General features: G+C 68.2%; 53 protein-coding genes (1 of these 53 cut by a window edge). 27 read left to right on the plus strand and 26 right to left on the minus strand.

Going from position 1 to position 56183, the window contains the following annotated elements; all coding sequences use genetic code 11:
* Positions 1–147 precede the first annotated feature (147 nt).
* Both ada and TSH64_RS27810 read left to right on the plus strand, forming a co-directional pair.
* Entirely contained in the window at positions 148–1236 is a 1089-nt protein-coding gene (ada, locus tag TSH64_RS27805) for a bifunctional DNA-binding transcriptional regulator/O6-methylguanine-DNA methyltransferase Ada (RefSeq protein ID WP_109450039.1), read from the plus strand.
* Positions 1236–1931 carry a 2OG-Fe(II) oxygenase gene (locus tag TSH64_RS27810; protein ID WP_109450041.1) on the plus strand — a complete coding sequence of 232 codons (696 nt, stop codon included), beginning with the start codon at positions 1236–1238 and terminating at the stop codon, positions 1929–1931. The genes ada and TSH64_RS27810 overlap by 1 nt, the downstream gene beginning before the upstream one ends.
* A 4-nt stretch (positions 1932–1935) precedes the next feature.
* On the opposite strand, the gene TSH64_RS27815 is transcribed toward TSH64_RS27810, so the two are convergent.
* Genes TSH64_RS27815 through TSH64_RS27830 form a run of 4 tightly spaced genes read right to left on the minus strand, consistent with a single transcriptional unit; the run spans position 1936 to position 5732 of the window.
* Entirely contained in the window at positions 1936–2754 is an 819-nt protein-coding gene (locus TSH64_RS27815) for an ABC transporter permease (RefSeq protein WP_109450043.1), read from the minus strand.
* Positions 2751–3515: an ABC transporter ATP-binding protein gene (locus tag TSH64_RS27820; RefSeq protein ID WP_109450046.1), complete on the minus strand. Its 765-nt coding sequence runs from the start codon at positions 3513–3515 to the stop codon at positions 2751–2753. Before TSH64_RS27820 ends, TSH64_RS27815 begins: the two co-directional genes overlap by 4 nt.
* A 22-nt stretch (positions 3516–3537) precedes the next feature.
* Positions 3538–4515 (minus strand): YVTN family beta-propeller repeat protein, encoded by a 978-nt coding sequence (locus TSH64_RS27825; protein ID WP_109450048.1) that lies wholly within the window; start codon positions 4513–4515, stop codon positions 3538–3540.
* Positions 4512–5732: an ABC transporter substrate-binding protein gene (locus TSH64_RS27830; RefSeq protein ID WP_109450051.1), complete on the minus strand. Its 1221-nt coding sequence runs from the start codon at positions 5730–5732 to the stop codon at positions 4512–4514. Before TSH64_RS27830 ends, TSH64_RS27825 begins: the two co-directional genes overlap by 4 nt.
* Positions 5733–5976: 244 nt before the next feature.
* Between TSH64_RS27830 and TSH64_RS27835 the strand changes: the two genes are divergently transcribed.
* From TSH64_RS27835 to TSH64_RS27860, 6 genes are all read left to right on the plus strand, one after another.
* The gene (locus TSH64_RS27835; protein WP_109450053.1) at positions 5977–6852 is read left to right on the plus strand and encodes a transporter substrate-binding domain-containing protein; all 876 of its coding nucleotides are present in this window, start codon (positions 5977–5979) and stop codon (positions 6850–6852) included.
* Between the two features lie 45 nt (positions 6853–6897).
* Positions 6898–7752 (plus strand): quinoprotein dehydrogenase-associated SoxYZ-like carrier, encoded by an 855-nt coding sequence (locus tag TSH64_RS27840; RefSeq protein ID WP_109450055.1) that lies wholly within the window; start codon positions 6898–6900, stop codon positions 7750–7752.
* On the plus strand, positions 7749–8714 hold the full coding sequence (locus tag TSH64_RS27845; protein WP_109450057.1) for a quinoprotein relay system zinc metallohydrolase 1: 966 nt from the start codon (positions 7749–7751) through the stop codon (positions 8712–8714). The genes TSH64_RS27840 and TSH64_RS27845 overlap by 4 nt, the downstream gene beginning before the upstream one ends.
* A gap of 237 nt (positions 8715–8951) precedes the next feature.
* Entirely contained in the window at positions 8952–10715 is a 1764-nt protein-coding gene (locus tag TSH64_RS27850; RefSeq protein WP_109450059.1) for a methanol/ethanol family PQQ-dependent dehydrogenase, read from the plus strand.
* 206 nt (positions 10716–10921) lie between these two features.
* On the plus strand, positions 10922–11350 hold the full coding sequence (gene pedF, locus TSH64_RS27855; RefSeq protein ID WP_199237680.1) for a cytochrome c-550 PedF: 429 nt from the start codon (positions 10922–10924) through the stop codon (positions 11348–11350).
* Between the two features lie 56 nt (positions 11351–11406).
* A complete protein-coding gene (locus tag TSH64_RS27860) occupies positions 11407–11865 on the plus strand; it encodes a cache domain-containing protein (protein WP_109450061.1) in 459 nt (152 codons plus the stop codon).
* 120 nt (positions 11866–11985) lie between these two features.
* On the opposite strand, the gene TSH64_RS27865 is transcribed toward TSH64_RS27860, so the two are convergent.
* Positions 11986–13782 (minus strand): tetratricopeptide repeat protein, encoded by a 1797-nt coding sequence (locus TSH64_RS27865; protein WP_109450063.1) that lies wholly within the window; start codon positions 13780–13782, stop codon positions 11986–11988.
* A 217-nt stretch (positions 13783–13999) separates the two neighbouring features.
* Between TSH64_RS27865 and TSH64_RS27870 the strand changes: the two genes are divergently transcribed.
* The 4 genes from TSH64_RS27870 (at position 14000) to TSH64_RS27885 (ending at position 17693) form a co-directional block, all read left to right on the plus strand.
* Positions 14000–14974: a L,D-transpeptidase gene (locus tag TSH64_RS27870; protein WP_247873182.1), complete on the plus strand. Its 975-nt coding sequence runs from the start codon at positions 14000–14002 to the stop codon at positions 14972–14974.
* Between the two features lie 103 nt (positions 14975–15077).
* On the plus strand, positions 15078–15947 hold the full coding sequence (locus TSH64_RS27875) for a branched-chain amino acid ABC transporter permease (protein WP_098737640.1): 870 nt from the start codon (positions 15078–15080) through the stop codon (positions 15945–15947).
* Positions 15944–16963 (plus strand): branched-chain amino acid ABC transporter permease, encoded by a 1020-nt coding sequence (locus TSH64_RS27880; RefSeq protein ID WP_109450067.1) that lies wholly within the window; start codon positions 15944–15946, stop codon positions 16961–16963. Before TSH64_RS27875 ends, TSH64_RS27880 begins: the two co-directional genes overlap by 4 nt.
* 1 nt (position 16964) lies before the next feature.
* Positions 16965–17693 (plus strand): ABC transporter ATP-binding protein, encoded by a 729-nt coding sequence (locus tag TSH64_RS27885; protein WP_109450069.1) that lies wholly within the window; start codon positions 16965–16967, stop codon positions 17691–17693.
* 11 nt (positions 17694–17704) lie between these two features.
* On the opposite strand, the gene TSH64_RS27890 is transcribed toward TSH64_RS27885, so the two are convergent.
* The 4 genes from TSH64_RS27890 to TSH64_RS27905 all read right to left on the minus strand — a co-directional run bounded on the left by TSH64_RS27890 (position 17705) and on the right by TSH64_RS27905 (position 22063).
* Complete coding sequence (locus TSH64_RS27890) at positions 17705–18508, minus strand: family 16 glycosylhydrolase (RefSeq protein ID WP_109450071.1); 804 nt, start codon at positions 18506–18508, stop codon at positions 17705–17707.
* Between the two features lie 170 nt (positions 18509–18678).
* Positions 18679–19845 (minus strand): rod shape-determining protein RodA, encoded by a 1167-nt coding sequence (rodA, locus tag TSH64_RS27895; protein WP_109453100.1) that lies wholly within the window; start codon positions 19843–19845, stop codon positions 18679–18681.
* Between the two features lie 200 nt (positions 19846–20045).
* Entirely contained in the window at positions 20046–21236 is a 1191-nt protein-coding gene (locus TSH64_RS27900; protein WP_109450073.1) for a GGDEF domain-containing protein, read from the minus strand.
* Between the two features lie 197 nt (positions 21237–21433).
* Complete coding sequence (locus TSH64_RS27905; RefSeq protein ID WP_247873183.1) at positions 21434–22063, minus strand: TetR/AcrR family transcriptional regulator; 630 nt, start codon at positions 22061–22063, stop codon at positions 21434–21436.
* A 237-nt stretch (positions 22064–22300) separates the two neighbouring features.
* On the opposite strand from TSH64_RS27905, the gene TSH64_RS27910 reads away from it, so the two are divergent.
* The 3 genes from TSH64_RS27910 (at position 22301) to TSH64_RS27920 (ending at position 25749) form a co-directional block, all read left to right on the plus strand.
* Positions 22301–23410, plus strand: coding sequence for an HlyD family secretion protein (locus TSH64_RS27910; RefSeq protein WP_109450078.1), 1110 nt, complete (start codon positions 22301–22303; stop codon positions 23408–23410).
* Between the two features lie 163 nt (positions 23411–23573).
* On the plus strand, positions 23574–25127 hold the full coding sequence (locus TSH64_RS27915) for a DHA2 family efflux MFS transporter permease subunit (protein WP_109450080.1): 1554 nt from the start codon (positions 23574–23576) through the stop codon (positions 25125–25127).
* Positions 25128–25221: 94 nt separating this feature from the next.
* Positions 25222–25749: a hypothetical protein gene (locus tag TSH64_RS27920; protein WP_109048318.1), complete on the plus strand. Its 528-nt coding sequence runs from the start codon at positions 25222–25224 to the stop codon at positions 25747–25749.
* 30 nt (positions 25750–25779) lie between these two features.
* On the opposite strand, the gene TSH64_RS27925 is transcribed toward TSH64_RS27920, so the two are convergent.
* Together TSH64_RS27925 and TSH64_RS27930 are read right to left on the minus strand one after the other, a co-directional pair.
* Entirely contained in the window at positions 25780–26994 is a 1215-nt protein-coding gene (locus tag TSH64_RS27925) for a homoserine O-acetyltransferase (RefSeq protein WP_247873184.1), read from the minus strand.
* A gap of 98 nt (positions 26995–27092) precedes the next feature.
* Positions 27093–27413, minus strand: a complete 321-nt coding sequence (locus TSH64_RS27930) for a heavy metal-binding domain-containing protein (protein ID WP_109450084.1) — start codon at positions 27411–27413, stop codon at positions 27093–27095.
* A gap of 163 nt (positions 27414–27576) precedes the next feature.
* Between TSH64_RS27930 and TSH64_RS27935 the strand changes: the two genes are divergently transcribed.
* The 6 genes from TSH64_RS27935 to TSH64_RS27960 all read left to right on the plus strand — a co-directional run bounded on the left by TSH64_RS27935 (position 27577) and on the right by TSH64_RS27960 (position 31764).
* Positions 27577–28212 carry a hypothetical protein gene (locus tag TSH64_RS27935; protein ID WP_109450086.1) on the plus strand — a complete coding sequence of 212 codons (636 nt, stop codon included), beginning with the start codon at positions 27577–27579 and terminating at the stop codon, positions 28210–28212.
* Positions 28213–28530: 318 nt separating this feature from the next.
* A complete protein-coding gene (locus TSH64_RS27940) occupies positions 28531–29493 on the plus strand; it encodes a YqaJ viral recombinase family protein (protein WP_109450088.1) in 963 nt (320 codons plus the stop codon).
* Positions 29481–30350: a hypothetical protein gene (locus tag TSH64_RS27945; RefSeq protein ID WP_247873185.1), complete on the plus strand. Its 870-nt coding sequence runs from the start codon at positions 29481–29483 to the stop codon at positions 30348–30350. Before TSH64_RS27940 ends, TSH64_RS27945 begins: the two co-directional genes overlap by 13 nt.
* A 9-nt stretch (positions 30351–30359) precedes the next feature.
* Positions 30360–30701 carry a hypothetical protein gene (locus TSH64_RS27950; RefSeq protein ID WP_247873186.1) on the plus strand — a complete coding sequence of 114 codons (342 nt, stop codon included), beginning with the start codon at positions 30360–30362 and terminating at the stop codon, positions 30699–30701.
* Between the two features lie 33 nt (positions 30702–30734).
* Positions 30735–30995 carry a hypothetical protein gene (locus tag TSH64_RS27955; RefSeq protein ID WP_109450090.1) on the plus strand — a complete coding sequence of 87 codons (261 nt, stop codon included), beginning with the start codon at positions 30735–30737 and terminating at the stop codon, positions 30993–30995.
* A 133-nt stretch (positions 30996–31128) separates the two neighbouring features.
* Positions 31129–31764, plus strand: coding sequence for a LysE family transporter (locus tag TSH64_RS27960; RefSeq protein ID WP_109450092.1), 636 nt, complete (start codon positions 31129–31131; stop codon positions 31762–31764).
* A gap of 3 nt (positions 31765–31767) precedes the next feature.
* Here TSH64_RS27960 and TSH64_RS27965 read toward each other — a convergent pair whose 3' ends face one another.
* The 4 genes from TSH64_RS27965 to TSH64_RS27980 form a co-directional block, all read right to left on the minus strand.
* A complete protein-coding gene (locus tag TSH64_RS27965; protein WP_109450094.1) occupies positions 31768–34122 on the minus strand; it encodes a Tex family protein in 2355 nt (784 codons plus the stop codon).
* A 408-nt stretch (positions 34123–34530) separates the two neighbouring features.
* Positions 34531–34974 (minus strand): periplasmic heavy metal sensor, encoded by a 444-nt coding sequence (locus TSH64_RS27970; RefSeq protein ID WP_109450096.1) that lies wholly within the window; start codon positions 34972–34974, stop codon positions 34531–34533.
* Positions 34971–35399, minus strand: coding sequence for a hypothetical protein (locus TSH64_RS27975; protein ID WP_109450098.1), 429 nt, complete (start codon positions 35397–35399; stop codon positions 34971–34973). Before TSH64_RS27975 ends, TSH64_RS27970 begins: the two co-directional genes overlap by 4 nt.
* Entirely contained in the window at positions 35396–35971 is a 576-nt protein-coding gene (locus TSH64_RS27980; protein WP_109450100.1) for a sigma-70 family RNA polymerase sigma factor, read from the minus strand. The genes TSH64_RS27975 and TSH64_RS27980 overlap by 4 nt, the downstream gene beginning before the upstream one ends.
* Positions 35972–36834: 863 nt before the next feature.
* Between TSH64_RS27980 and TSH64_RS27985 the strand changes: the two genes are divergently transcribed.
* The 5 genes from TSH64_RS27985 to kdgT all read left to right on the plus strand — a co-directional run bounded on the left by TSH64_RS27985 (position 36835) and on the right by kdgT (position 42798).
* Complete coding sequence (locus TSH64_RS27985) at positions 36835–39096, plus strand: ATP-binding protein (protein ID WP_247873187.1); 2262 nt, start codon at positions 36835–36837, stop codon at positions 39094–39096.
* Between the two features lie 4 nt (positions 39097–39100).
* Positions 39101–39574, plus strand: coding sequence for a response regulator (locus tag TSH64_RS27990; RefSeq protein WP_109048332.1), 474 nt, complete (start codon positions 39101–39103; stop codon positions 39572–39574).
* Entirely contained in the window at positions 39574–41094 is a 1521-nt protein-coding gene (locus TSH64_RS27995; RefSeq protein ID WP_109450104.1) for an HWE histidine kinase domain-containing protein, read from the plus strand. Before TSH64_RS27990 ends, TSH64_RS27995 begins: the two co-directional genes overlap by 1 nt.
* On the plus strand, positions 41091–41459 hold the full coding sequence (locus TSH64_RS28000) for a response regulator (RefSeq protein WP_247873188.1): 369 nt from the start codon (positions 41091–41093) through the stop codon (positions 41457–41459). Before TSH64_RS27995 ends, TSH64_RS28000 begins: the two co-directional genes overlap by 4 nt.
* A 322-nt stretch (positions 41460–41781) precedes the next feature.
* On the plus strand, positions 41782–42798 hold the full coding sequence (gene kdgT, locus TSH64_RS28005) for a 2-keto-3-deoxygluconate transporter (RefSeq protein ID WP_109453109.1): 1017 nt from the start codon (positions 41782–41784) through the stop codon (positions 42796–42798).
* 54 nt (positions 42799–42852) lie between these two features.
* On the opposite strand, the gene TSH64_RS28010 is transcribed toward kdgT, so the two are convergent.
* From TSH64_RS28010 to TSH64_RS28045, 8 genes are all read right to left on the minus strand, one after another.
* Complete coding sequence (locus TSH64_RS28010; protein ID WP_109450106.1) at positions 42853–43383, minus strand: copper chaperone PCu(A)C; 531 nt, start codon at positions 43381–43383, stop codon at positions 42853–42855.
* A 209-nt stretch (positions 43384–43592) separates the two neighbouring features.
* A complete protein-coding gene (locus tag TSH64_RS28015) occupies positions 43593–43934 on the minus strand; it encodes a DUF2946 family protein (RefSeq protein ID WP_247873189.1) in 342 nt (113 codons plus the stop codon).
* A gap of 229 nt (positions 43935–44163) precedes the next feature.
* Complete coding sequence (locus TSH64_RS28020) at positions 44164–44841, minus strand: ABC transporter ATP-binding protein (protein ID WP_247873190.1); 678 nt, start codon at positions 44839–44841, stop codon at positions 44164–44166.
* A gap of 34 nt (positions 44842–44875) precedes the next feature.
* Complete coding sequence (locus tag TSH64_RS28025; RefSeq protein WP_348770332.1) at positions 44876–45643, minus strand: ABC transporter permease; 768 nt, start codon at positions 45641–45643, stop codon at positions 44876–44878.
* A gap of 4 nt (positions 45644–45647) precedes the next feature.
* Entirely contained in the window at positions 45648–46625 is a 978-nt protein-coding gene (locus TSH64_RS28030) for an ABC transporter substrate-binding protein (RefSeq protein ID WP_247873191.1), read from the minus strand.
* A 141-nt stretch (positions 46626–46766) separates the two neighbouring features.
* On the minus strand, positions 46767–47471 hold the full coding sequence (locus TSH64_RS28035; RefSeq protein WP_109450112.1) for an ABC transporter ATP-binding protein: 705 nt from the start codon (positions 47469–47471) through the stop codon (positions 46767–46769).
* 47 nt (positions 47472–47518) lie between these two features.
* Entirely contained in the window at positions 47519–48256 is a 738-nt protein-coding gene (locus TSH64_RS28040; RefSeq protein ID WP_109450114.1) for a sulfite exporter TauE/SafE family protein, read from the minus strand.
* A 4-nt stretch (positions 48257–48260) separates the two neighbouring features.
* Positions 48261–49877 (minus strand): acyl-CoA synthetase, encoded by a 1617-nt coding sequence (locus tag TSH64_RS28045; RefSeq protein ID WP_109450116.1) that lies wholly within the window; start codon positions 49875–49877, stop codon positions 48261–48263.
* A 180-nt stretch (positions 49878–50057) separates the two neighbouring features.
* Here TSH64_RS28045 and TSH64_RS28050 point away from each other — a divergent pair, with 180 nt between their 5' ends.
* Positions 50058–50567 (plus strand): RT0821/Lpp0805 family surface protein, encoded by a 510-nt coding sequence (locus tag TSH64_RS28050; RefSeq protein WP_109450119.1) that lies wholly within the window; start codon positions 50058–50060, stop codon positions 50565–50567.
* A gap of 17 nt (positions 50568–50584) precedes the next feature.
* Here TSH64_RS28050 and pseG read toward each other — a convergent pair whose 3' ends face one another.
* The 3 genes from pseG to TSH64_RS28065 form a co-directional block, all read right to left on the minus strand.
* Entirely contained in the window at positions 50585–51667 is a 1083-nt protein-coding gene (gene pseG, locus TSH64_RS28055) for a UDP-2,4-diacetamido-2,4,6-trideoxy-beta-L-altropyranose hydrolase (RefSeq protein WP_109450121.1), read from the minus strand.
* Positions 51668–51825: 158 nt separating this feature from the next.
* Complete coding sequence (locus TSH64_RS28060) at positions 51826–52551, minus strand: nucleotidyltransferase family protein (protein ID WP_109450123.1); 726 nt, start codon at positions 52549–52551, stop codon at positions 51826–51828.
* A gap of 154 nt (positions 52552–52705) precedes the next feature.
* A protein-coding gene (locus TSH64_RS28065) for a tetratricopeptide repeat protein (RefSeq protein WP_109450125.1) crosses the window boundary here: on the minus strand, positions 52706–56183 show its 3' portion. It continues 638 nt past the right edge of the window; the window shows 3478 of its 4116 coding nt (coding positions 639–4116); its start codon lies off the right edge, out of view; the stop codon is at positions 52706–52708.

Genomic DNA, 56183 nt, shown 5'->3' on the forward strand with positions numbered 1-56183 from the left:
CCTCGAAAGAGACGGGGCGTTTCGCTGTTCGGGCCGTACATTTGCAATTCAAAAGCAAGCGGCGGAGTGTACCGGTTTGTCCGGTGGCTCAGACTGCTCCCTCATCACCCCACGGAACCTGTAAGGTTCGTGCAGAGAGAGGGACAAATGACAGTCGCACTCGATACGGCCACATCTGAAATCATCGATGTCGAGGCGGAGCGCTGGGAGGCGTTGCGCCGCCGCGATCCTGCCGCCGACGGGCGGTTCGTTTATGCGGTCCGCAGCACCGGCGTCTATTGCCGGCCAAGCTGTGCCGCACGGCCGGCACGGCCGGAGAATGTCGCCTTCTATGCCACCAACGCCGAGGCCCAACGGGCAGGCTTCCGGCCCTGCAAGCGCTGCCGGCCGGATGGGCCGAGCCAGGGCGACCGCCGTGCCGGGGCGGTCGCCGCCGCCTGCCGCCTGATCGAGGAGGCGGAGGAAGCGCCGCAGCTGGACGAACTTGCGACCGCGGCGGGGATGAGCCCGCACCATTTCCACCGCATTTTCAAGCAGGTGACCGGGGTTACCCCGCGGGCCTATGTCCAGGCGCAGCGTGCCACCCGTGTCGCCAATGCCCTGCAGCAGGCCGGCAGCGTGACCGCGGCGATCTATGAGGCCGGCTATGGATCCTCCGGACGGTTCTACGAAACCGCGGGAGTGCGCCTGGGGATGACGCCCACCAGCTACCGCAGGGGCGGAGCGGGGGAGACGATCCGCTTCGCGGTCGGCGTTTGCTCGCTGGGCTCGATCCTGGTGGCGGCGACGGAGCGCGGGGTCTGCGCGATCCTGCTCGGCGACGATCCCGACCTGCTGCTCCGCGATTTGCAGGACCGCTTTCCGAAAGCGGACCTGATCGGGGGCGACCCGGCTTTCGAGGTTATGGTGGCGCAGGTGGTGGGGTTCGTCGAGGCACCGGGGACCGGCCTTACCCTGCCGCTGGATATCGGCGGCACCGCTTTCCAGCAGCGGGTATGGCAGGCACTGTGCGCCATTCCCGCCGGCAGGACCGCCAGCTATGCCGAGATCGCCACCGCCATCGGCGAGCCCGCGGCGGTGCGGGCGGTGGCGCGGGCCTGTGGGGCCAATCCATTGGCGGTGGCGATCCCCTGCCATCGGGTGGTGCGGTCGGATGGAGGTCTGTCCGGCTATCGCTGGGGCGTGGAGCGCAAGCGGGACCTGCTGGATCGCGAGCGCAAGGAGGCGACGCGGTGATGGTGATGCAGACTCTGGATTGGACGCGCATCGGCATGGAGCTGGACTCCGTTGGCCATGCCGTCGTGGGGCCTCTGCTGGACGGGGAAGCCTGCAAGGCACTGGCGGGGCTCTATGGGCAGGATAGTCCTTTCCGCAGCCGGGTGGTGATGGAGCGGCACGGCTTTGGAAAAGGCGAATATAAATATTTCAGTTACCCGCTGCCGGAACCGATCGCGGCGCTGCGCGCACCGCTTTATCGGCGGCTGGCACCGGTGGCCAACCGCTGGGCCGCCGCGATGGGGCTCGACACCCGCTATCCGGCGGAGCACGCCGAGTTCCTGGAGCGCTGCCACGCGGCCGGACAGCGTCGTCCCACGCCGCTGCTCCTGAAATACGGTCCTGGCGACTATAATTGCCTGCACCAGGATCTGTATGGTGAGACGGTGTTCCCGTTGCAGGTCGCCATCCTGTTGTCGGAACCGGGACCGGACTTCACCGGCGGCGAGTTTGTCCTGACCGAGCAGCGGCCACGCATGCAGTCGCGCGCCACCGTCGTGCCGCTGGGGCTGGGAGATGCGGTGATCTTCGCGGTCGATCAGCGCCCGGTGCAGGGCACCCGCGGTATTTACCGCGTCCGGCAGCGGCATGGCGTCAGCCCGGTGCGCTCCGGCGAGCGCTACACAACCGGCATCATCTTCCACGACGCAGCTTGAGACCTCACCCCGCTGCCGACGGGGCCCGCGATCCCATGCCGCGCGCGGGCGAGTAGCCGCGCACCGCAAGTGCTGCGAACAGCAGGGTGGATCCGGCGACGACCGCCAGCGCCAGCCCGTCGACCCGGCCATAAAGGGCGAAACGGATCGACTCCACCCCATGGGTGAAGGGGTTGAGGCTGCACAGCCACCACAACAGCGGGCCGGCCTCCTCCATGCGGTAGAGCGGGTAAAGGGCGGAGGACAGGAAGAAGAGGGGGAAAACCACGAAGTTCATCACCCCGGCGAAATTCTCCAGCTGGCGGATGGTGGAGGCCAGCACCATGCCGAGCGCCCCCAGCATCAGCCCGTTCAACAGCAGGGCCGGCAGCACGGTCAGCGGCGCCCAGACCGGAAGGTCGATGCCATAGAGCCTGACGATCAGCAGGAAGGCCGCCACCTGGAGGATCGACACCACCACCCCGCCCAGGAGCCGCGCCACCAGAAGGAAGGCGCGGGGCAGCGGGCTGGTCAGCAGGATGCGCATGCTGCCCATCTCGCGGTCGTAGACCATCGACAGCGACCCCTGCATGCCGTTGAACAGCTGGATCATGCCGATCAGCCCGGGCACGATGTAGACCTCGTAGGGAATGTAGGTCTCGTAGGGCGGGATGATGGCGATGCCGAGCGCCGCCCGGAACCCGGCGGCGAAGACGAACAGCCAGACCAGCGGGCGCACCAGCGCGCCGAGGAAGCGCTCACGCTGGTGGATGAAGCGCAGTACCTCGCGCGCGACGATTCCCTGGAAGGCGGTTCCCCAGACATTCAGCTGCCGTCCGGTCATGCCGCGGCCTCCACATCTGCGGCCGGTCGGGCAGCGGTCAGCCGGTCGAAGCTCTCCGCCACGCTGGCGCAGCCGGTTTCGGCATTCACCGCGGCGACCGGTCCGCAGGCGCGGACGCGGCCACGATGCAGGACCACCACATGGTCGGTGGCGGGATCGATCTCGTCGATCAGGTGGGTCGCCCACAGCACCGCGATACCGTCCTCCGCGCACAGGGCATGGACATGGCGGATCAGGGTGCGGCGGGCGGGGATGTCCAGCCCGACCGTGGGTTCGTCCAGCAGCAGCAGGGTCGGGCGATGCAGCAGGGCACGGGCGATCTCCACCCGCCGGCGATGGCCGCCGTTGAGCGCCCGCACCTTTTCCCCACGCCGTTCAAACAGCGACAGGCGGGTCAGTTCCGTCTCGATCCGCCGGTCGGCCTCGCGCCGGCCGATGCCGTGCAGGGCGGCGAAATAGCGCAGATTCTGCAAGACCGTCAGGTCGAGGTCGAGGGTGGGCTGCTGGAACACCACGCCCAGTTCCGCCAGCGCCTTGCCCGGCGCCTGCACGATGTCGTGGCCGTGGATGCGCACCCGCCCGGCATTGGGCCGCAGCAACCCGGTGGCCAGCGCGAACAGCGTGCTCTTCCCCGCCCCGTTCGGACCGAGCAGGCAGGTGAAAGCGCCGGGCATCACGCGGAAGCCGACATCCTCCAGCGCAAGGCGGTTCCCGCCGTAGCCGTGGCGCAGCCCCTCGACCTCCAATGCCGGCACCGTCATTCCGCCTTCCCCTTCCTGTGCCTCAGCCCTTGACCGCCACGCCCCAGGGGTAACGGCCGACCTTGACCGTCTTGGTCACCTTCAGGCTGTCGACGTCGATCACCGACACGTCGCCGCTGACGCCGTTGGTGGTGTAGAGCATCTTCTGGTCCGGCGTCAGCGCCAGATGCCAGACGCGGCGGCCGACCAGCAGGTAATCCTTCACCTCGAAGGTCTTGGCATCCACCACCGCGACATGGTTGGCCGGGCCGAGCGCCACGAAGGCATAGCGGCCGTCGTCGGTCAGCTTGGCGCCCACCGGCTGGATGCGGTCCTTGGCGACGCCCTTGATGTGGAAATCGACGACCTTCTTGACCTGCCGGGTGGCGGTGTCGATGACGCTGACGGTGCCGCCGATCTCCGACGACACCCACAGCTGCGAGCCGTCCTTGGTGAACTGGGCGTAGCGCGGGCGCGGGCCGACCAGCGTGTTGTCGACCACCGCGCGCTTTTCCATGTCGATCCAGTGGACCATGCTGGTCGTCTCGGAGGTGTTGACGCCCCAGCGGCCGTCGGGACTGACATCCATTCCCTCCGGCTCCACCCCAACATCGACCTGGAAGGCGACCTTGCGCGTCGGCACGTCGACCACGGTGACGATGTTGCTGTCCTCGTTGGCGATGATCAGGCTCTTGCCGTCGGGGCTGAGGGCGAACTGTTCGGGATCCTCGCCCGACGGCAAGTTGTGGACCACCGTCTTGCTGGCAAGGTCGAAGACCTGCACCGTGTGGTCGTCGCTGGCGCAGATGAACAGCTGGGTGCCGTCCCTGGACAGGGTGATGCCGCGCGGGCGCTTGCCGACCTTGATGGTGTCGGTGACCGCCATGGTCTTGCCGTCGATCACCGACAGCGTGTTGTCCTTCTCGTTCGACACATAGATGGTCTGGGCCGAGGCGGCGGAGGCCAGGGTGGCGGCGATCAATGCGGCCAAGGAAATGCCGGTGAAGCGGGCGGCGGTCATGGCGTGGTTTTTCCTCGCGTCTTGCAGAGCGTTTCCGGTTGGTCGTAGCCCAGGCTGTCCAGCTCGGTGCGCGGGTGGAGGAATCCCTCCTGTGGCGACACCGACACCAGCGAGCGGTCGGCGGCCAGCAGCACCGGCTGGCGCAGCTGCCCGTCCCAGGGTCGCAGGCTGAGCGGTGCGCCGCGGAAGGCGGACATGGTGAAGTCGAGCGACTGGATGAAGGCGATCAGGCGGTCGGGATCGGCGGTGCGGGCACGGGCGGCAGCCTCGCCAATGACGCGGACGGCGGTCCAGTCATTGTGGTCGCGCGCCGTCATCGGGCGCTTTGCCGCCGCTTTGAAGCGGGATTGCAGCTGTGCCGCCCCCCATTGCTCATGCGTGCGGTGCCAGACGGTGGGGACCAGCCCCTGGGTGCCGGCGACCGGGCGCGGATCGGCGGTGCGGTAGGACAGATAGTCGCCGAACTCCCCGACCTCGTCGGCGACGACCAGCACGTCATAGGCCTTGGCCTGGGTGAAGACCGGAATCTCGGATTCGGCGGTGCGGTTGACGTCGCTTTCGGCGGTCCAATCCTTCTCCGCGACGATCTGGGCGCCGAAGCGCTTGGCAGCGCGGCGGACGGCGTCGGCGTACAGCTTGTCCTCCGGCCGGCGGCCGGTGACCAGGAACCAGCGCGGCCAGCGCTTCTTCACCAGATATTGCCCGAGCGCGTCGGCCAGCATCGCCCGGCTGGGCGCCACATGGATGAGGTTGGCGGCGCAGGCGCTGCCGCGCAGGGCGTCGTCGGGCGCGGTGGCATTCAGCAGAAGCAGGGTGCGCGCCTCCGGCAGCTTCGACAGCGCCTCCACCGTCGCACCCGGCGCGTCGACGACGACGAAGCGGTCGCCGCGGCCGGCCAGTTCGCGCAGGGCGGCGGCGGCATCGCCGTCCGGCGGAACCTCCACGCTGTCGAGAACGAAGGACTGCTTCAGGAACTTGCCGGTCGTGTTGTTGTCGGCGATGGCGAGCGATGCTCCGGCCAAGCCGTCGTCGGCCGCCGGCTCGTCCGGGTTGGCGACGGAGGGCGGCGGCTCGGGCGTCTGCGACAGGAAACCGATGCGGATCTCGCCGACGGCGTCGGCGGCTGTGCCGACACCGGGCGCCCCGGCCAGCAGCAGGGCGCCGAGTGCCGCCAGCGACACGCTGTTGAGAAGGCGGGGCAGGCGGAGCTTCGTCATCGTATCCGTCGGAATGCCAACAGTTTGGAGTACAGCCTATCGGGCGAACCACAACTCCGGAATGCGACTATGGAAGCATGGACAGGGGACGGGGTGGGCAGGGCCACCGGCCGAGGCCCGCCGACCGGGGACGGCCGGACGGGCCGGAGGGTATCTTGTACGAAAGTCCAATTATTGGCGCTGCGGAGCGATGGCTATCCTGCCAGCCCGTTCCCTGACGAACCCACCACTGCCGGGACCTGCCATGGCGATTGTGACCCGCCGCCGTTTCCTGTCCGGACTGGCCGCAAGCTGCGCGTCCGCCGGGGCTGCGTCCACGCTCGGTGTCGGACAGGCTGCCGCCCGGCCGCTGGACGAGGTGATGGAGCGCGGGCGGCTGCGCGTGGCGGTCTATCGCGAGTTTCCGCCCTTCTCCTTCCAGCGCGACGGTGCCCTGGTCGGCATCGACGTCGATCTGGCGCGGGCGATTGCCGGGAAGCTGGGCGTCAAGGCCGACATCTACGAGCAGATCCCCGGAGAGACGGTGTCGGACGATCTGCGCGTGGCGGTGTGGCGCGGCAGCCTGTTCGGCGGCGAGCTGGCCGACATCATGATGCACATCCCCTATGACAAGCGCTTCGGCCTGATGAATCCGGAAGCGGTGCTGTTCGGCCCCTATCATCAGGAGGTCTTCGCGCTCGCCCGCGATCCGCAGCGGGTGCGTTCCGCCGTGCTGGCGACCCTGCCGGACGAACCGATCGCGGTGGAGATCGACAGCGTTCCCGACTTCTTCCTGCTGGGTTTGCAGGGTGGCCGGCTGCGCAGCCGCATCATCCATTGCCCGACGCCCGAGGCCGCCATCGAAAAGCTGACCGCCGGCGAGGCGGCGGCGGTGCTGGCGCCGCTGAGCCAAGTGCAGGCGGCGCTCGGGGCCAGGATGGAGCAGTTTCCGGTCACCACCGTGACCCTGCCGGGCATGATGACCTCCAGCTGGAACATCGGCATGGCGACCAAGGAGAATTCCCGCGACCTCGCCTACAGCATCGGCGACGCGGTGACGGCGCTGACCGAGGACGGAACGATGGCGAAGATCTTCGCCGCCTACGGCGTTACCCACACGCCGCCGCCGCTGGTGGAGTGAGGCGGGGACGAGCGAACGGTTTGCCGTATGGGTCGGGAGGGGTGGATGAGAGACGCGCTGCGCCATGTGGGACTTACCTGTGCGATGCTCGCCGTCGCGGCACCCGCCCTCGCCGCAAGCTCCCCGTCCGATCCACTGAAGTCCGTGATGTGGGACATATTGCGCGACCAGTATTTCGCCGGCGCTCCGGTCGTGTTCGACGCTGCCGTCAAGGTGACCGCTCCGGCGGCCGCGGAAGACACGCGCGCGGTGCCGCTCTCCGTCGACGCCACGGCGCTGGGACAGGTGGTTGAGATGGTGGCGATTGCCGACCTGAACCCCTTTCCGCTGGTGTTGCGCTACCACCCCGGCACTGCTGCGCCCTACATCGCCACGCGCATCAAGATCCAGCAGGCCACCGCGGTGCGCGGCGCGGCGCGCACCGCCGACGGGGTCTGGCATGTCTCCGGCGTGCTGGTCGACGCGGCGGGCGGCGGGTGCAGCGCGCCGCCGGCATCCTATGCCCAGAAGGACTGGGCCGACCATGTCGGCGAGGTGCAGGCCCGGCTGTGGCCGGCGGCTGACGACGGGATGGCGCGGCTGCGGCTGCGCATCCGCCATCCCAACGACACCGGGCTGGTCGACGGCATCCCGGCCTATTTCGTCGAGACCCTGCAGGTGGAGGCGCAGACCCCCGGCGGTTCTCCGACGCTGGCGCGGATCGACAGCCTGGAGCCGGTGTCGGAGAATCCGGTCTTTTCGCTGGATGTCCGCCCGCCCCCGGACGCCACCGCGCTGATCCTGCGTGGCCGGGACAACCAGGGCGGCGAAATCCGGGCGACCATCCCGATGCCGCCGCCCGGCGCCAAGCCGGCGATGTCGCTGAAACCGGTCGGGCAGCCGTGGAGTGTCGGGCAATGAGCGTGCCGCTGTTGCGCCGGCTGGTGCTGTCCGCCGCCTTTGCCGCCGTCCTGGCCGCCGGGCTGATGTCGGGTGGCGCATGTGCCGCGGGGACGCTGACCTACGATCTGAAGCCGACGCGGATCGCCCCCGACACCTACGTCTTTGAAGGCTCCACCAAGCATTTCACCCGCGCCAACGGCGGCAACATCCTGAATTCCGGCTTCATCGTCACGGCCGACGGGGTGATCGTCATTCAGACCGGCCCGTCCCGCCGCTATGGCGAGGAGATGCGCGCGGCCATCCGCAAGGTCACAGAGAAGCCGATCCGTAAAGTCTTCGTCAGCAACCTGCATCCGGATTACTGGCTGGGAAACCAGGCTTTCGCCGACGTGCCCGTCGCGGCGCTGCCCGGCACCATCGCCGGCATCCAGGAGGAGGGCAACGGCATCGCCGAGAACATGTACCGGCTGGTCGGCGATTGGATGCGCGGAACCGAGGTGACGCTGCCGACGGAGCCGGTCTATGGCTCGACCGTGAAGTTCGGCGACCACCAACTGCGGCTGATCCCGCTGAGCGGCCACACCGCCGCCGACCTGATGATCCTGGACGAATCGACGGGCGTGCTGTTCACCGGCGGCGTGGTGTTCTGCGACCGCACCCCGACCACGCCGCACGCCACCGTCGCCGACTGGCTGAAGGAGTTGGATGCGGTCGATGCGCTGGACATCCGGCTGCTGGTGCCCAACCACGGCCACATCCGTCCCGACAAGGCCTGCGTCGCCCAGACCCGCGACTGGCTGACCTGGCTCGACGGCACGCTGCGCCATGCCGTGGAGTCCGGCCTCGATATGGCCGAAGCGCTGGAGCTGCCGATTCCGGAGCGGTTCCAAGTGCTTGACGTGCTGCGCGAAGAGTATCGCCGCTCCGTCGCCCATCTCTGGCCAAGGATCGAGCAGGCAAGTCTGCCGCGGGTCAATTGACGGCTCGTTGACCCGGAGGAGAACTGACGCTTACGCCTGCTACTATCCGACAATTTACCCGACCGATCATCCGTCTACACTGCCGAATATCGTAGAGCGACGCGGCCCCTCCGGCCGCCAAAAGCTTGAAAAACCGCCCCGATTCCGTTCGCCACCGCCGGACCCGCCCGTCTGGCGGCAACGGGCGGGTCTTGCCCGGGCGGTGCCGTCATCATCAGTTTTGGGAGGCAACCGCACATGAAGCGCCTGGTTACAAGTCTCGCCCTGGCAGCCTCGCTGACCGCGTTCAGCGCCACCGGCGTCCTCGCCGCCGACGCCGGTGGCCCGTCCAGCGACGATCTGCTGAGGAGCGCCACCAACACCGAAGCGGTTCTGACCTATGGCATGGGACCGCAGGCCCAGCGCTTCAGCCCGCTGACCGACCTGAACGCCGACACCGTCAAGAAGCTGGTTCCGGTCTGGTCCTTCTCCTTCGGCGGCGAGAAGCAGCGCGGGCAGGAAGCCCAGCCCATCATTTATGACGGCACCATCTACGTCACCGGTTCCTATTCCCGCCTCTATGCGGTCGATGCCCGCACCGGCCACAAGAAGTGGGAATACAACCACCGCCTGCCCGACGGCATCATGCCCTGCTGCGACGTGGTGAACCGCGGTGCGGCGATCTACAAGGACAAGATCTACTTCGCCACGCTGGACGCCCGCCTCGTCGCGCTGAACCGCGAGACCGGCAAGGTTGTGTGGAACAAGAAGCTGCAGGAATACAAGGAAGGCTATTCCAACACCGCCGCCCCGCTGATCATCGACGGCAAGATCATCACCGGCAATTCCGGCGGCGAGTTCGGCGTGATCGGCATGGTCGAAGCGCGCGATGCCGAAACCGGCGAGCTGGTCTGGCAGCGCCCGACCATCGAAGGCAACATGGGCACGCTGAACGGCAAGGAGTCGACCGTCACCGGCAAGACCAACGCCAGCTGGCCCGGCGACATGTACAAGACCGGCGGCGGCGCCACCTGGCTGGGCGGCACCTACGATCCGGAAACCAAGACGCTGTTCTTCGGTACCGGCAACCCGGCGCCCTGGAACTCACACCTGCGTCCGGGCGACAACCTCTACACCTCCTCCACGCTGGCCATCAATCCGGACAATGGCGAGATCAAGTGGCACTACCAGACCACGCCGCATGACGGCTGGGACTTCGACGGCGTCAACGAGTTCGTGTCCTTCGACCTGAAGAAGGACGGCAAGGTCATCAAGGCCGGCGGCAAGGCCGACCGCAACGGCTTCTTCTACGTCATCGACCGCAACACCGGTAAGCTGATCAACGCCTCGCCCTTCGTCACCAAGATCACCTGGGCCAAGGGCATCGACATCGAGACCGGCCGTCCGATCTACAACGACGACAACCGTCCGGGCGCCCCGGCGACCAGCGATGCGCATGACGCCAAGGGCAAGTCGGTCTTCGCGGCCCCCGCCTTCCTGGGTGCCAAGAACTGGATGCCGATGGCCTACAACCCGCAGACCGAGCTGTTCTATGTCCCGGCCAACGAGTGGGGCATGGACATCTGGAACGAGCCGATCACCTACAAGAAGGGTGCGGCCTATCTCGGCGCCGGCTTCACCATCAAGCCGCTGTATGACGATTACATCGGTGCGCTGCGCGCCGTCGATCCGAAGACCGGCAAGATCGTCTGGGAATACAAGAACCCGGCCCCGCTGTGGGGCGGCGTGCTGACCACCGCCGGCAACCTCGTCTTCACCGGCACGCCGGAAGGCTATCTGAAGGCCTTCGACGCCAAGTCGGGCCAGGAGGTCTGGAAGTTCCAGACCGGCTCCGGCGTGGTCGGCAGCCCGGTCACCTGGAAGATGGATGGCGAGCAGTATGTCGCCGTCGTCTCCGGCTGGGGCGGCGCGGTGCCGCTGTGGGGCGGCGACGTCGCCAAGCTGGTGAAGGACATCAACCAGGGCGGCTCTCTCTGGGTCTTCAAGCTGCCGAAGGCCTGATATCAGGCGCGGACAGGCGGGAGGAAGGCGGGCCGGAGCGATCCGGTCCGCCCATTCCCGTGTCTGCGCCTGCCATAGTCATCTCAGGCATTGATTTGGTTATGTCCTACCATAGTCCAATTATTCACAGGTCCCACTGCTGATAACGTCCGCTCATGCGAAGCAAAGGCCGCAGGGCGGCCAGAAACAGAGGGAACGTCTTTCTCATGAATGCACGGATTGTTCGGCTTGCAGCCGCGATTGGTCTGATCAGCGCCGTCGCTCTTCCCGGTCTGGTTTACGCACACGGCGATGTCGTCCCGCAGCCGGTGGACACCACCGGGCTGGAGAAGCTGGGTGAGAAGTGGCGGGACAGCAATCCCTACCGCGGCAACCCGCGCGCCATCGAGATCGGTTCGTCCGCCTTCAACCAGAACTGCGCGCGCTGCCATGGGCTGGGTGCGGTGTCCGGCGGCATCGCCCCCGACCTGCGCTACCTGGAGAAGGGGGATGCCGGCGACGAGTGGTTCAAGGAGCGCGTCACCAACGGCTCGATCCGCAACGGCGTGACCTACATGCCGCAGTTCGGTGAAGCGCTGGGGCAGGAGGCGCTGTGGTCGATCCGCTCCTGGCTGGAAACCGTGCACGAGGAGTGACCCCTGCTGGATCGTCGGCTCCTTCCCTCCCTTCCTCTCTTCCAAGGTGGTCATCCATGATTCGCAGAACCGCATCCCTGGTCGCCGTCGCGGCGGCCCTGCTGACCGCACCGGCCTTCGCCGCCGATCACGCCACGCCGGAACAGGCCAAGTCGCTGGTCGCCGAGGCCGTCGCCTATCTGAAGGACAAGGGGCCGGACGAGGCGACCAAGGCCTTTCAGGACCCCAAGGGCAGCTTCCGCCGCGGTGAGCTGTATGTGTTTGTCTTCGACACCGACGGCCGCTATGTCGCCTCCGGCGCCAACCCGAAGCTGGCCGGATCAAACGCCGCCGATCTGAAGGATGCGGAAGGCAAGCCCATCGTCCAGGCGATGATCACCGAGACCAAGGACAAGCCGAACGCCGTCATCGACTATGTCTGGCTGAACCGCCAGACCAACAAGGTCGAGCACAAGCATTCCTACGTCACCCGCGATGGCCGTTACATCGTCGGTGCCGGGACGTACGATCAGTGACGGCCTGAGACCTCCGCCGCCGGATAGCGTCTGAAACAATTCCGCCCGGCCCCCGTACGAAGGTCTACTTCGTACAGGGGCCGGGCGGACGTCTGTCCGGGGCAGGGGAAGGGCCGGATTTCAGTACAGCTCCTGCGCCTCGCGGGCATAGTCCAGCAGCTTTTCCACCGACCGCGCGCGGTCGGCCGTTTCGGCGAAGCGGGTGCGTGCCGCTTCCGCCGCCTGCGCCCGCGCGGCGGCATCCTCTCCAAGCGCCGCGGCGCGGTCCAGGAAGGCCGTCTCGTCGGCAACGGTCAGGGCGGAGCCGACGATCCCGGCGACATCGCCCCGGGCATAGGTCACCACCGGCAGCCCGTCCGCCAGAGCGAAGGCCGCACTGCCGCCGCCGCCCTGGCGCGGCGGGTTCAGATAGGCGGTCGCCACGCCGTACAGCCCGCGAATGGCGTCGACATCTCCCAGCGCCTGCATCCGCGCCGCGTTGCGGGCGGTGGCGATCCGGCCCGGCAGGTCGGTCACCGCGCCGGCGAAGGCGATGTGGGCGTCGGGCACGCGGTCGAGCAGGCGGTCGAGCGTCTCAAGGAACTCCGGTCCGACCTCCTGATCCAGGCGGTTGCCGACGACGACATAGAGCGGCCCGTCGGCCGGCAGGCCGAAATCGGCGCGGCTGCGCGCCGGACCGGCATCCGGCAGGGTCCAGCCGAAGAAGAAGGGACGGAAGCGCGCCCGCGCCTCCTCCGGCCAGCCGGCGGCGCTGTCCTCCGGGGCGTAGCCCAGCAGAAGCGTGGCGAGCGAGGGCGGCAGGCCGCTGGAGGTCGGCAGGAACACCACAGGCCGGCTGCGGGCGAACAGATCGGCCACCGTGTTGGAGCCGCCGAAGGCAACGATCACGTCGGGATCGAAGCGCTGCACCGCATCGACGATGGCGGTCAGCTTCTCCTCGTCGAAACGCGGCTGCGGGAAGGACAGCATGCGGACCTTGGCGCCGAAGGCGGTCAGGGTCTGCTCGCCGTCATATTCCTCGGTGACGTTGTAGCTGTATTCGGGAACGAAGCCGTTCTCGCCTTCCACCGCCATGGCGTTGGGGTTGACGATCAGCACCTCGCAACCATGGTCGTCCTGCAGCCGGCGGGCATAATCGAAGGCGTCGGCGGTCGGCTGGTGCCCTTCGCCCAGCATCTGGTTGGTGATCAGCGCCACCCGCTTCACCGCAGTGCGCGGCGCCACCCGGCGCAGGCGGGTGTCAAGACCGTAGCGGCGCGCCGTCTCATCCACCAGCAGGCGGTAGAACCGGCGGAATTCGCCGGTGGTGAAGGCGCTGACGTCGCCCTTGCGCGTGTCGCCCTGGAACAGCCGCATGGCGATGCCCCAGTAGGCATAGTGCATCGAGGGGATGGAGAAGCGCAGCGGGTCGTCCAGCGCCGTGTTCACCAGGGCGCGGTAATAGGCCACGTCGCCGGTCAGCAGGAAAAGCAGCGACTGGCGCCGCATCACGTCGCCCATGGTGTAGCGGGCATCGACCTCGGCGGCGGCGGCGGCGCGGATGTCGTCGTCATAGCGGCGGATCAGGTTGGCGAGCGCCCCGACATTGCCCCAGCCCTCTCCCTCGTTGGTCAGCAGGGTCAGGGCGCGGGCAAAGCTCATCGCCGCTTCGCGGTGGCGGCCGGACGCGTGCAGGGCGTGACCCAGATTGGCATGGAACAGCGGGGAACCGTCATCGCCGGCCACGGCCTGGGCGATGCGGTCCACCGCCTCGTCCGCGCGGCCCGATTGCAGCGCGATCACCCCCAGCAGATGCAGCGCGTCCGGATGGCCGGGCGACGCGTCCAGCACGTCGCGGTACAGCCGTTCGGCCTCCGCGGTGCGGCCGGCGCGGTGGTGTTCCGTTGCGACGGCCAACGTCTGCTCGATCTGGTCCATGATGCACGTCCTTGCTGTCCGGGGCGGCCCCGTTCCCCGGCGACCGTCGTCCCATGCTGTTTACCCTGTTTTAGGGGACACGCGATCAACTTTCCGCATGCATGGATTTACGACCTTTCGGGGAGACCGCAGCCGTGGCGCCCTCCTCCGACCGACAACAGCCGTCACCGCCATCCTGGCACGGTGTCTTTTGTGGGCTCTCCTTGCCCTTGCCGGGATGAACGGTGCAGGTCCAGCCCAGGCGCTGGAGACGGTGACCGGCGGCCCTTCCATCGCCATCAGCCTTGCCGACCGCCGCCTCTACCTGACGGGTCCCGACGGGGGGATGCGCAGCTATCCGGTCGCCATCGGCCGTCCCGGCGTGCCGATCCCCGTCGGCGATAGCAGCATCCAGCGCAAGCGCCGTGATCCGACATGGCGGCCGACCGCCAACCAGCGGCGCGACAACCCCGCCCTGCCGCGGGCGGTTCCGCCCGGACCGAACAACCCGCTGGGCCGGTTCGCGCTCGATCTCGGCTGGCCGGCCATCGCCATCCACGGCACCAACGACCCGGACTCGATTGGCACACGGGCCAGCGGCGGCTGCTTCCGCATGCTGCCCGCCAACATCGAAACCGTCTTCGCGGCGGCGGAGGTCGGCATGCCGGTGCGGGTGGTGCGGGAGTCGCTGGGCGCGGCCAAGCCGCCGGCTTCCCGTCTGGCCGGGACGGTTCCGGTCGCGGTCAAGGCTGCGCCGCCGCCACCGCCGACCGTTGCCGCTCCGGTGCCCGCGGCCGCCATGACCCGGCCGCCGCCACCCCAGCCGCCGCCACCCCAGCTGGAGCCGCCGCCAGCGCCGGTCGCCGATCCGCGCTGTGCCACGGTGACGGCGCCGCTGCGGCGGATGATCTGCGACGTCCCGGCGCTCGCCCTTTCCGACGGACGCGCCCGCGGAACGCAGGAGCGCTTTCTGGCCGGCATCGCCGATCCGGCGGCCCGCGCCGCTGCCGCCTATGAGCTGATCCAGGACGAGCGCCGCTTCCACGAGCGGATCGCGGCGCTCTGCTGGATTCGCAGCGGCACCGAAGGAGACCCGGCGGTGGCCGCGGCGGCGCAGTCCTGTCTGGCGACGGCACTCGACCGCCGGTTGAACGACGTGGCGGAGCGTATCGCCAGCCTGCGCGGCGGCACCCGGATCGCCGGCCAGCCATAGCGGGTTCGGGACGAATCGCAGTGCCGGCGGTCGTTCTGGCTTGCCTGCATCCCCCTTGGACTGCTAACCCGCAGAACCCAACCGTTCGGACAATCCGCCGCCCATGCCGATCGACTATTATTTGAACATCGCGGCCTCCGGCCTGCTGACCGGCCTGGTCTACGGGCTCGCGGCGCTGGGGCTTTCGGTCATCTTCGGCGTGGTGCGCGTCGTCAACTTCGCCCATGGCGAGATGATGGTGGCGGGCATGTACGGCGCGGTGCTGCTGGGCGGCTGGCTGGGCCTCGACCCGCTGCTGTCGGCTCCGCTCATGGCGGCGCTGCTGTTCGCCTGCGGCTGGCTGTTGCAGCGCGGGCTGGTCAACAAATTCGTCGAGCGGCCGGAGCACATGCAGTTCATCCTGCTGCTGGGCATCGCCACCATCCTGGTCAATGCCATGCTGATGCTGTTCGGCCCAGATGCCCGCAACGTCCAGGTACCCTACAGCTTCGACACGGTGGAGATCGGCTCGATGCTGCTGGACGCCGTGCGGCTGCGTGCCGGGGCGGCGGCCATCGTGGTGGCGGCGGCGCTGTTCGCCTTCTTCCGCTTCAGCCGCACTGGCAAGGCGATCCGCGCCTGTGCCGACAACCCGCTGGGCGCCCGCGTGGTCGGGCTGAACATCGACGGGCTCTATGCCCTGACCTTCGGCATCGGTGCCGCGGTGGTCGGGGTGGCCGGCGCGCTGATGACCCTGCTGGTCGATGCCCGGCCGCAGCTGGCGCCGGAATACACGCTGCTCAGCTTCATCATCGTCATCGTCGGTGGGCTGGGCAGCCTGCCCGGCGCGCTGCTGGGCGGCGTGCTGATCGGCATGTCGGAGGCGCTGGCCGGCTTCCTGCTGACGCCGTCCATGAAATCCCTGTTCAGCTACGGGGTGCTGATCGTGGTTCTGCTGCTGCGCCCGCAAGGGCTGTTGGGGAAACGGTCATGAGCGGGCTTTCGGGAATGGTGCCTTCCGGGATTACCGGACGCGGGATGGCGCTGTTGGTTCTGGCGGCGCTGGGGCTGGCGGTGGCACCCTTCGTCGCCGACCGTTATCTGGTGTCGGTGCTGACCACCGTGCTGTGGTTCGCCTATGTCGGGCAGGCCTGGAACGTGATGATGGGCTTTTCCGGCCTGCTGTCGCTGGGCCACGCGCTGTATGTCGGCCTCGGCGCCTATGTCAGCGCGGCGCTGTTCGTCCATTTCGGCATCGGCCCCTGGGCCGGCATGGTCCTGGCGATGCTGGTCTCGGTGGTGGCCGGCTGCGTCATCGGCTTCCTGGGCTTCCGCTTCGGGGTGAAGGGCGTGCATTTCGCCCTGCTGACCATCGCCTTCGCCGAGGTGGCGCGCATCGGCTTCGACCACATCACCTGGGTCGGCGGCTCCGGCGGCTTCTTCCTGCCGGTGGAGGCGGGGGCGAGCGATCCGCTCAACCTGCGCGGCTCGCCGGTGCTGTTCTATTACGTGGCGCTGGCGCTGGTCGTCGGCGCGCTGTTCCTGTCGCGCGCCCTGCTGCACAGCCGGCTCGGCTACCAATGGCTGGCGGTGCGCGAGGAGCCGGACGCGGCGGAGGCCTCTGGCGTCGACCTGTTCCGCGCCCGCATGACGGCGGTGGCGGTGTCCTCCGCCCTGACGGCGCTGGGCGGCGTGTTCCAGGCCTTCTATTTCAACAACCTGTTCCCCGAGCAGGTCTTCTCGATGGGCCGCTCCATCGAGATCATCCTGCCGGCCATCGTCGGCGGCATCGGCACGCTGGTCGGCCCGATCCTCGGCGCCTTCATCCTGACGCCGCTGGGCGAGGCGCTGACCTTCCTGATCGAGGCCGGCGGGCTGGACCTGCCCGGCCTGAAGCAACTGTTCTATGGCGCGGCGCTGGTGGTGATCGTGGTGTTTCGGCCGGAGGGCGTGTGGCCCTGGCTGGCCCGCCGCCTGCGTCTTGTCCGCCAGCCGGGGGAGGGGGCCTGAGATGACCGCTCTGCTTGAGGTCGAGCGCCTGTCCAAGCGGTTCCGCGGGCTGAAGGCGGTGTCGGAGGTCAGTTTCGCCGTGCCGGAGGGGCGCATCCTGGCGCTGATCGGTCCAAACGGCGCCGGCAAGACCACCACCTTCAACCTGATCGCCGGCGTCTTTCCGCCCGACGAGGGGCGGGTGACGCTGAAGGGCCGCAACCTGACCGGCCTGAAGCCCAACCAGGTCTGCGCCGCCGGGATCGGCCGCACTTTCCAGATCGTCAAGCCCTTCGGCCAGCTGACGGTCGAGGAGAATGTCGTGGTCGGCGCGCTGGCCCGCGAACGGTCGGTGGAGACCGCGAGGCGGCAGGCCCGCGCCGTACTGGAGCGGCTGGAACTGGCCGATCAGGCCAGCCGTCCGGCGCGAAGCCTGACCCTGCCCGACCGCAAGCGGCTGGAGGTCGCCCGCGCGCTGGCCACCCGTCCGACCCTGCTGCTGCTGGACGAGGTGCTGGCGGGGCTTCGCCCGACCGAGGTCGACCGGATGGTCGAGGTCCTGCGCGACCTGAACCGGCGCGAAGGCCTGACCATCCTGATGATCGAGCATGTCATGCGCGCGGTGATGGCGCTGTCCGACCGCGTGGTGGTGCTGGACCATGGCGAGAAGATCGCCGACGGCGCCCCGGCGGAGGTCGTCGCCGACCCCCGCGTCGTCGAATCCTACCTGGGCGCCGAAGCGCTGGACTGACCGGGCGGTCCTCAGTTGCTGAGGTTCGCCGGATCCTCGCGGTAGGTGACGGAGGCGACCTCGGCGGCCAGGGGATGGCCGGGGTAGGTGAAGCGGCGCAGCCATTCGGTGTCGCCGGACGCGCTCCAGAAGCGCAGCATCAGCCGGCCGGGCATGCGCGGCAGCTCCTCCGGCTTGCCCGACACCTGATGGACCGGCTTGCCGTCGACGGTCCAGACGATGCCGGTGGGCTTCCAGTCGAAGCCGTAGCTGTGGACGCCCTTGGCGGCGTCGAAGCCGAGATCGACCACCGTGTTGCGATGCCCGGCGCCGTTGACCACATAGCTGATCTCCAGCTTGGTGGTGTCCTTGCCGGCGATCCCCATGGTGATCTCGTCCCACGGATCGCCGAAGGGCGGGCCGGTGTAGTGCGAAACCGAGGTCATCACCCCATCGGCCTTCACCGCCTTCAGCGACACCGTGTAGGCGCCGTAGCCGTAGAAGCGGTGCGTCGAATATTCGCCGCAGGAATAGCGATCGCTTCCGGAAACGCGTTCGCTGCCGGCAATCCGGTCGCTGACCGACAGGGCGAGGTGGCCTTTCCCGGCGGTGACGTTGGCCCGGCTCCAGGTGCAGTTCATGTGTCCGCCGGACTTCCATCCGTCGGACCGCTGCCAGCGCGAGGTCTCGAAGGACCCGGCCGTCTCGCTGAAGCTGCCGCCGATATGGCTGAACAGCGAGTCCGCCAACGCCGGCGCACTGCCGAGCAGAAGGGCGGCGAGGCCCGCCCCGATCGCCGTCGTCCGCCCGCTTTGTCCTACGGCATCTCTCCGCATCGCCATTTCCTCCCGCTGATACCGGGCCTACCCGCAAGATCGGTCGGCCTGCACCCCGATATCGCGAGAGCGGGGCCAAGCGGCAACGGCGCGGCCGGGGTGCGGCAGGCACTTGCCCGGCGTACCTCAGCCGATAACCGAACCGAATGGGGGATGTCGGAAGCGGGACATCAGACGTCGGTGACGCCGCTCTTGGGGATGCGCACGTCGCGGTGGACCGACATGCTGAGCAGCAGGCCGACGCCGATCATCAGCGTCATCATCGCCGATCCGCCATAGGACACCAGCGGCAGCGGGATGCCGACGACGGGGATCAGCCCCATCACCATCGCCACATTGACGAAGACGTAGAGGAAGAACTGCGCCGTCATGCCGACCGCGACCAGCCGGCCGAACTGGCTGCGGCTGTTCAGCGCGATCACCCAGCCATAGATGAACAGCAGGATGTAGAGCGCCAGCAGCGTGGCGGCGCCGACCATGCCGAACTCCTCCGCCAGCACGACGAAGATGAAGTCGGTGTGCTTTTCCGGCAGGAACATCAGCTGGCTCTGAGAGCCGGACATGAAGCCCTTGCCGAACAGGCCGCCGGAGCCGAGCGCGATCTTCGACTGCAGGATGTTGTAGCCGGCGCCGAGCGGATCGGTCTCCGGATCGAGGAAGGTGTAGACGCGCTGCTTCTGGTAGTCGTGCAGGAATTCCCAGGCGATGGGGATGGCGCTGAGGCCGCCGCCGATCACCAGCAGGAATTTCCACACCCGGACGCCGGCGGCGAAGAATATGGCGCCGCTGCCCATGATCAGCAGCAGCGAGGTGCCGAGGTTGGGCTGCATCAGGACGAAGGCGACGGGCGTGAAGACCAGCAGCAGCGGCGGGATCAGCAGAAGCGGCCGGCCGATCTGGTCCAGCGTCACCCCGTGGAAATAGCGGGCGAGCGCCAGCGTCAGCGCCGGCTTCATCAGCTCCGACGGCTGGAGCTGGAAGAAGCCGAGGTCGATCCAGCGCTGGGCGCCCATGCCGATGCGGCCCATCAGCTCCACCGCAATCAGCAGGCAGAGCACCATGAAGAAGATGACGTAGGCCGACTTCATCAGGTGGCGGATGTCGACCAGCGCGATGCCCAGCATCAGGACGAGGCCGGGAATGGCGCGGACCAGCTGCGGCTGCGCCCACGGCTTCCAATGGCCGCCGGCGGCGGAATAGAGCAGTCCGACGCCGACCCCGGTGATCGTGCAGATCAGCAGGACCAGCCCCCAGTTGATGAGCCTGAATTTTGAGCCGAGCGTCAGCTGCGACCGCTGCGGCTCCAGGCCGCCGGAGCCGAGATGGGAAAGAACCACGACCTTGCGCCGATGTTGCCGGAAGGGACGGAGCCGGATCGGACCCGGCAAGCCGGCCCCGGACTATCGACCGGAGTAGACCGGCCGGCGGGGACCGGCGCGGATAATGAGGCATGCGGCCCCGCGGGTAAAGGCGGCCGTGCGCCATTGCCTGCGGGGCCGTTTTTTCCAACCGGTCCCGCGCGGATCTTTCCTGTCCGTCAGGCGTGCAACGCAGGGGTCAACGCCACCGCCGGGTAGAAACGCACCTGATTGCGCCCGGCATGCTTGGCGTCGTAGAGCGCGCTGTCCGACTGGGCCATCAGGTCGGAAAACTCGCTGTGTTCCCGCGTCAGGCTGACGCCGCCGATGCTGCAGGTCACCGTCACGCCGCCTTCGGCGCCCAACTGGGCCAACTGCCGCTCGATGGCGCTGCGCAGCCGTTCGGCCAGCAGCCGGCCGGCCTCGACGCCCGTTTCCGGCAGCAGGATGGCGAATTCCTCCCCGCCGATCCTGCCCACCGAATCCTCGCGCCGGATCTGCGCGGCACAGCAGTCGGCCACCGCCTGGATGACCCGGTCGCCGAACGGATGGCCGGCCCGGTCGTTGACCGCCTTGAAGCGGTCGATGTCGAGCACCAGCACCGTCAGGTCGCGGCCATGGCGGCGGGCGCGGCGGAACTCGACCTCGCCCAGTTCGAACAGGCGGCGGCGGTTCAGGCTGCCGGTCAGCCCGTCGGTGTGGGCGAGCTTCGTCAGTTCGCGGTTGAACTCGTCGCTGGCCATCAGGACGTAATTGATGGCACCCATGACGGTGCCCAGCATCGACAGCTGGAAGGTGACCCGCTCCACACGGTCGTCCACCATCTGATCGACCGGCATTTCCCCCTGAACCATGCCCGCTCCCATGCGGACCAGATACACCACGGCCAATGTGGCCGATAGCAGTCCGGTTACATAATGGGGAATGCCGCGATCCTCATAACGCACCAGAACCTCGAAGGCGATGACGAGCAATATGGCAGAGGTCGCGAAGCTGGTCAGGATGCGGACATGGGAGATGCCGCCGACGAGCAGCAGCAGAGAACAGGCCAGGGCCACTGCCAGTCCGACTGCCACCGGCATGAGACGCCTGACCGGCCGGTTCTGGAGATGGCGGACGCTGGTGTAGTTCATCGCCAACCCGGCGACCCCCAACCCGTTGGCAAGCGGCACCAGCAACTCCGGCGCCGCCCCGCCGCGCAGGCCCGCGATCAGGAAGGCGGAGCCAAGCAGCAATTTTCCATAGGCATAGGCGCGCAGGGAGTTGCGGATGTGATACGGATAGCGGCCGGAGGCGACGGCAATGGACAGGCCGACCGCAAAGCCGATAACAGTGATGACCTGCGCGATGAAGGTCGTCTCGAAATCCATCCGCAAACCCGCCACGCACCGTTACGCCGGTATGTCATGGGCACGCTATACGAAGCCTTGGCCGGTGACAAGCCGAAGGGGGCGAGTTTTGCCGCTGGATTTATGACTATTGGATCTGGATTGCCGCTGGCACCAACTGAGGGTTTGTGAGCACTGCCGCTCAACTCTCATTGGGCGTATTTCAGGCGCAGCGGCCCTCAGCGTGCCTCGGGCGCATAGCCCTTGACGAACAGATCGACGGCGGCATCGACGAATCGCTCCAGATCCGCGTCGCTCGGCCGTTCGCTCAGGCAAAGCAGCAGCTTCATGTGCATGTTGGCCTTCAGCAGACCGAAGAACTGGTGGGTGGCGAGGTCGCAGTCGGTGATCGCCAGCTCGCCCCTTTCCACCATATGGGCCATGAACTGGTGCGCGCGCTGGAAGGTTTCGGCAGGGCCGCTGTCGTAGAAGGCCTGGGCAAGCTGGGGCTGGCGCAGAACCTCGCCCAGCACCATCCGGTACAGGCCCAGCGCCTTGGGCGAAGCGATGAAGCGGACGAAGGTCTTGCCGATCAGACGCAGCCCGTCGGCCGCCGGCAGGCGCATCGCATCGTCCCAGATGCCGGCCATGACGGAGTTCGCGCATTCGCAGGCGACCATCGCCCGGAACAGCTCCTCCTTGCTGCCGAAATGGGCGTACAGGGTCGCCTTGGAAACGTTCGCCTTCTTGGCGACCGCGTCCATGCTGACGGCGCTGTAGCCATGTTCCAGGAACAGGGTGCCGGCCGCGTCCATGATCTGGGCCGGCTTCGATCCTGCTTCGGGAGTGGGGGCAACCAAGGTGGTCATGCGCGCCTCGCCTGAGTCCATGTGCTTGGCCCCTACCGCGTTCCGCATCGCCCGACAAGCCCCCTGACACCAATTGCCAAAAACTAAACCGTTCAGTTCGGTCTTGACAACAGATAGGCCGTCCGCCATCTTCCGGCAAGACTAAACTGAACGGTTCAGTTTCTTTTCCGTGACGGCGCCGGCAAGAGCGCATCGGCGGAATCCTGACCGGACCGCGGTGGATTGGGGATAGAGACAATGGCGAATGGCGTGCGGAAGATCGTGCTGTCGGGCGTTGCGCTGGCCGTGCTGGCAGGTGGCGCCGTCGCCGGCGAACGGTGGTGGACGGAAGGCCGGTTCATGGAATCGACCGACAATGCCTATGTGCAGAGCGACATCACCGTCGTCAGCCCGAAGATCTCCGCCTATGTCCGCGATGTGAAGGTCGCCGAGAACCAGCTCGTGAGGACCGGCGACGTGCTGGCGATCCTCGACGACCAGGATTTCCGCGCCAAGGTGGCGGAGTCCGAGGCCGCGGTGACCGCGCAGAAAGCGGCGCTCGGTACGCTGGACAGCAAGCTGGAACTTCAGCGCACGGTGATCGACCAGGCCGCCGCCACGCTGGCGAGCGCCGAGGCCGAACAGCGCCGCGCCCAGCAGGACTATGAGCGCAACCGCTCGCTGGCCAGCGACAGCTGGACCAGCCGCCAGAAGCTGGAAACCGCCGACGCCGACCTGCGCAAGGCGGTGGCCCAGGTGGCGAAGGCGCGGGCGGCGCTGGCCTCGGAGAACGAGCAGGTCAACGTCCTGCACGCCACCCGGACCGAGACGGAAGCCCATCTGGCCCAGTCGCAGGCCACCCTGCAGACGGCGCGCAACGATCTGGACAACACCGTGATCCGCGCGCCGGTCGACGGCGTGATCGGCAACCGCGGCGTCCAGGTCGGCCAGTATGCCCGGCCGGGCGTGCAGATGCTGTCGCTGGTGCCGCTGCCCGACGTCTATGTGGTCGCCAACTTCAAGGAGACCCAGCTGTCGCGCATGCGCCCCGGCCAGCATGTCAGCGTCTCCGTCGACGCCTTCCCGGACCGCCATCTGATCGGCACGGTGGAGAGCTTCGCCCCGGCCTCGGGGTCCAAGTTCTCGCTGCTGCCGCCGGAGAATGCGACCGGCAACTTCACCAAGATCGTGCAGCGCGTTCCGGTCCGCATCGCCCTGCCGCGCGACAACGCGCTGGCCGGCCTGCTGCGCCCCGGCCTGTCCGTGGTGGCGGAGGTCGACACCCGCGGTGCCGACAGCCAGCCGCACCTGGCCAGCGGCGGCGTCTTCGGCGCGCTGACCGACAAGCAGGCGGTGGCCGCCAAGTAAGCGGCCACGGCTCCGGCGGGGACGCCGCTCCTCCTCCCCCTTCGGGGCGGCGTCCCTGTCCGCAATTCAAGTCGATAGATCCAGCCAGCATATCGGCCGAAGTCGGCCCTGGGGCCACCCCCGGGGCGGCAGTCGTTCGGCCGCGACGGAAGGCAGCGGTTCCATGGCGACACCGGCCCAGGGCATGCGCCCCCTCACTTCCCGCGACATCGCCGGCTTCTTCGCGATGGTCGTCGGCATGTTCATGGCGATCCTGGACATCCAGATCGTCTCCAGCTCGCTGTCGGAAATCCAGGCCGGCCTTGCCGCCAGCGCCGACGAGATTTCGTGGGTGCAGACCTCCTACCTGATCGCGGAGGTCGTGATGATCCCGCTGTCGGGCATCCTGTCGCGCATCATGTCGACCCGCATTCTGTTCACCCTGGCAGCCGCCGGCTTCACCGTGACCAGCGTCGCCTGCGCGTTTGCCGGCGGCATCGAATCGATGATCGTCTGGCGGGCGTTGCAGGGCTTCATCGGCGGCGCGATGATCCCGACGGTGTTCGCCACCAGCTTCATGATCTTCCCGCCGGAAAAGCGCGCCGGCGTCACGGTCATGATGGGGCTGGTCGCCACCATGGCGCCGACCATCGGCCCGACGCTGGGCGGTTATCTGACCCAGCACCTGTCCTGGCACTGGCTGTTCCTGGCCAACGTCATCCCCGGCATCCTGGTGACCTCGCTGGTCTGGTTCCTGGTCGATGTCGACCGGCCGAATCCGGAACTGCGCAAGGGTTTCGACTTCCTGGGGCTGGGGCTGATGGCCGCCTTCCTGGGCTGCCTGGAATATGTGGTGGAGGAGGGGCCGCGCAACGACTGGTTCGACGATGAGACGATCCTCGCGTTGGCGGTGGTGGCCGCCGTCGCCGCCGCCGGCTTCTTCTGGCGGGTGCTGTCCTACCGCAATCCCATCGTGGAACTGCGCGCCTTCGCCGACCGCAACTTCGCCATCGGCTCGCTCTACAGCTTCATCCTCGGCATCGGTCTCTACGGGTCGGTCTATCTGCAGCCGCTGTTCCTCGCCCGCGTGCGCGGCTTCAACAGTTTGCAGATCGGCGAGATCATGTTCGTGACCGGCATCTTCCAGTTCATGTCGGCGCCCATCGCCGGCGCCCTGTCGAAGCGGATGGACCTGCGCGCCATGCTGGCGCTGGGGTTGATCCTGTTCGGCACCGGCGTCTGGCTGAACAGCCACTTCACCGCCGACACCGGCTTCTGGGAGCTGTTCCTTCCGCAGGCGGTGCGCGGCATGTCGCTGATGCTGTGCTTCATCCCGATCAACAGCGTGGCGCTGGGCACCCTGCCGCCGGACAAGCTGAAGAACGCGTCGGGCCTCTACAACCTGATGCGCAACCTGGGCGGCGCCATCGGATTGGCGGCGATCAACACCGTGCTCACCGACCGCAACGCGCTGCACCTGAACCGGCTCGGCGACAATATGAACCTCGCCCGGCCGGAGGTGCAGCAGATGGTCGACAGCCTCAGCCAGCGCTTCGACGGGCTGGTGGCCGATCCGACCGCCGCCGCGATGTCCCGTCTGGTCGGGCTGGTCCAGCGCGAGGCGTTGATCCTGACCTTCAACGATGCCATGCTGTTGATGTCGGCGGTGTTCTTCGGCGCGCTGCTGTTCATGCCGCTGGTGCGCCGTCCGGGCGGTCCGGTCAAGGCGGACCATTGAGCATGGGATAGGTTGCCGCCCGTGGGTTGTGCTATAGCTTGACCGAGCGTCCGAACGCCCGCCGGAACATCTGCACAGAACCCCGCCGAGTCCCATGAGCAAGCGCCAATACACCCGAACCGAGGTCAAGGAACTGCTGGGCGCGCTGGAGCGCCAGTGCCGCGAGGCCTCGAAGCTGGCCCAGCTGGCCGAGCATGAGGCCAGCAAGCACAGCTTCGGCGCCTACCGCGATTTCCGCGACAAGGTGGGCGAGTTCCAGGCGCTGGTCATCCTGATCGAACAGCGCCTGCGCAATCTGGTCGATGCGCGTTCCGACGATCTGCGCGACCAGTTCGAGAAGCTGGACATGGTGATGCTGGCCCTTCTGGTGCGGGCCAGCATGCGCTTCTTCTTCGTGCTGTCGGCCAACCCGATCCTGCCGATGGGGGCCCGCGAGATCTTCGTCGCCGAGCTGCGCAGCCTGCACGATGCCGCGGAAAAGCTGAAGCGGCCCAATTATGTCGGCAAGCTCGGCCCGGAACTGGACCGCGACCTGGAGACCGCGTCGCTGATCCTGGAAGAGATCATCGACAAGGCGCCGAGCCTGCTGAACTTCCGGGGAGCGCCGGTCAGCGGGGAGTAGGGGGCTCCGGCGTCCGAAGCCCCCGGCACCTCACTTCGCCAGGAACTGCGCGATGGTGTCGCCCGCCTTGCCGATGTTCACCACGCCGTCGAGATGGCCGAGCGTCGAGGTGATCGACTCGGTGTACTCCACCGGGTTCCCCTGCTTCTCCAGCCGGTCCTTCAGCGGGCGCATGTTGCGGTCGGGCGGGAAGACGAGGTCGTCGGCCGACGGGATCAGCAGGACCGGGGCCTTGATCTTCGCCAGGCCATCCTCCAGCGAGGCGCCGTTGCCGGTGACGAAGGTCTGGTTGGCCTTCACCAGATAGAGGAAATGGTTGGCGTCGCTGACCGCGGCGCGGCCGGACGCCGCCTTCTCCAGCCAGGCTTCGATGGCATACTGGTTGCCCATCGCGGCCTTCGGATCCTTGCCGTCCTCCGCCCATTTGCGGCCGAAGGCGGCGTCTGCCCATTTCCAGTGGCGGGCGTGCAGGGTGACCAGCTTCAGCGCCTCGGTCAGGCCGGCCTTCGGCTCCGCCTTGCCGTAATAGTCGCCGTTGTTCCAGTTGGGGTCGAGCTTGATCGGCGCCGCCCACAGGTTCAGCCAGCCGATCAGGAAGGGGTCGGCCTCCGGACCGCCGATGGCGGCGATGACGCGCTTGACCATCTCAGGATGGTCGGCCCCCCATTCAAAGGCCTGGAGCGACCCCATCGAGCCGCCCATCACCGCTTGCAGGGTCTTGATGCCCAGGCTGTCCACCAGCGCCTTCTGGACATTGACGAAGTCCTGGATGGTGACGATGGGGAAGCTCATGCCATAGGGCTTGCCGGTGTCCGGGTTGATGCTGGCCGGGCCGGTGGTGACGACGTTGGGATCCTTGGGCGACAGGTTCACCAGCGTGTCGGAGGCGATGATGAAGTATTTGTCGGTATCCAGCGGCTTGCCGGGACCGATGATGCTGTCCCAATAGCCGGGAGCGGCATCATCGGCCTTGTATTTCCCGGCGGCATGGCTGTTGCCGCTAAAGAAATGGGTGATGAGGATGACGTTGTCCTTGGCGTCGTTCAGCTTGCCGTAGCTTTCCCAGCCGATGCGGACATTCTTGATAGTCCCGCCACCGGTGGTGGTGTAGGACGGCATCTCGAAGACCTTCTTCTCGACGATGGCGTCGAGTGCCAGAGCGGGCAGGGCGCCGAACAGGCACGCCGCCATGGCGAGGCCGCCGATGCAGCCTGACCGGATGGAACCGCGGACAACCCCACGCATGTGCATCCCCCCTCGAAGTGTTAGCTGGAGGGGGAGTCTACGCATAAGGTCGGGCCTGTCCAGACGCCTTCGCTGACGCTTACGGTCAGGGGCTGCCTTTAGCGGAGGCGCACGGCGGTGCCGTTGACCGACACCATCAGCATGCCGTTCTCCTTGCCCAGCACCTCGTAATCGACGTCCACGCCGACCACGGCATCGGCGCCCAGGGCGCGGGCCGAGTCCTGCAGGTCGGCGAAGGCCGCCTCGCGCGCCTCGCGCAGGGCCGCCTGATAACCGCCGGCCCGGCCGCCGACGATGTCGCGCACGGAGGAGAACAGGTCGCGGAACACGTTGACGCCCATGATCGCCTCGCCGGCGACGATGCCGAGATACTCGGTGATCTGGCGGCCTTCGATGGAATCGGTGCTGGTGACGATCACGGTCGCAACTCCTTCTGTTGGCTTCGATGCCGCACAGATGGGGCCGCCACGGCGGAGTCCAAGGCGGCACTGCGAAATCGCAGCGGGTTTGAGTCCATCGCGCCTTCCCCCATCCGGTCGCGACCGTGTAGGACAGGGTGGGGGACTGCCGAGGGGGAGAGCGATGGACGACACGCGGCGAGCCATCCTGCGCTGGATGACCGGCGTCATGGAGGCGAAGGACTGGAGCGCCGGCGGCTGGGCCCGGCTGGCCGGCGTCACCGCCACCAACCTGACCCGCTTCCTGCGCGATCCGGCGATGGGCAGCGTGCCCAGCGCCGACACGCTGGCCCGTCTGGCCCGCGTCGCCGGGTCGGAGCCGCGCTTCCTCGACGACCATGCCTATGCGCCGGTCACCCGCGTGCCGGTGCTGACGCTGGAACAGGCGCACCTCTTCCTCGACCTCGGCCGCAGGGCGGGGGAGGCGTTCCTGGCCGGAGCGCTGAAGGAGGGGGCGGCATCGGTCGCCATGGACGGACACACCTCCCGCCGGGCCTTCGCGCTGCGCATCCTGTCCAAGAGCCTGGACGCCGCCGGCGTGCTGCCGCGCGACTGCGTGGTGCTGGAACCGCTGGACGTGCTGACGCCGCAGGCGGGCGACGTGGTGGTGACGGTCGGCGAGGGCACCATCTGCGGATACCGCTTCTTCCCGCCCCACCTGATGCCGGTGTCGACCGATCCCGATTGCCACCCCACCGCCTTCGACCGTGCCCATGTCGCCGGAGTCGCCGTTCACGTGGTGCGAGCGCTTCGCATGTAAAAGCCAGTGGCGGACAGAGTCGCGGTGCGTGTTCCCATCCGCCGCGACTCGCAAAAACGGCCAGCTCTACTCCGTCCGTTTTGACTTGTGACGACTCTCGTCAGGACACACCAAATATAGCGTGTTTTCAGGTCTTTGATCTGGTCTATGGCTAAGCCATAGGTTCATGTTTTGTTCTTGAAAGCTGCGTGTTCGCATCCCATATTCGGAGTCCGGTGAGGCGAGCCAAAACACATGCTGCGAAGTCGCAGCAAAGGCCGCGCTTCAAAGCCGGAAAGGCGGCCTGGAAGGGCCCGAAACCGGGAAAAGCGGGACAGCATGGCGATCACTCAGGCACAGCGGGACTTGCGGGCGGGGCGGATCGGGTCGTCGGATGCGACGCGCGTGATGGCCGGTGACTGGCTGTCGCTGTGGCGCGAGAAGACCGGACGGGTCGAGCCTGAAAATCTTGATCTCGTCGCCGCCGTGCAGATCGGAATCGCGACCGAGCATCTGCACCCGCGCTTCGTCACCCATGCCACCGGCCGCGCCTGCGTTGCGGCACCCGATACCTACCGACACGCCGAGCATGACTGGATGGTCGCCCATCCCGACTTCCTGACCGGCAGCGTGGCGGACGGTCCGCTCGACATCATCGTGGAGGCGAAGTTCAACAGCGGCTTCCAAAGCGATGCCGATCTCGCCCGCCGCTATCACTGGCAGGTCCAGCACCAGCTGGAGGTGGTCGGTCTGGACCGTGCGCTGCTGTCGATCCTGCGCCCCACCGGCCACAGCCTGGTGACGGTGGAGCGGCGGCCGGACGATGTCGAGCGGCTGGTCGAGACGCTGGAAGCCTTCTGGTGGCACGTCGTCAACGACGTCGAGCCGTCGGACCCGATGCCGATGGACGGCCCGTCCTATGAAGCTGGCCGCGTCTTCGACATGGGGCGGCACAACCGCTTCCGCGCGCTGGCCGACCGGCTGGTCGCCAACCGGTCGGCGGCGCTTGAAGTGAAGGAGGCCGAGGCCGCCCTCAAGTCGCTGATGCCCGACGATGCCCGCATCGCGTTCGTCGCCACCGGTCAGGCCGGTGGACTCTATCTCGCGCGCGACCGTGAGGGCCGGCTCAGCCTGCGCTATGGCGCACCGCCGCGCCGGGCTCTGGCGGACGCGCAATCCTGGGTGCCCTCCGCTGACCCGAACGGGGTGGAATTCAGCCTGGAAGCAGCGCTGACCGCCGGCTGGGGTGAGGGGAGAGCCGAAACGTTTGGACAAGAAGGACCCAAGTCATGGGACGCATGAGCAAGACCGACCACGTCGTTGCCGATACAGAAAACGCCGAATCCAGCGTAGCCGAGTCCAACGTGACGGAGACCGTTCCAGCAGAGCCGAAGTCCGGCAGCAGCCGCGGCTCGCAGGGGTCCAGGGGCTCCGCCGGCGGCAGCCGGGCGGAGGAGCCGCCGCGCATCGACACCATGTTCCTGTGGAACCGGCTGAAGCGCACCGATCCGAAGGCGACCAAGCCCTTCACCCGTGCCGGCGGCTTCCGCGGTACGCAGATCGACCCGACATGGCGCTTCCAGATGATGACCGAGGTGTTCGGCCCGATCGGCAAGGGCTGGGGGTATGAGCAGGTCGACTGGACCATTGCGGAACGGATGATCTTCATCTGCGCCCGCGTCTGGTACGTCGACCCGGAGACGAAGGAGAAGTGCTTCACCGGCCCGCAGTGGGGTGGGACCGAGATGGTCCGCCGCCGCAACGGCATGGAGATGCCGGACGACGAGTGCTTCAAGATGTCGATGACCGACGCGGTCGGCAAATGCCTGCTGCAGATCGGTCTGGCCGCCGACGTCTATATGGGCCAGTTCGACGACAGCAAGTACCGGGAGGAGTCGGAGGCCTTCTATGCCGCCAAGTCCAACCCGGATCTGCAACCCGCCGCCGTCGAAGCCTTCGAGGCGGAGGTGAAGCGCCGGTTGGGGGCCTGCCTGGACCTCGATGACCTGGAAGAGGTCTGGCGGTCGGGCGTCGGCACCCGCCTGCGCGAGATCGGCGCCGTGGACCGCGCCGCCCAGCACCGCATCACCGGCCTGTTCGCCCAGAAGAAGGCCGAGATTCTGAAGCGCGAGGAAGAGGACGGGCGGGAAGCCGCCTGACGGAAGGCCATGACCCAGACCACTCCCAGGACGACTCAGAGCACCGGCGACCGGTCGCCCAGCGGTCTATTCCGCATGAGCGCTTGGGAAGGCGAGTTCGAACGTGCCAACGCGCAGCTGCCGCGCTGGTACTGGAATCGTGACCAGCGCCGCCGCCACTACGCCCGCTGGGTGGAGGCGGAGGCCGAAACGCTGGCGATGCGGCTGTCGGGACTGCTGCGGTCCGACACGCCGGCGGAAACCTCAGGTGCGGCCCGCATCCTTGTCGACTCGCTGTCGCGTGACATCGACTGGGCTCGACGGTTGGAAGATTCTGAATCGGAAGACGGCAAGTTCGCTCACGCCGCCTGACCGCAGGCGGCATCAAGGGAAGGATATCATCCCATGACGATAGAAGAGGTCCAGGCGCGTCTGCGCGCCGCTCAAGCCCATCTTGGGCGTGAGGGCCGCTTCGCCCTCACCCTCAGCCTGGACGGGCGCGAGGAATGCTACATCACCCATTGGTTCCGCCCCGAACCGCATGCTTTCGAGGACTGCCGTGCGGTCGGCTCCGGAACCCTCAGCGAATGCCTGGACGCGCTCGACCGCTATGTGGCGGTGAACCGGCTGCGCGACGAGGCGCCGATGCTGATGGCGGCCGAATGACATCCCCGTAACGGCCAAGCCATCGGCCTTCGTCCCCTCGTTCCCCCCGCGGACGAGGGGACTTTTTTGTCCGCCATTCGCGGGCTGCCGCGGTTGTGCTATCGTCGCCACCTTCAAGCGGAAGGGGAGCGATATGGATCCCGCACTTGCCTTCGTCAGCATCGCCGGGGCCATAGCGGTCGGCGCCGCCAGTCCGGGGCCGAGCTTCGTGCTGGTCGCCCGCACCTCCATCGCCGTGTCCCGCCGGGCCGGTCTGGCCACAGCACTCGGCATGGGGATCGGCGGCGTGTTCTTCGCGTCTCTGGCGCTGCTTGGGCTGCATGCATTGCTGTCGCAGGTCGGCTGGCTCTATGCGGTGCTGAAGCTCGTGGGCGGTGCCTATCTGCTGTACCTCGCAGTCCGCATCTGGCGCGGTGCCGCGGCGCCGCTCGTGGTGGCGCAGGAGGGGCAGACAGCACCCGCCGGGCTGATGCGGCCGATGCTGTTCGGTCTGCTGACGCAATTGAGCAACCCGAAGACGGCGCTGGTCTATGGCAGCATCTTCGCAGCACTGATGCCGGCCGAACCGCCGGTCTGGCTGTCCGTCCTGCTGCCGCCGGCGATCTTCCTGATCGAAGCCGGCTGGTACGCCATCGTCGCCACGGTATTCTCAGCCGGCCGGCCGCGCGCCGCCTACCTGCGGTCCAAGCGCTGGGTCGACCGGCTCGCCGCTGCCGCCATCGGTGGACTGGGCGTCCGCCTGATGGCGGACGCTCTGCCCTCTCCCTGACCCTTACTTCTTCTTGCCCGACTGCGCCCGGGCGAACGCCTCGGCGAAAGCGCTGTTGACCGGCTCCGGCGCCTTGGCCGGCTTCGGCGCAGCTTTGGCTGCCGGGGCCGCCGGGCGGCGATCCTGCTGCTGCGGCGGACGGCCCGGTCCCCGCTCGTCACGGCGCTGCTCCTCCCGGCGGGCCGGACGCGGCGCTTCCTCGCCCATGCGCATGGTCAGCGCGATGCGCTTGCGGGGAATGTCGACCTCCAGAACCTTCACCTTCACCACGTCGCCGGCCTTCACCACCGTGTGAGGGTCCTTCACGAAGCTGTTGGCAAGCTGGGAGATGTGCACCAGCCCGTCCTGGTGGACGCCGATGTCGACGAAGGCGCCGAAGGCGGTGACGTTGGTGACGACGCCCTCCAGCATCATGCCGGGCTGGAGGTGTTTCAGTTCCTCCACGCCTTCCTTGAAGGTGGCGGTCTTGAACTCCGGACGGGGGTCGCGGCCGGGCTTCTCCAGCTCCTTGATGATGTCCTCGATGGTCGGCAAGCCGAAGCGCTCGTCGGTGAACTCCTCGGCATTCAGCCCGCGCAGGAAACGGGCGTCGCCGATGACGCTGCCGAGATCGCGGCCGGTCGTCTTCACGATGCGCTGGACCACGGGATAGGCTTCCGGATGGACGGAGGAGCCGTCGAGCGGGTTCTCGCCGTCGCGGATGCGCAGGAAGCCGGCGGCCTGCTCGAAGGTCTTCGGCCCCAGCCGCGCCACGTCGAGCAGCTGCTTGCGCGAACGGAAGGCGCCGTTGCGGTCGCGATGCTCGACGATGTTGCGGGCGATGGTCTCGTTCAGGCCCGACACGCGGGTCAGCAGCGGGATCGAGGCGGTGTTCAGATCGACGCCGACGGCGTTCACGCAATCCTCGACCACCGCGTCCAGCGACCGCGCCAACTTGCCGCCGGCGACGTCATGCTGGTACTGGCCGACGCCGATGGATTTCGGCTCGATCTTCACCAGTTCCGCCAGCGGGTCCTGCAGGCGGCGGGCGATGGACACCGCGCCGCGCAGGCTGACGTCGAGGGTGGGGAACTCGTGCGCCGCGGTTTCGGAGGCGGAATAGACCGAAGCGCCGGCCTCGCTGACCACCAGCTTGGTCAGGGACAGCTCGGGGTGACGCTTCATCAGGTCGGCGGCCAGCTTGTCGGTCTCGCGCGACGCGGTGCCGTTGCCGATGGAGATCAGTTCCGCCTTGTGCCGGGCCGCCAGCGCCGCCAGCACGGCGAGGGAGCCGTCCCAGTCGTTGCGCGGCGGGTGCGGATAGATGGTGGTCGTTTCCACCAGCTTGCCGGTGGCATCGACCACCGCCACCTTGACGCCGGTGCGGATGCCGGGGTCGAGCCCGATGGTGACGCGCTGACCGGCCGGGGCCGCCAGGAGCAGGTCGTGCAGGTTGCGGGCGAAGACGCGGATCGCCTCGTCCTCGGCACGTTCGCGCAAGGATCCCATCAGGTCGGTCTCGATGTGCGGGCCGATCTTCAGTTTCCAGGTCCAGCGCACCACATCGGACAGCCACTTGTCGGCCGGGCGGCCCTGGTCGCGGATGCCGGTGTGGACGGCGATGGTGCCCTCCGCCGGGTGGGGCTGGCCCTCTTCGACCGGCAGATCCAGGCGGATGTCGAGCACCCCCTGCGCCCGGCCGCGGAACAGCGCCAGCGCGCGGTGCGACGGCAGCTTCGACCAGTTCTCCGAGAAGTCGAAATAATCGGAGAACTTGGCGCCCTCCGCCTTCTTCTCCTCGATCACCTTGGAGGTGACGACACCCTTGTCCGCCATGGCGGTGCGCAGGCGGCCGACCAGTTCGGCATCCTCGCCGAAGCGTTCGACCAGGATATGGCGGGCGCCGTCCAGCGCCGCCTTGACGTCGGCGACACCCTTGTCGGCGCTGACGAAGGCGGCGGCCTCCGTGTCCGGCTGCTTCTTCGGATCGGCCAGCAGCGCGTCGGCCAGCGGCTCCAGCCCGGCCTCGCGGGCGATCTGGGCCTTGGTGCGGCGCTTCTGCTTGTAGGGGAGGTAGAGGTCCTCAAGCCGGGTCTTGGTGTCGGCTTGGCGGATCTGGCGCTCCAGCTCCGGCGTCAGCTTGCCCTGTTCCTGGATGGTGGACAGGATGCTGGCGCGGCGGTCCTCCAGCTCGCGCAGGTAGCCCAGCCGCTCCTCCAGGGTGCGGAGCTGGGTATCGTCCAGACCGCCGGTCGCCTCCTTGCGGTAGCGCGCGATGAAGGGGACGGTCGATCCCTCGTCGAGCATGGCTATGGCGGAAGCGACCTGGGACTCGCGGACCGACAGTTCGTCGGCGATGCGCTGGCTGATGGACAGCATGAGGCAGGGATCCTGCGGACTGGTGACGAAACAATGGGCGTCTGTCATAGCGCGTCGGCACCGGGTGACGCCACCCCGGCCTTTCGGCAGAGGGGTGTGACAGAGGAGGGGCAGGGCGCATCAAACTTCAGCGAAACCATTCGCCGGGGAATTTCGCAAATAAGCGGTAGGGGCTGATTTCCTCCAGCCATTCATCGGCCGTTAACCATATTGGCCTATATCTTTGCGTGCAACTTGGTTGCGTTTCCTCCCGAACCAACTCCGGGCGGCCCGACGGCGATACCGTCTGGCCGCCTTTTCTTTTTTGGCCGTCCGGTTCGTTTCCGGACAAAGGAAAAAAGGGCCGGGACGGACATGCCGCCCCGGCCCGACCCCGGATGTGTCTGCCGCCGGTCGAAACCGAAAGGATCAGGGAAGGCGGCTTTCAGCCAAACGCAGGCGGCCTTCGGGGGAGAGACGGGAAAGGGTATCGACGACGCGCGCCTCGACCTCGCTTCGCACGGCGGCGTCTTTGGCGTGGACGCTGTCGAACATCGCCTTGACGCCGGCCGCATCGAAGGGCTGTGCCATCAGGGCGGTGCGCAGACGGGGGGTGAACTCGTCCCGGCTGACATGCATGCGGACGAACAGCGGGCGGGCGTCGTCCAGCGCCTTGCGCAGGATCGCGGCATCGGCCGGCGACAAGCCTTGCGACACCTCGTCGACGAAGCGTTCCAGCATCCGGTCCGGCCCGCCGGGCGGCGGGGGCGGGCGGAAGCTGTGGGCGACGACGAAGCCGCCGGCCAGCATGTTGAGCGCAAGGGACCCGACCAGGAGGAACCAGGGCCAGCGGCGCCGGATCGACGGCGTCATCGCGTGTCTCCCAGATAGCTGACGATCATCACGCCGGACAGGCCGGGCGTGCTCGCCTTTTCAAAGGAAATCAGGCCCTGGCTGTAGCTGAGGAAGCCGACCAGCGCCATGCCGGCCAGGAATCCGGCCAGCGGGGCAGGGCGGAAGGGCGGCCGCGACAGGAACCACGGCACGAATTCGGGAACGACCCGCTGCGCCAGACAGTCGGCGATGCGGTCGAAGACCTCGGCCTCGCGCCGGGACGAGACCAGCGGGACCGAAGCGGCATCGAGCAGCGCGTCGGTGACGGCGGCATCGGCCAGCAGGTCGCGGGCTTCGGCGCTGTCGTCCAGAAGGGCCAGGGCATCGACCCGGGCGGAACGCGGCCAGCGGTCCAGATCGGCGCCGTAAGCCTCGGTGTGGCGTTTGAACTCTTTGAGCGTCATGACCGTGCACCGTCCTTCTGACGGATCAGGGGTTGAAGCCGGGCCCGCACGACGCGGCGCGCCCGGACCAGCAGACTTTCCATAGCCGAAACAGACACCTGCAGTATTTCCGATGCTTCAGCGCACGTCATCTCCTCATGGTAGCAGAGGCTGAGCGCCGCCCGCTGCCGCTCGGGAAGGGCGGCGATCGCGGCATCCACCGCAGCACCGATGCGGATGCCGTCGATCACCGTCTCGGCGCTCCAGGCCGGGTCGATGATCTCGTCGGCGGCATCCAGGGGGGCGAAGCTGCGCCGCCGCTTGTAGTCGATGGCACGGTTCACCACGATCCTGTACAGCCAGGTCGTGAAGCGGGTTCCGTCGCCGCGCCAGCGGTCGGCGTTGGCCCAGATCTGCAGGAAGGCGTCCTGCGCGACCTCCTCGGCGTCGGCGGCGTTCCCGACAACCCGTTGGGCCAAGGCGATGCTGCGGCGCAGATGTCGGCGCGTGAGCGTTCCAAACGCTTTGCGGTCACCGGCCGCGGCGTCCGCCATCAACGCCTCGTCCGTCACCGTTTCCTCGGTAGGCTTCACGCCGTCGTCCGCCCGCTCCCGGTTGCTGTCAGGCTTTTATACGCCGCCGGGGCCGGAAGTCCTGCGCGGCGGCAGGCAATTTTCCCATAGGGGATTTCCCTGAGAAGCGGCACTGCCCAGTGTATAATTTCCATAAGAATCCTTATGTGTCTTTTGTATATGTTCGCGGGACCGCCCTCTCCCGGCGCGCTGCGCGGCTGGCATCGCTGCCCGCCCGACGGGAACTCCCATCGGGAACTCCGATGCGGCCTGCCGGTTGTTCCAAGCATGAGCGTGGCGTCACCGGACATCGGCGGCGCCACCAAAGACGCCATTGAAGGACGACATCATGCTCAAGATTCTCGGCTGGGCCATCCTGATCATCTTCATCATCGGCCTGCTGGTCGTCACCGGCATCCTGAAGTTGATCTTCTGATCCTGCCCGGCCCGCACGGACAACCCGCTGCGGGCCGATGCGGGCTGTGTCGCGCATGCTGCACAGGTCAGGTTGGCGTCCCCGTCCCCGCATCCGATCCTTTGTTGCAGGCAATCATGGAACCGCTGCGGCATGCTTGCTTGCAAGCTATCACAAGCGTACGTTTGGAATATGCTCTTCGGCGTATGATGAAAGAGCGAAAATCTGAAAAATCCAAGAACGATCATACAACGTATCCTATGATAATGAAGCTTAGGGTCTGACAGATTATCCTGTCGCTTCGTTCACCTCCGACGCGGTGCGGGCGGCGAAAGCAGGGTTATAAAGCCGCTGATTATGCTGAATACCGGCGAAGGCCGGCGGGCTACATCAGCGGGCCTGAGTTGAAGACGGGGCCGGCCCAGGAAGGGACCGTCGAACTTGTGACCGAGACGAGCAAAGGACGATTGTGACGCCTGCAACCGGACCGGAACCGTGGCCCCAGACCATGGCGGGCACGCTCGACCTCGACGCCTGCGCGCGCGAACCGATTCACCTCCCCGGCAGCATCCAGCCGCATGGCCATCTGCTGGCGGTGGAGGCGGACAGCCTGCGTCTCGTCTGCGCGAGCGCCGAGGCCGGAGCTGTGCTGAACCGTGCGCCCGCCGACGCCTTCGGTCTGCCGGTCGACCGGCTGATCGACTGCACATCAACGGCGTCGCTGGTCCGTGGACTGCGCAACGCCCCGGCGGAGCCGGTGCAGCTCGAAATCCTCAAGCTGCGCGGCGGCGCCGACCATCAGGCCATCGCCCACCGCTCGGGTGCCGTGGTGATCCTGGAACTGGAGGAACTGCCCGCCACCGGCGCCGGCACGCTTGAGGCGCTGTACCCGCAGATGCGCGAAGGCATCCGGCGCATGCAGGCCGCCCATGATTTCGACGCCCTGCTGGCCAGCACGGCCGAGGAGGTGCGGACGCTGACCGGATTCGACCGCGTGCTGGTCTACCGCTTCGACGAGCAGTGGAACGGCACCGTCATTGCGGAGGACGGCAACGACCGCCTGCCCTCCTACCGCGGCCTGCGCTTCCCGGCCTCCGACATTCCGCAGCAGGCCCGGCGGCTCTATGCGCTGAACCGCCTGCGGCTGATCGCCGATGCCCGCTACCAGCCGGTTCCGATCCTGTCGGCCAGGCGGGATGCGGAGCCGCTGGACCTCAGTTTTTCGGTGCTGCGCAGCGTCTCGCCGGTGCATCTCGAATATATGCGCAACATGGGCACGCCGGCCTCCATGTCGATCTCCGTGATGGACGGCGACAGGTTGTGGGGCCTGATCTCCTGCCACCATGCGGAACCGCGGCAGGTCTCCTTCGCGGTGCGCACCGCCTGTGACCTGCTCGGGCAGGTGCTGTCCAGCCAGATGATCGCGCTGGAGCGGGCGTTGGACGCCGACCACCGCATCCGCTCCAAAAGCACGCAGGCCCGCCTGCTCGCGCACATGGCGGCGGCGGAGAGCTTCATCGACGGGCTGAGCGAGGACCGCGAGGATCTGCTGGGGCTGGTCAACGCCGACGGCGCCGCGATCCTGTTTGACGGAGATTGCCGGCTGATCGGCCGCACCCCGCCGCGGGAAGTGGTCGAGGCCGTCGCCGCCGAGCTGGCCGGACAGGGCATCAAGGATCTGTTCGTCAGCCACCAGCTTCCGGCCGAGATGCCGGCCGCCGCCGGGATGGAGCGGACCGCAAGCGGCCTGTTGGCGATCTCCATCTCACAGCTCCACCCGAGCTATCTTCTATGGTTCCGGCCGGAGATCGTGCAGTCGATCGACTGGGCCGGCGATCCCAAGAAGGCGCGGGACTCCAGCGGCGTGTTGTCGCCGCGCAGTTCCTTTGAAGCGTGGAAGGAGACGGTGCGCGGCCAGTCCCTGCCCTGGCGCCATGGCGAGATCGAGGCGGCCGGCGATTTCCGCAACGCCATCGTCAGCATCGTCTTGCGCAAGGCCGAGGAAATGGCCGCGCTGAACGAGGAGCTGCGCCGCAGCAACGGAGAGCTTGCCGCCTTCTCCTATTCGGTCTCGCATGACCTGCGGGCTCCGTTCCGGCACGTCACCAGCTATGCCGAACTGCTGCGCTCGCGCGCGGGCGACAAGCTGAGCGAGCGGGAGCGCCATTATCTGGACAGCATCATCGAGGCGGCGAGTTCGGCCGGGCGGCTGGTCGACGGGCTGCTGCATTTCTCACAATTGGGCCGGGCCACGCTGGCGCGGGTGGAGGTCGATGTCGGCCAGCTGGTGGACGAGGTGCGGCATTTGCTGGAGCCGGATTTGCAAGGCCGCAACCTGCGCTGGATTGTGCATCCGCTGCCCGGCGTGACCGGCGACCCGACCATGCTGCGGCTGGTGGTGCAGAATCTGCTGTCCAACGCCATCAAATACACCCGCGACCGGACCGAGCCGGAGATCGAGGTCGGGTGCCGCTCCAACGCCGACGCGCACGAGTTCTACGTCCGCGACAATGGCCGTGGATTCGACATGGCCTATGCCGGTAAGCTCTTCGGCGTATTCCAGCGCCTGCACCGCGAGGAAGAGTTTGAAGGCATCGGCATCGGGCTTGCCAATGTCCGCCGCATCGTGGAGCGCCATGGCGGGCGGGTCTGGGCGGAAGGCAGGCTGGATCACGGCGCCACCTTCCATTTCTCCCTGCCGCGGTCCGCCGCCGCCACCGAATCGAGGTAGCCCGATGGCCACGCTGAAACCGATCCTGCTGGTCGAGGACAACCCCAAGGACCTGGAGCTGACGCTGGAGGCGTTCGCCGAGGCGCAGCTCGCCAACGACATCGTCGTCGCCCGCGATGGGGCGGAGGCGCTGTCCTATCTTTTCCATGACGACGGGCAGGCGGTGTCGAAACCGACCGACCCGAAATATCCGGCCGTCATCATCCTCGACATCAAGCTGCCGAAGGTGGACGGGATCGAAGTCTTGCAGCGGATCAAGGCGAACGAAAACACCCGCGCCATCCCCGTGGTCATGCTGACCTCTTCCAAGGAAGAGCAGGATCTCGTCCGCAGCTACCGCCTGGGGGTGAATGCCTTCGTGGTCAAGCCGGTCGGCTTTAAGGAGTTCTTCGACGCGATCCGCGACATCGGCAGCTTCTGGGCGATCCTGAACGAGCCGCCTCCCGGCTGTCTTCCCCGCCGGCCGCGCGGTACCTGATGGGTCAGGTGATCGACGCCGCCGGCAATACCGCGGGTCAGGACCCGCCGGCTCCCTGCCGCGTCCTCCTGCTGGAGGACAGCGGCATGGACGCCGATCTGGTGCGCGAACATCTTCGGATGATCGACGACCATGCGTTCGACGTCCATCGCGTCGAGACGCGGCAGGCCTTCATCGATGCCGTCACCGACGGCGGGCCCTTTGACCTGATCCTGTCCGACTTCGACCTGCCCGATTTCGACGGCATGTCGGCGCTGGCCATCGCGCGCGACCGCCTGCCGCGTGTGCCCTTCATCTTCGTGTCCGGCATGCTGGGCGAGGAGAACGCCATCGAGGCGCTGAAGAAGGGCGCCACCGATTATGTCGTCAAACTGCGGATGGAGCGGCTGCAGGTGGTGGTCCGCCGCGCCCTGATCGAGGCGCGCGACCGCAACGAGCTGGCCGACAAGCGCGCCGCGCTGGCCGAGAGCGAGGCGCGGCTGCGCTTTGCGCTGGAGGCCGGGCGACTTGGTTCGTGGGAACTGACGCTGGCGACCAACCGGCTGCGCGTCTCGTCGATCTGCGCCGCCAACCTCGGTCTGGCCGATCCGGCGGACATTCCCACCTACGAGCGGCTGTTGGAGCATGTCCATCCCGACGACCGCGAGCATCAGAAGACGATGGTCCGGCAGGCGGTGAGCAGCGGTTCGCCGCTCGACATGGAATACCGCACGGTCTGGCCCGACGGCAGCATCCATTGGGTGCAGGTGCGCGGCCGGGCCGTTTATGACAAGGACGGTGCGCCGATCGGGATGGCCGGCGTTTCGCTGAACATCACCGACCGCAAGAAGGCTGAGGAGCGGCAGCTGTTGCTGCTGGAGGAGCTGAACCACCGGGTCAAGAACACGCTGGCGATGGTGCAGTCCATCGCCAAGCAGACCCTGCGTGCCGCCCCGTCGGTGGAAGCCTTCCCTGATGCCTTCCAGTCCCGACTGCGCGCCCTGGCCCAGGCCCACGATCTGCTGACCCGCCGCCATTGGCAGGGCGCCTCGCTGAGCGAGATCGCCGCACTGACGCTGGAGCCCCATGTCCATGCCGGCCGCGTCAAGGTTGGCGGTCCGCCGGTCAACCTGACCACCGGGGTGGCGGTGTCGCTGCACCTCGCCTTTCACGAGCTTGCCACCAACGCCGCGAAATACGGCGCGCTGACGGCGGAAAACGGCCGTGTCGATCTGGATTGGGAGATCGTCAAGCCGGAGCAAACGCCGGTGCGCGATGGCGTGAGCCAATCCTCCGGACAGGCCGGTTCCGGCCAAGGCGGCGGCCGATCCGTCCGTGACGGTGGCGGCGCGCTGGTGCTGCGCTGGCGCGAAAGCGGCGGGCCGCCGGTGGTGCCGCCGACGCGCCGCGGCTTCGGGTCCCGCCTGATCGAGCGCGGCCTGGCGCATGAGTTGGAGGGCGATGTCGCCCTTGCTTTCGAAACCGCCGGCGTGCGATGCCGGCTTGTCATTCCTCTGTCGTCGCGAGTGAGCCCGCAGTGACCGACACTGATCTGTCGAACCTGACCGTCCTGATCGTCGAAGACGAACCGCTGATCGCCATGAGCCTGGAGGACGCCCTGATCGACCAGGGCGTCGCCTGTCTCGGCCCGGCGGGTTCGGTGTCGGCGGCGCTGGACATGATCGAAGCGGGCGGATTCGACATCGCTCTTCTCGATGTCAATCTGCGTGGTGAACGGGTGGACGCGGTGGCCGACCGGCTGGCCGGTGCCGGCATCCCCTTCATCTTCACCACCGGCCATGGGGCCGAGGGCCTGCCCGATGCCCATCGCACCCGGCCGGTGATCGGCAAGCCGTTCCGCGACATCGACATCACCGACGCCCTCGCCCGCCACCGGCCGCGCTGATCCTCTGTCCCGCCGGTTCCGCCACCGGGCGGGACCGGCCCGCACACAAGGCATCGCCATTGGACCGACCGCGGTCCGGCACGCAGTCCTGCGTGCCGCTTCCGGCATGCTGGCTCCTGCTCTCTCCTCCCCGCCTCCCCCCGGCGCGACAACCTGTCGCGGCTGACAATCAGCCGCTTTGACAATGACAAGCTAACTTGTATACTAGTATGCACAAAGCGACGCTTCGGCTGCCGCTTCAACGAGATTGACGGCCGCTGAAACATGCCCAATGGCGAAGGGGCGCGGCGGCGACGGGATGAAATTCGCAGGAGTGTCTTCCATGAACATCAAATCCCGGATCGACCGCATCCCCGGCGGGATGATGATCGTCCCCCTGTTTCTTGGCGCCTGCCTGAATACGCTGGCTCCCAATACGGGGAAATTCTTCGGCTCCTTCACCAACGGCCTGATCACCGGCACGCTGCCGATCCTGTCGGTGTGGTTCTTCTGCATCGGTGCCAGCATCAGCCTGAAGGCCACCCCGCTGGTCCTGCGCAAGAGCGGCGTGCTGGTTTCGGTCAAGATTCTCACCGCTGCGATGGCGGGCGTCATCGCCTCCTGGTTCATCCCGGCGGAGGGCATCACCTCCGGCTTCTTCTCCGGCCTGTCGGTGCTGGCGATCATCGCGGTGATGAACGACACCAACGGCGGCATGTACATGGCGCTGATGCAGCAGTACGGCACCAAGGAGGAGGCCGGCGCCTTCTGCCTGATGTGCCTGGAATCCGGCCCATTCATGACCATGGTCACGCTGGGCATCGCCGGTCTGGCCGCCTTCCCCTGGCAGACGATGGTCGGCGCGCTGCTGCCCTTCCTGATCGGCTTCGCGCTGGGCAACCTCGACAAGGATTTGCGGGCCTTCTTCACCCAGGGCGTCTCGGTGATGGTTCCCTTCTTCGCCTTCGCGCTGGGCAACAACCTGAACTTCTCGACCATCCTCAACACCGGCCTGCTGGGCATCGTGCTGGGGCTGGGCGTCATCGCCGTCACCGGCTTCATGCTGGTGCTGGCCGACATCCTGCTGGCGAAGGGCAACGGCACGGCCGGCATCGGTGCCGCGTCCACCGCGGGGGCCGCGGTGACGGTGCCGCCGATCATCGCTTCCATCGAACCGACCTTCGCGCCGGTCGCTCCGTCCGCCACGGCGCTGATCGCCACCAGCGTGGTCGTCACCGCCCTGCTGACGCCGCCGCTGACCGCTTGGTGGGCGCGCCGGTTCGGCGTGCTGTCGCCCCGCTATCAGGCGGCCGAAGCGGCGAGACTGGCCCAGCCGGTGGGGATCGCTCCGGCCGAATAAGGGCGTGGATTGTAAAAGGCCGCCGGCGGGTTTCCCTGCCGGCGGCCTTTTCCATTACTGCTTCTGGGCCGGTGCGGCGTTGTGGGTGTGGCCGGCGCCGGCAGCCCCCATGCTGTGGCCTTCGGCCGGTGCCGCGGCCTGCCCGGCCGCCTCGACGGCGATCTCGACCTCGACGGTGCCGGCCTTCTCGAAACGCAGGGTCATCGGGATATGGGCGCCCTTCACCAGCGGCTGCTTGAGGCCGAGCAGCATGATGTGCAGCCCGCCCGGCGCCAGCTTCACCGCCTCGCCCGCGGGGACCGGGATGCCGCCGGCGACTTCGCGCATCTTCATCACGCCGTTCTCGTTCAGATGGGTGTGCAGTTCGGCCTTCTCCGCCGCGGGGGTGGAGGCGCCGACCAGACGGTCTTCCGTCGTTCCGGTGTTGGTCAGCGACAGATAGGCACCGCCATTCGGCGCGGACGGCGCGGTGGCGCGGGCCCAGGGGTGGCCGATCTCGATCGCACCGGCCTTGAAGCCGTGGGCCAGGGCGGTGCCGGCACCGAACAGGGCGATGGCTGCGGCGATGCCGAGAATGCGCTTCATGAACTTGTCTCCTGGAATGCGGATGTGAAGAACAGGGGGATTGCCGCCACGGCGAAAGACACCGTAGGGCTCGGCAAACGGGGCCTGCACCGGGCAGGCCGTGTTTGGGATCGCTAGCGCGACCGGAACGCCGGAATCCGCACAGGGATCGGGCGTGGCAGCCGGCAGCGGCGATGAGTCGAAGCGGAAGGGAAATCTGGCGAGCGACGTCAAGCCAGCGGTGGGGGAGCCCGTGCCTGGAGGGTCGACAGGAACCAGCCGGCGGCGACATGCTTGGCCGGGAGCAGGCGGGTGTCGCGGTCCATGGCAAGAGCGGGGCCGACCGCCAGCGGCGGCGGCGGCAAGGCCAGCCCGGTCACCAGCGGGCAGAGCGGACAATGGCCGGTTCCCGAGGGAGCCCCGTCCGGCGATTTCCCGTGATCGCCGTCACGGGCGATCCCTAGTCCGTCGATGCCGAAACCGGCCGCATCGGCCTGGATGGTGGTCAGGCCGCCGGAGGAGCAGATCGCCAGGGACACGGTCCCGCCGGCCTGGGCGATCCCGCTGCTCATCAAGGGCATCCACCCCCAGGCGATGACCTGCAGCAAAAGGGCAGCCATCCCGGCCACAAGGCCGAGCCGCCGCACCCGCCGCACTGTCATCCGACCGAAAGCCATCCGGCTTCGACGCCCTCTGCAATTGCCGGGCGTTCCCAGCAAGGATGCCGCCACGATAGCGCAGCGTTCGTGAACGGACGAGCGGCAAATGGACCCACAGGCGGCGCAGGGTCGGGCCGGCGTCTCAGGCCAGCAGGCGGAAGGCCGGTTCCGGCCGGGACAGCAGGTCGCGGCGCAGCGCCTCGATGGTGGCATCGTCGCGGGCGGCGCGGGGGATGGCCACCGGCACCTCCGCCACCACCCGGCCGGGCGAAGGCGCCAGCAGGAGAAGCCGGTCGGCCAGGGCCAGGGCCTCGCGCAGATTGTGGGTGACCAGCAGGACGGTGGTCGGCCGCCGGTCCAGCCAGTCCGACAGCAGCCCGCGCAGCCGCAGCGCCGTCGGCTCGTCCAGCGAGACGAAGGGCTCGTCCATCAGCAGCAGGTCCGGCTCCACCACGAAGGCGCGGGCGAGCGCCACCCGCCGCGCCATGCCCAGCGACAGCTGGGTCGGGAAGCGGTCTGCGAAGGGCGACAGTTCCAGCGCTTCCAGCAGGGCGTCGACCGCCGGCCCGCGCCGCTGCGCCCGCGGCAGGACCAGCGCCAGATTCTGCCGAACCGTGCGCCAGGGCAGCAGGCGCGGCTCCTGGAAGACATAGCCGATGCGGGCCAGCCCGCCGTCCGGCCGCGGTCCGACCTCCACCCTGCCGTCGAAGGCGCGGTCCAGCCCGGCGACGATGCCGAGCGCCGTCGTCTTGCCGCAGCCACTGGGACCGACCAGGGCCACGACCTCTCCCGCCAGAGCGGACAGGGTCAGGCCGCGCACAGCTTCCACTGCGCCGAAGCGCTTGGAGCGGATCTCAAGCGTCAGCGGGCATCCGCCGCCAACGCTGGCAATGCCGCTCGGCCGGCTGGAGGACGCCGTATTCCAGAAGCTGGACCACGGCCACGAACGCGATGGTGTAAGCCAGGATTCCTGCGACATCGAAGGTCTGGAAAAGGAGGTTGATCTGGAATCCGACACCGTCGCTGCGGCCCAGCAGTTCGACCACCAGCACGATCTTCCAGATCAGCGCGAGGCCGGACCGCGCAGCCGCGGCGATGGTGGGGGTGAGTTGCGGCAGCAGCACATGGCGAAGCCGGTCCGCGGGCGACAGGCGGTAGACGCGGGCCATGTCGACCAGCCCCTCGTCGATGGCGCGGGCGCCGGCCCGCACCAGCACCACCGTGTTGGGGATCTTGTTGATGGCGACGGCGCCGATTGCCGCCGCCTCGGTCAGGCCGAACCAGACATAGGCCAGCACGATGACCACCAGCGCCGGCAGGTTCAGGAAGAAGACCAGCCAGGGGCCGAACAGCCGGTCGAGGAATGGCGAGCGCCCCATCGGCAGGCCGATGCCGACCCCGATGGACATGGCGAGCGCAAAGGCCGCCAGCACGCGCAGCAGCGTGACACCCATATGGTGTAGCAGTGCGCCGCTCTCCGCCTCGCGCAGCAGGGCCTCGGCCACCACCGGCGGTCCCGGCAGCAGGCGCCCGCCGACGATCATGGCCGTGGCCTGCCACAGCGCCAGCAGCAGCAGGATCGAGACCACCGCCATCAGGGCCGGCATCAGGGCGCGGCGCACCGGCTTACGCCCCACCGGTCCAGAAGGTGCCGGGCGCGATGGCCGGCGCGTCGCCGACCAGATCCCGCCCGCCAAGCTTTGCCATCAAGGCGTAGAGTTTCGCGGCCCCTGCCCGCTCCTCCTCCGTCCAGCGGCGCGGGATGCCCTCGCGGTAGCGGTCGCGCAGCGTGCGGAAGGTGGCGTCATCCTCCGCCTGCATCAGCGGGGCGAGCCGCTCCCAGGCGGCGTCCGACTGCGCCAGCAGGGTCTTCGCCTGACCGGAGGCGGCCTGGAAACCGGCAAGGGCGGACGGGTTGGCGCGCGCCCACTCCTCGCGGAAGACATAGCCGATGGACGGCACTGTCGCCGGCTGGCCCAGCGCTTCCAGCATGTCGGACACGGTCATCGACACCTGCATGCCCTTCGCCTCCAGCCGGGCGGCGAAGGGCCAATAGGTCAGCACGGCATCCAGGTCGCCGTCGGCAAGCTTGCTGTTCAGCAGGGGCGGTGCGGCGAAGAAGGGCTGCGCATCGCGGTCGAGCGTCAGCCCGTGGCGGTCGGCCGCCACCGCCTTCAGCAGAAGCCAGCTCTTGTCGAGCGGACTGCCGGCGACGCCGATGCGCTTGCCCCGCAGATCGCCGACCCCGGCGATCTTCGACCCGGCTGGAACCACCAGCGCGCCGACGGCGGTCGAATAAGGGATGAAGCACAGCGCTTCTCCCTTGCTGCGCATCCGCGACACCCACAGCCAGTCGGAAACGATGATCTCCACGGCACCGGCCTGGAGCGCCACCTGGGTGGCGGGGTTGCCGGCCAGCTCGACCAGTTGCAGATCGATCCCGGCCTGCCTGTCGAAGCCGTTGGCGCGGACGGTGTCGAGTTCCCAGCTGACCGTGCCGAATTTCAGCACCCCGGCTCGGACGGCCGGATGGCTGGCGGCGGACTCGGAGGCCGCGGCGGTCCGGACCAGTGCCGATGCCAGAAGCGCGCCGGCCGCCAGCAAGCTCGTCCGTCTGCTACAGCCTGCCGCCATGGTCCCCGTCCGCTCAATCTTTGGACTGCCAGCTTACGGGGATCTTAGATGGTTCGTATATTCAACGATAGGAGGATAAGGGGGGTATCGCCGGCTGGAGAGCCGGTGGCGTCACAGCCCGAGATAGGCCTGCTTTACCGCCGGGTCGGCCAGCAGCGCCTCGCCCGTGCCCGACAGGACGACGCGGCCATTCTCCAGCACGTAAGCCGTCTGGGCGATGCGCAGGGAGGCGGCGACATTCTGTTCGACCAGAATGATCGTCATGCCCTCGGCGGCCAGCGAGCGGATGATGCGGAACAACTCCTGCACCAGGGCGGGCGACAGGCCGAGCGAGGGCTCGTCGAACATGATCAGCTCCGGCTTGCCCATCAGGCAGCGGCCGATGGCCAGCATCTGCTGCTCGCCGCCGGACAGGGTGCCGGCCGCCTGATCCAGCCTTTCGCGCAGGCGCGGGAACAGGTCGAGCACGCGGTCGTAGGTCTGGCGCGCGCCGGCGCGGGCGCGCGGGATGACGGCGCCCATCTCCAGATTCTCGCGCACGCTCAGCGTCGGGAAGATCTGCCGTCCCTCCGCCACCTGCCCGACGCCGAGGTCGCAGACGACATGGCTGGGCAGTCCGGCGATCTCGCGGTCCTTGAAGCGGATGCTGCCGCGCGCCGGCTTCAGGATTCCGGCGATGGCGCGGATCAGCGAGGTCTTGCCCGCCCCGTTGGCGCCGACGATGGCGGTGGTCTGCCCCGCCGCCACCCGCAGCGTGACGCCGTCGAGCGCCTGGGCGTCACCATAGTACAGGTCGAGATCGGATACGGTCAGCATGGCGGCGGGAATCCGGACAGGCGCGAAGTGCGCCCTCTATAGCGCGATCATTTCAGGAAGAACACCGCGCTCATCACCAGCCCGACGGCGATGATGCCGGCACGCAGCACAGGCTTCGGAATCCGGCGGCCCAGACGGGCGCCGACATAGCCGCCGGCGACCGCCGCGACCGTCATCAGCAGCGCCTTCGGCCATTCGACCGCTCCGCCGGCGGCGTACGCCACCACGGCAATGGCGGTCAGCACCGCCGAGAACAGGTTCTTCAGCCCGTTCATGGCGTTCAGGTCGGTCATGCCGAACAGGCTTAGCTGCGCCAGCAGGAGGATGCCGAGCCCGCCGTTGAAGTAGCCGCCATAGACCGAGACGATGAACAGCGTGCCCAGCATCGCCCCGTTGCCGTGCAGTCCCAGGCTGCGCAACCGCTGCGCCAGCATGGTGCCGAAGGCGAACAGGCCGGTCGCCAGCAGCAGCAGCCACGGCACGATTCCGCGGAACACCGAATCCGGCGTCACCAGCAAAAGCCCGGCCCCGGCCAGACCGCCGACCAGACTGACCGCCGACAGCAGCGGCAGGCTGAGCGTACCGACCGGCGTCAAATCCTGGCGATAGCCGTAGACTCCGCTGGCATAGCCGGGCAGCAGGGCGACCGTGCCGGTGGCGTTGGCGGCGACCGGCGGCACCCCGGCATAGATCAGGGCCGGCAGGGTCAGGAAACTGCCCCCGCCGGCAACGGCGTTCATCGCCCCGGCGAAAAATGCCGCAGCCAATAAAATCAATTCGATCATGATATTACGAGCGGGTCCTCAACTCCCGGCGAATGATCTTGCCGGTGGTGGTCATGGGAAGGCTGTCCATGAATTCGATGGCGCGCGGATATTCGTGGGCGGCCAGCCGGGTCTTCACATGGTCCTGGATGGAGGCGACCAGCGCATCGTCCGGCGTCACCCCCTCGTGCAGGACGACGAAGGCCTTGACGATCTCCGTGCGCAGCGGGTCGGGCACGCCGACCACCGCCGCCATGCGGACGGCGGGGTGGCCGATCAGGCAATCCTCGATCTCGCCGGGGCCGATGCGGTAGCCGGCCGAGGTGATGACGTCGTCGTCGCGTCCGACGAAGCGGATGTAGCCGTCCCCGTCCAACTCGCCCTGGTCGCCGGTGACCAGCCAGTTACCGATGAATTTGGCGGCGGTGGCGTCGGGGTTGTTCCAATAGCCGAGGAACATCACCGGATCCGGGCGGTGCACCGCGATCAGGCCGAGCTGTCCCGGTGCCAGCCGGTTGCCCTCGCCGTCGATCACCGCCACGTCATGGCCGGGGACCGGACGGCCCATGATGCCGGGCTTCGGCGCCATCAGCGTGGCGGCCGAGGAGACGATCATGTTGCACTCGGTCTGGCCATAAAACTCGTTGATCGTCACGCCGAAGGTCTCGCGCCCCCAGTCGAGCAGCCCGGCGCCCAGCGTCTCGCCGCCGCTGGCGACCGACCTCATGTCGATGGCGTGGCGCGCCCGCGGATTCTTCACCGCCCGCATCATCTTCAGCGCGGTCGGCGGCAGGAAGGCGTTGCGCACCTTGAATTCGGCCAGCAGGGCGAAGGCGGCCTCGGCATCGAACTTCTCGAAGCGGTGGGACACCACCGTCACACCATGGTGCCAGGCCGGCAGCAGGACATCGAGCAGCCCGCCGATCCACGCCCAGTCGGCCGGCGTCCAGATGCGGTCGCCCGGCTGCGGGAACAGGTCGTGCGAGATCTCCACGCCCGGCAGATGGCCCAGCAGCACCCGGTGCGCATGCAGCGCCCCCTTCGGCTGGCCGGTGGTGCCGGAGGTGTAGATGATCAGCGCCGGATCGTCCGGGCCGGTGTCGGCCGGGGTGAAGCTGTCGGACGCCGCGTCGCACAGCCCGTGCCAGTCGAGGCAGCCGGGCCCCGACCCGTCGATGCGGAAGACGGCGCGCAACTCCGGCAGGCGGTCGCGGATCTGGGCGATCTTGGCTGCGCCCACGGCATCGGTGACGACGGCACGGGCGCCGCAATTGGCCAGCCGGTATTCCAGCGCCTCCACCCCGAACAGCGAGAACAGCGGCACGGCGATGCCGCCCAGCTTGTAGACCGCGACATGGCTGATGGCGGTCTCCGGCGCCTGGGGCAGCAGGATGCCGACCCGGTCGCCGCGCGCCACGCCTTGCGCCGCCAAAGCGTTGGCGAAGCGGTTGGAGAGGGCGCGGATGTCGGAGAAGCGGTATTCCTCGACCCCGCCGTCGCGCCGCCTGTTGATCAGGGCGATGCGGTCGGGCTCCGCCTCCGCCCAGCGGTCGCAGACGTCGACGCCGATGTTGTAGCGGTCGGGTACGCGCCAGGCGAAGGCGCGGGACACCCCGTCCCAGCTGTCCGCGTTGGGCAGCATGTTCGTTCCCTCCCAAGGGCTTGTCGTCGATTCCTTTGTGGAACCGTTGGGTCGATCATAGGAGCAACCGAGGCACCGCGTCACGCATCGGGAATAAGATGCGGGTCAGCCATGTTGATGGCGTCAGGAACGGACGGCTTCGTGCCGATCCCAACAGGACCCAACAGGACGAGAGCCACCATGAAAGCCAGCCCCTTCCTCGCCGCCGCGCTGTCCGCCAGCCTGCTCGCGGCCCCGCTTGCCGGCTGCGCCCAGCCCGGCTACGGCGACTCCTATGGCGGTGTCAGCGCCAACAAGCAGACGGCCGGCACCGTGCTGGGCGGCGTGGTCGGCGGTCTGGCAGGCTCGCGCTTCGGCGGCGGCAGCGGCAAGCTGGTGGCGGTGGGCGTCGGCACGCTGCTGGGTGCGGCGCTGGGCAATGCGGCCGGCGCCTCGCTCGACCGTGCCGACCAGAATTATGCCCAGCAGGCGGCGGTCAACGCCTACAGCGCGCCGACCGGCAGCACTGTGCGCTGGAACAACCCGGAAACCGGCAATTACGGCGCCTACACCCCGGTGCGTGATGGAACCGGGCCGCAGGGCCAGCTCTGCCGTGAATACCAGACGACCATCGTCGTCCAGGGCCGTACCCAGCAGGGCTTCGGCACTGCCTGCCAGCAGGCGGACGGCACCTGGCGCGTGGTCAGCTGACGTATCGTCGGCAAACCTCAGGCGAGCGCCGCCCGACGCCGGGCGGCGCTGCCCGATTTGGGGGCGGGGCCGGTGAGGGCGCAGGCGATGCGCACCGCTCCCTCGCCATCCAGCGGCAGTGACGCTGCTGCGTCCTGCATCCGCTGTCGCAACCCCGCATCGGCCCATAGAGCGAGCGCTCGCTCGGCGATGATCCCGGCTGCCTCGGCCGGTTGGTGTCCACGGGCGTCCAAGGCGCTGCTCCAGCCCAGTTCCGCAGCGTCATTGCTCGCCATCGCCTGATTGTCGGCGGTGACCACCAGCAGGGTCGGCACCGCCAGTGCGGCCAACTCGCCCATGGTGCCGCCGCCCGCCGACACCGCCAGCCCGCTTTCCGCCATCAGCGCGCCCATGCGCGGGCAGTCGATCTCCACGGCAAGCTCATCGCCGGCAAGCCCGGCCAGTTCCGCCGCGCGCGGGTTGCTGCCGCCGACGACGGCGACGATCCGGCAGCCGTCCGGCCGCCGCTTCGCCAACGCTTCCAGGACCGGGCCGGTCAATCCCAGCGGGTCGGAGCCGCCGAAGGTCACCAGCAGCACCGGCCGGTCGGTGATGCCTGGCCGTGGCGCCTGCGCCGCCAGCCGCACCTCCCGCCGCAGCGGGGCATAGCCGGGGCCGAGCAGCAGGACGGCGCCGGGCGCCATCGCGTCATAGGGAAGGGCGGCGGCCTGCGGTGCCGCATTGACGACGAGGTCGGCGTGCAGCGGCGTGCCGTCGCCCAGATCGTCCCAGGCCAGCACCCGTGCACCCGCCGCCTGAAGCCCGGCACGGTAGGCCTCGCCGAAGCGGTAGCCGTCGAGCATCACCGCGCTTCCATGTTCCCGCCGCAGCAGCGAGCGGGTGGCAGCCAGATCGGCCGCCTCCCCCACCGGGCCGGCGATGGAGACATGGCGGAACCCGTCGGAAGTCAGGCGGCGGTCGATGGCGGGCGTGGATTCCACGGCGGCGAACAGCGCCTCGTGCCCCTGGTCGCGCAGCGCCTCCGCCACGGCGAGACAGCGCATGACATGGCCGGTGCCGATGGTCGGCGAGGCGTCGGCACGGATGAGGATGACGGCCATGGCGCGGGTCCGTAAGAGACGGCGTGGCTGTCCTACCACGGCACGCGGGATCGGGGTGGCCAGCATCTTGGCGCGGCACTTTGCGCCTGTCCAGCGACAGACCGGGGGCGTGCGGGGGTAAATTGCGGCCCCCGGCACGGCGCGCCGGCAGTCTCCCCTCAGGACTCCCGGCCGGCAATGACGCTGGCGGCGGTGGCGAGGCTTTCCGGCGTGCCGATGTCGAGGAAGCGGGCCTTGGCGACATGGGCGTTCAGCGTGCCGGCCGGCAGCTTTTCCAGCACGTCGCGTTCCAGCGACACCGCACCCGCCGCGACGAAGCGGTCGAGGAAAGCTGCGGAGAACAGATAGACCCCCGCATTGATGGTGCCCGCCCCGGGCGCCTTGTCCAGGAAGCGGCGGACGCGGCTGTCGGGACCGATCTCCACCCGCACGAAGCGGGACGCGTCCTCAACCGTCACGCAGAGCATCGACGCCTCGGCGCCCGACAGCCGGTGCGAGGCGATGAAGGCCCGCAGGTCGGCATCGAGGAAGGTGTCGCCGTTCACCACCAGGATGGTGCTGCTGCGCAACTCCTTGCGGACATAGCCGAGCGCGCCTGCGGTGCCGAGCGGGCGCGGTTCGATCTGGCAGACCACGTCGATGGTGCCGGCCGAATCCCCGCGGGCGAGCCAAGCGGTCACCCGGTCGGCCAGATGGCCCAGGCACAGCACCACGCGGCGCGACCCGTAGGTGGACAGATAATCGAGGAGGTGACCGAGGAAGGCGCGGCCCGCAATCGGGGCCAGGACCTTCGGCGTGTCACCCAAAACGCCCCGGATGCGCGTGCCGAGCCCGCCGGCGAGCACCGCGACGTCTATGTTGGCAAGAGCGTCCTCAGACCGCACCGACCGTCCTTTCGCTGAAGTCCCGCTGTCGTCACTCGGCTTGCCGGAGCAGCTTACGACGGAGCGGGCGCCGGGTCATCCACCCTGCGCGGGACCCGGCGGCCATAGTCGATAAAGGGGGCGCTCGGGAATCGCAATGCGGAATTGCGCCGAATCATCCACTCTCCGATGGACACCCCGACCGGGAGCGGTCTTCAGCCAGTCGGCGCAGGCGCCGCGCCGCTGCCGCAAGAGCGGCGTCATGGTCGCCGGACCGGCCGATCAGCGACATAGTCGGGAACCAGGGCCGCACCGCCGTTCCCAGGGCCGACCAGTCTCCGGCCCCGGCGATCCGCCAGACCGGCACGCCGAGTGCCGCGGCCAGTTCCCCCACTGCGGTCGGCGCGGATATGACGAGATCCAGGCCTGACATGAGCGCCGCCACCCCGTCCAGATCGTTGCGCTGGTCCAGATCGGGCCAGTGATGCAGCACGGTGCCGAAGCGGTGCAGGGCCTCCTCCCGCTCAGCCTCGTGACCGTCATATTGGAGGCTGACGAAGGCGATGCCGGGGATGCCGAAGACCGGTGACCATTGTGCGATCCGGCTGTAGGCGGCGGCCCGGTCCGCCGTCATCCGGCTGCTGCGCCAGCAGATGCCGACCCGCAAGCCCGGGCCGAGTGCTGCCAGTCTTTCGCGCCAATCCACCGCCAGCCCGGGGTCGGCGGTGAGGAGCGGACCGGTCGCACGGAATCGACTCACGTCCGGCCGCAGCCGTGCCGCGACGCTGCCCAGCGGCGCGTGGCAATCGGCATCCCGCGGATCCGCGCTGGGCGCCCGGACCTCCGCCGCCGGCAGGGCGCGGGCGAAAAGCCCGACGAGGCGCGGGTCGCATTCGACGATGACCCTCCCCGCCTGACCGAGCAGATCGGGCAGCGCCGTGCCGAACAGGATCTCGTCGCCCAGACCCTGCTCTCCCCACACCAGGATGCGGCGGCCGGCCAGCGGTTCGCCCTGCCATTCGGGGATGCCGACGCGGCGGGACACGGCGTCGCCGGTGGCGAAGCGGTGGGCATAGTCCGCCCAGCCGCCGTCCAGATCGCCATCGGCCAGCCGCAGCAGGGCCCGGTTCATCCGCGCCTCGGCCCGGCCGGGGGCCAGCCTCAGCGTGCGGTCGGCCAACAGGGCGGCGAGCCGGCGCTCTCCCCGCATCAGCAGCGTGTGGCCGTGGTTGACCAGCACATCCGGCAGGTCGGGGGCGAACGCCATCGCGTGGCGGTGGGCAAATAGCGCGTCGTCCCAGCGCCCGAGCCCGGCCAACGCCATGCCCAGGTTCGACCAGCCCTTGGGCGATGCCGGGACGAGGCGAAGCGACCGGTGGGACTGGCGGGCGGCCTCGGCGAAGCGGCCCAGTCCCTTCGCAGCCGCGCCGGCCGTGGTCAGCACCCCGGCAAGGGAGGGCGCCAGGGCCGCCGCACGGGTGCAGGCGTTTGCCGCCTCGGCGAAGCGGCGGGCGGCGAGCAGTGCGGCGGCGAGGTTGCCCCAGCTTTCCGCCTGCATCGGCCGCAGCCGGACGGTGCGGCGGTGCAGCGTGGCGGCCTCGGGCGCGGCGGCATCGGCCTGGAGCGCCACGCCGAGATTGCCCAGCGCCTCGGCAAAGGTCGGGTTCAACGCCACCGCAAGCCGGTGCCAGCGGATGGCTGCCTTGACCCGGCCGAGCCGGAGCAGGGTCAGGCCGCCGTTGGTCCAGGCGGCCGGCTGGGTCGGAAGCAAGGCGACGGCCTGCCGGTGCAGCATTTCGGCATTCGCAAACCGGCCCTGCCGGTGCAGAGCGACAGCCTGTTTTGCGAGACTCTCGCCTTCCAGGGTAATCCCCCTCTCCGCCCCGGGGAGAGGGTCGGGGTGAGGGGGACGCGGTGCGTTGTTTTCCCGAGAATCCGTGCTGTGCGGCCCCCTCACCCAGCCCTCTCCCCGGGGGGGAGAGGGTATCCGTTTGGGGGGGAGTGACTTCAATACACGCGCCATATCGGCCATCGTCGCCGACAGTGGCTCTCCGGGGCGGGGCTGGAACAGCCGCATCGACGGATACCAGGGGCGCACGCCGGCTCCCAACTGCGTCCAGTCGCGGGTGCCGAAGCGCCAGACCGGGGTGCCCAGCGCTCCAGCCAGTTCGCCGATCGACATGGCGGGCGAGATGACGAGGTCCAGCCCGGCGATCAGGGCGGCGACGCCGTCGAAATCGTCCTTGCGGTCGAGGTCGTCCCAGCGGTGCAGGCGGATGCCGAAGCGTTTCTCGGCCCGACGGACCTCCTCCTCCACCTCGCCATATTGCAGCAGCACCCAGTGGATTCCGGGCAGCGCGAACAGCGGCGTCCAAGCGTCCAGCGCCAGATAGGCGGCGCTGCGTTCGGAGGTCATCATCTGGCTGCGCCAACCGATGCCGATGCGCAGCCCCGGACCGAGGGCCGCCAGCCGCTCGCGCCATCGCTCCACCAGCCCGGCATCGGGCACCAGCCAGGACGGTCGCGCCGGAAAATCGGCCAGCCGGCGGCGGAGAACACGGGGCAAGGACCCCATCGGCACGTGGCGGTCATAGTCCGGGATCGCCATCGCTTCCCGCCCCTGCCCGTCCAGCGCCTCCGCCCGCACCCTCAGGGTGGGAAAGGAGCGGGCGAACAGCGGGACCAGACGGCGGTCGATTTCCAGAATGGTGGAGACGGCCCGTCCGGCAAGCTCCGGGCAAAGGGCGGAGAACAGGATGGTGTCGCCCACCCCCTGCTCCCCCCAGATCATCAGGCGACGGCCGGTCAGATCCTCGCCACGCCAGGCCGGGGCACGGGGCTGGCGCCCCTGTCCGACCTGACCCGATCCGAAACGCCAGCCATAGCCGGGCCAGCCCCGGTCGAGATCGCCGGCCTCCAGCCGCAGCAGGCCCTTGTTGAAGTGGGACAGCGACAGGTCCGGCCGCAGGGTCAGCGCGCGGTCGTAGCAGCGCTCCGCCTCACCGTCGTCGCCCAGCCGCTGGCGGGCCAGCCCCAGATTGCTCCATGCCTCGCCATAGGAAGGGTCAAGCGCCAGGGCGCTGCGGTAGCAGCCGGCGGCACCGACATAGTCGTGCAGGCCCTGGCGCAGATGGCCCAGATTGTTGCGGGACGGCGCCTCCAGCGGAGCGAGGTGGATGGCGCGGCGCTGGGACCGTTCTGCCTCGGCGAAGCGCTCGGCGCTGCGCAGGGCGTTGCCGAGGTTCGTGTGGGTTTCCGCCAGCACCGGGTCCAGCGCCAAGGCCGCATGCCACGCCTTCCAGGCATCGGCGGTGCGGCCGGCGGCGTGGCGGGCATTGCCCAGATTGTTCCAGGCGCCGGCGAAGTCCGGCCGGTGATGGACTGCCTGCCGGTGCAAGGTCTCCGCCTCGGCTGGGCGGCCCTGAGCGGCGCGGACGCTGCCGAGATTGTCCAGTGCGTCGGCATGGTTGGGCTGGATGGCCGTGGCCGCGTCGAAGCAGGTCGCGGCGTCCTCCAGCTGACCAAGAGCCTTAAGGCAAAGTCCCAAGCCGTTGAGACAGAAAGGATCTCTGGGGTCGAGCCGCAGGGCATCGGCGTAGCGTTCCGCCGCGTCCTCCATCCGCCCCGCGGCGTGGAGTGCGGCCGCCAAGGCG

The sequence above is a fragment of the Azospirillum sp. TSH64 genome (genome assembly GCF_003116035.1).
Taxonomy (GTDB): Bacteria; Pseudomonadota; Alphaproteobacteria; order Azospirillales; family Azospirillaceae; genus Azospirillum.

Bases quoted from the DNA above. Each gene is read 5' to 3' on its own strand.
- ada (WP_109450039.1), top strand. From the start codon at position 148: ATGACAGTCGCACTCGATACGGCCACATCTGAAATCATCGATGTCGAG.
- TSH64_RS27810 (WP_109450041.1), top strand. From the start codon at position 1,236: ATGGTGATGCAGACTCTGGATTGGACGCGCATCGGCATGGAGCTGGAC.
- TSH64_RS27815 (WP_109450043.1), bottom strand. From the start codon at position 2,754: ATGACCGGACGGCAGCTGAATGTCTGGGGAACCGCCTTCCAGGGAATC.
- TSH64_RS27820 (WP_109450046.1), bottom strand. From the start codon at position 3,515: ATGACGGTGCCGGCATTGGAGGTCGAGGGGCTGCGCCACGGCTACGGC.
- TSH64_RS27825 (WP_109450048.1), bottom strand. From the start codon at position 4,515: ATGACCGCCGCCCGCTTCACCGGCATTTCCTTGGCCGCATTGATCGCC.
- TSH64_RS27830 (WP_109450051.1), bottom strand. From the start codon at position 5,732: ATGACGAAGCTCCGCCTGCCCCGCCTTCTCAACAGCGTGTCGCTGGCG.
- TSH64_RS27835 (WP_109450053.1), top strand. From the start codon at position 5,977: ATGGCGATTGTGACCCGCCGCCGTTTCCTGTCCGGACTGGCCGCAAGC.
- TSH64_RS27840 (WP_109450055.1), top strand. From the start codon at position 6,898: ATGAGAGACGCGCTGCGCCATGTGGGACTTACCTGTGCGATGCTCGCC.
- TSH64_RS27845 (WP_109450057.1), top strand. From the start codon at position 7,749: ATGAGCGTGCCGCTGTTGCGCCGGCTGGTGCTGTCCGCCGCCTTTGCC.
- TSH64_RS27850 (WP_109450059.1), top strand. From the start codon at position 8,952: ATGAAGCGCCTGGTTACAAGTCTCGCCCTGGCAGCCTCGCTGACCGCG.
- pedF (WP_199237680.1), top strand. From the start codon at position 10,922: ATGAATGCACGGATTGTTCGGCTTGCAGCCGCGATTGGTCTGATCAGC.
- TSH64_RS27860 (WP_109450061.1), top strand. From the start codon at position 11,407: ATGATTCGCAGAACCGCATCCCTGGTCGCCGTCGCGGCGGCCCTGCTG.
- TSH64_RS27865 (WP_109450063.1), bottom strand. From the start codon at position 13,782: ATGGACCAGATCGAGCAGACGTTGGCCGTCGCAACGGAACACCACCGC.
- TSH64_RS27870 (WP_247873182.1), top strand. From the start codon at position 14,000: ATGAACGGTGCAGGTCCAGCCCAGGCGCTGGAGACGGTGACCGGCGGC.
- TSH64_RS27875 (WP_098737640.1), top strand. From the start codon at position 15,078: ATGCCGATCGACTATTATTTGAACATCGCGGCCTCCGGCCTGCTGACC.
- TSH64_RS27880 (WP_109450067.1), top strand. From the start codon at position 15,944: ATGAGCGGGCTTTCGGGAATGGTGCCTTCCGGGATTACCGGACGCGGG.
- TSH64_RS27885 (WP_109450069.1), top strand. From the start codon at position 16,965: ATGACCGCTCTGCTTGAGGTCGAGCGCCTGTCCAAGCGGTTCCGCGGG.
- TSH64_RS27890 (WP_109450071.1), bottom strand. From the start codon at position 18,508: ATGCGGAGAGATGCCGTAGGACAAAGCGGGCGGACGACGGCGATCGGG.
- TSH64_RS27900 (WP_109450073.1), bottom strand. From the start codon at position 21,236: ATGGATTTCGAGACGACCTTCATCGCGCAGGTCATCACTGTTATCGGC.
- TSH64_RS27905 (WP_247873183.1), bottom strand. From the start codon at position 22,063: ATGACCACCTTGGTTGCCCCCACTCCCGAAGCAGGATCGAAGCCGGCC.
- TSH64_RS27910 (WP_109450078.1), top strand. From the start codon at position 22,301: ATGGCGAATGGCGTGCGGAAGATCGTGCTGTCGGGCGTTGCGCTGGCC.
- TSH64_RS27915 (WP_109450080.1), top strand. From the start codon at position 23,574: ATGGCGACACCGGCCCAGGGCATGCGCCCCCTCACTTCCCGCGACATC.
- TSH64_RS27920 (WP_109048318.1), top strand. From the start codon at position 25,222: ATGAGCAAGCGCCAATACACCCGAACCGAGGTCAAGGAACTGCTGGGC.
- TSH64_RS27925 (WP_247873184.1), bottom strand. From the start codon at position 26,994: ATGCGTGGGGTTGTCCGCGGTTCCATCCGGTCAGGCTGCATCGGCGGC.
- TSH64_RS27935 (WP_109450086.1), top strand. From the start codon at position 27,577: ATGGACGACACGCGGCGAGCCATCCTGCGCTGGATGACCGGCGTCATG.
- TSH64_RS27940 (WP_109450088.1), top strand. From the start codon at position 28,531: ATGGCGATCACTCAGGCACAGCGGGACTTGCGGGCGGGGCGGATCGGG.
- TSH64_RS27945 (WP_247873185.1), top strand. From the start codon at position 29,481: ATGGGACGCATGAGCAAGACCGACCACGTCGTTGCCGATACAGAAAAC.
- TSH64_RS27950 (WP_247873186.1), top strand. From the start codon at position 30,360: ATGACCCAGACCACTCCCAGGACGACTCAGAGCACCGGCGACCGGTCG.
- TSH64_RS27955 (WP_109450090.1), top strand. From the start codon at position 30,735: ATGACGATAGAAGAGGTCCAGGCGCGTCTGCGCGCCGCTCAAGCCCAT.
- TSH64_RS27960 (WP_109450092.1), top strand. From the start codon at position 31,129: ATGGATCCCGCACTTGCCTTCGTCAGCATCGCCGGGGCCATAGCGGTC.
- TSH64_RS27965 (WP_109450094.1), bottom strand. From the start codon at position 34,122: ATGCTGTCCATCAGCCAGCGCATCGCCGACGAACTGTCGGTCCGCGAG.
- TSH64_RS27970 (WP_109450096.1), bottom strand. From the start codon at position 34,974: ATGACGCCGTCGATCCGGCGCCGCTGGCCCTGGTTCCTCCTGGTCGGG.
- TSH64_RS27975 (WP_109450098.1), bottom strand. From the start codon at position 35,399: ATGACGCTCAAAGAGTTCAAACGCCACACCGAGGCTTACGGCGCCGAT.
- TSH64_RS27990 (WP_109048332.1), top strand. From the start codon at position 39,101: ATGGCCACGCTGAAACCGATCCTGCTGGTCGAGGACAACCCCAAGGAC.
- TSH64_RS27995 (WP_109450104.1), top strand. From the start codon at position 39,574: ATGGGTCAGGTGATCGACGCCGCCGGCAATACCGCGGGTCAGGACCCG.
- kdgT (WP_109453109.1), top strand. From the start codon at position 41,782: ATGAACATCAAATCCCGGATCGACCGCATCCCCGGCGGGATGATGATC.
- TSH64_RS28010 (WP_109450106.1), bottom strand. From the start codon at position 43,383: ATGAAGCGCATTCTCGGCATCGCCGCAGCCATCGCCCTGTTCGGTGCC.
- TSH64_RS28015 (WP_247873189.1), bottom strand. From the start codon at position 43,934: ATGAGCAGCGGGATCGCCCAGGCCGGCGGGACCGTGTCCCTGGCGATC.
- TSH64_RS28035 (WP_109450112.1), bottom strand. From the start codon at position 47,471: ATGCTGACCGTATCCGATCTCGACCTGTACTATGGTGACGCCCAGGCG.
- TSH64_RS28040 (WP_109450114.1), bottom strand. From the start codon at position 48,256: ATGATCGAATTGATTTTATTGGCTGCGGCATTTTTCGCCGGGGCGATG.
- TSH64_RS28045 (WP_109450116.1), bottom strand. From the start codon at position 49,877: ATGCTGCCCAACGCGGACAGCTGGGACGGGGTGTCCCGCGCCTTCGCC.
- TSH64_RS28050 (WP_109450119.1), top strand. From the start codon at position 50,058: ATGAAAGCCAGCCCCTTCCTCGCCGCCGCGCTGTCCGCCAGCCTGCTC.
- pseG (WP_109450121.1), bottom strand. From the start codon at position 51,667: ATGGCCGTCATCCTCATCCGTGCCGACGCCTCGCCGACCATCGGCACC.